The organism is Dehalobacter restrictus DSM 9455 (assembly GCF_000512895.1).
GTDB lineage: Bacteria > Bacillota > Desulfitobacteriia > Desulfitobacteriales > Syntrophobotulaceae > Dehalobacter > Dehalobacter restrictus.
Window position 1 is genome coordinate 288,357 of sequence record NZ_CP007033.1, and the last position, 46,644, is coordinate 335,000.

Sequence of the window (46,644 nt, forward strand, 5' to 3'; positions counted from 1 at the left end):
ACGGCTAAGCAGCAACTTCAAGCAAGCTTGCAACAGTTACGAAACAACAACTTACAAATTGGATCGGAAGTACTATCATTTATTAATAAGGCCGAATCTAATTAGGAATTGCTAAAAATGGATAAGATCCAGTAATAAATCGAAAGTGTGGAACACTACAAGGATCAGCACGGATACTACCCCGAGTGCCATACATCAAACCCAGGCTAATGGTATAAAGTGCTCTGCTTGGTAATTATTGTATGGTATATTATTAACTTAGAAATATATTTATTTATTAAGTATTTAAGTTTCTCTATAATGATGGCCAAGGCCTAAAGGCTAAAATTAACTCCAATATTCATTATTTTTTATCGGAAAATGTAAGGCACTAATATTTTCTTAAGTCATAACCCCCTTTTGGGAATTACATTTTTTCTTTCAGGCACTATATTATTGAAAGAAATCACCTCTTTTCTGTAATTGGTTTTGGATAAATTCCTAAATCAAAAGAAAAGAGGTGATTTTTACTTTAGGTAGATTAATATTATCTGAATCAGTTTATCTGCCTGAAACTGAAATAGCGGTATTAAGGTTGGAATACCCGGTATTATGATCGATCATAACCAGATCAGCCCGATTGTCACCATTCATGTCTGCAGCAAGTGCAGCATCTTCATTCCTGGATCCCCATGGGCCAAAGGGTCTGTCGGCGATGAATTTACTGCCGTCGGAGATATAACTTTGCCAAAAACCGTCAGAGCCGTGTACCAGTAAATCGTCCTTACCGTCACCGTTAATGTCTGCTGCGAATATCTGAGAATCCGGTTTGAAGCAAAATGGACTGTTCCAGGTTCCAGCGGCAAGAGAGAATTTGTTTGCTTTTCGCCCGACCAGCATTTTCGACTGCTTGGTATCATGATCCATTACGAAAAGTTCACTGTTCCCATCACCATTAAAATCTCCTGCTGCAAGTTTTAGGTTCTTGGCTTTAAGCAGGCCAAAGCCTTGCCAGGTGATATCTGTAAAAAAACCGCCTTGATTGATTGCCGAACCAATTCTGCCATGTTCTTTGTCATACAGGAACAGGTCTGTGAGCCCGTCATGATTAAGGTCAGCAGCCAGGGGACGGATGGTCTGTGATTGATTTAAAGCCGGCCACTTTAAATGATAAGGAACAAATTTATTCCCGTCGTTTGCAGCTAAAATTAGATTCCCGGAGGCAGCATTGAACAACAGGAGATCTTCTTTGTCCTTATTTTTAAAATACCCGATTAAAGGAACCGTTCCTTTTTCCAGCGTTAAGTCCTTGAGCCATACACCTGAGTCTTGAAATGAGCGCGTGGCTCTGGGGGCATACCAGGAAGCTGTATATCGGAACATATGCCATTGATTTGCGCGCTTGTTCCATAGCAGCAGAGCTTTCCCCGAGGCATGCGGTACGAACTGACCGGCAAAAACTTCATCTCTCGGGTCAAACTGAATATTTTCCGCCCTTTGGGCAGGGACAAAGCCTACGAGTGAATAGATCGAGACAAAAGTGTATCCTCTGTTTTTTAGCTCCTTTACAAGCTGGTGCAAAAGGGAATTTTCATCATAAATATACTGAACTTCTCCGTTTTCTTGCTGGACTTTTTTTATAAACTGAAACTCATAGGTAGGATGGACGTATAAGGATGCCAGTGTCCCGCTTTTTGCCGGATCATCCAAGACAGCCAGCATAGCGGTAAGCCGTTCCGGGGAATTTAAATGCCCTAAAGGAGCAGGTACAACATCGAGGCCGCAATAATATTCTTGATGCTGATTTACAACGTTATTGCTTTTCCAGGCCTCAGGATAGTAATAATTGTTTTCATAGATCAAACCGATCTGTTCTTCAAAAGCGATCAGCTGCTGGGGCGAAGCGCTGTAATGCGGGGTCTCCCAGTAGGCCGGATAAATCCCTGCTTGATCAAACAGCGCGATCGCTTTTTCAGCCCGCTCTTTGGCATAGGCGTATGTATTGGGTACGTCGGGATTTTTTGCCGAGCTGTAAAATTCATACCCTGACACGCTATTGCTGTTCCCACTCTGGTGGGTATAGCCGTGGACCCCGATGATACCGCCTCTTTCTTCCAGGCTTTTAATGGTAGAGACGAATCTTTGGGCATATTCCGTATGATCGGTAATGGCAACATCATAGTTCCTGCCGGGAACAACCATCCTGGGAATTAAGGAGACTTCAAACGGTATCCCCTCTTGCTTAAGATAATCTGCCAGTACAATCAGTTTATCGAGGTTTTCCTGGCTTGCATATTCTTGCCCGGGACCTACATCCTCTAATCTTAATAAGGCCGACTTTTTTCCTGAAAATTGATCTTCTGACGTATTGTTGACATCGGCAGGTACGTTCGTATGTATAAGAATTGTTAAAAAAAGAACAAGTATCAGCGCCATTGCAAAGATTTTTTCTCTAGACATCAATTTTTGTTTAAACATAAATAATTACCCTCATAATATTTGAATTTTATAGAAAGATAGGATAATCATAATCGATCTGAACATATTGTCAATATGTATTATCAGGTATCCTGGAAATGTATCCTGAAAAATATAGGGTGGAACGTAGTGAGTTTACGCTGTAATGGATAGACAGCGCCAAGCGAAGTGCGATGTGAAGCGTGACCTTTTTGTTCCAAGGATGCAGCGATTTTATTGACATTGTCAAGATTGTCTACTATAGTAACGTTGATAGTTTTATAAAGTTTATAAAGACACAGACCATAGCAGAGGGTGGAGATTTTCATGCATTCGGCTTCCCAGGACAGAGCGCCTATTTATGAGGCCCTTCAAAAATATAAAGCAATGCGGATTGTACCGTTTGATGTGCCCGGGCACAAACAAGGGAGAGGCAACCCGGAGCTCAGGGAGTTTCTCGGGGAAAGGTGCCTTTCTGTTGATGTCAATGCCATGAAACCTTTAGATAATCTTGGACATCCTGTTTCGGTCATCAAAGAGGCAGAGGAACTTGCTGCGGATGCCTTTGATGCCTACCATGCTTTCTTTATGGTCAATGGAACGACCTCAGCAGTCCAGGCGATGATCATGAGCGTATGCAAACAGGGCGATAAGATCATTATGCCGCGTAATGTTCATAAAAGTGCCATTAATGCACTGATTATCAGTGGGGCCATCCCGGTATATGTGAATCCGGGAGTCAATAATGCGCTCGGCATACCTTTAGGAATGTCGATCAGCGAAGTGAAAAAAGCAATGGAGCAGCATCCCGATGCAAAGGCTATTTTTATTAATAATCCTACCTACTACGGGATATGTTCAGACTTAAAGACCATTACCGAACTTGCTCATCAAAAGGGTATGTTTGTACTGGCCGATGAAGCCCATGGCACCCATTTTTACTTCGGTGAAAACCAACCGCTGAATGCCATGGCCGCAGGGGCAGATATGGCGGCGGTCAGTATGCATAAAACTGGAGGAAGCTTAAGCCAAAGCTCTTTTTTGTTAATTGGCAGCCGTTTAAATATTGGACATGTCCGGCAGATTATCAATCTGACCCAGACGACCAGCGCTTCTTACCTGCTTTTGTCTTCTTTGGATATTTCCAGACGCAATCTTGCACTTGACGGGAAAAATATCTTTGCCAAAGTAACTTCCCTGGCCAACTATGGACGCGACGAAATTAACAAAATTGGCGGATATTATGCATTCTCGAAGGAACTGATCAATGGAGATTCAATTTTTGATTTTGATACGACCAAGCTTGTCGTACATACCCGGGATATAGGGCTTGCGGGAGTGGAGGTCTACGATATACTTCGGGACAATTACGATATCCAGATCGAATTCGGCGATATTGGAAATATTCTGGCCATTATCTCTGTTGGCGACAGGGCGCTGGCCTTGGAACGTCTGGTCTCGTCTCTGTCGGAGATCAAAAGGCTTTATATGCGTGATAAGACAGGTATGTTTGATCATGAGTACATTACGCCTGATGTCGGCATGGCTCCGCAGCGCGCGTTTTATTCAGAACAGCATTCCCTGCCTATAAGAAAGAGCGCGGGACAAATCAGCGGGGAGTTTGTGATGGCCTATCCCCCCGGAATTCCAATACTCGCGCCTGGAGAGCGGATCACCGAGGAAATCATTGATTACATTGTCTATGCCAAGAGTAAAGGAAGTTTTCTTACCGGGACGGAAGATATGTTTATTGAAAATATTAGGGTTGTGGGGGAATGAAATATGGAATTATGGTATACGGAACAGCATACCCAAAACGTCCGTTTTACCATCAAAGTCGATGAACAGCTCTATAACGGACAGAGTGAATACCAACGAATTGACGTCTTTAAGTCCAAGGAGTTCGGCACGTTCTTAACGCTGGACGGGCTGATGATGGTTACAGAAAAAGACGAATTTATTTATCATGATATGATTGTGCATGTCCCTATGGCAACGAATCCAGGGATTAAGAACGTCATGGTTATTGGTGCCGGAGATGGCGGCACTGTCAGAGAGCTTACCCGTTATAACGGGATTGAAAACATCGATATGGTGGAAATTGACAAGATGGTGGTCGACGTGTGCCGGGAATATCTGCCTCAGACAGCCAGCAAGCTAGATGATCCCAGGGTGCATCTTTATTTTGAGGACGGACTGAGATTTGTCCGTTCCAAGGAGAACACCTATGACCTTGTGATTGTTGATTCTACCGATCCATTCGGGCCGGGGGAAGGACTCTTTACCAGAGAGTTTTATGGCAACTGCTTTAAAGCGTTAAAAGAAGACGGCATTCTGGTCAATCAGCATGAAAGCCCTTACTATGATGAGTATGCGCAGGCCATGCAAAGGGCCCATAAACGCATTCAGGAATATTTCCCGATTTGTAAGGTATACCAGGCCCATATTCCAACCTATCCTTCAGGCCACTGGTTATTTGGTTTTGCTTCTAAAAAATATGATCCTGTCACGGATATTAAGGAAGAATCCTGGAACAGACTCGGGATCAAAACCAAGTATTATAATACCGATATTCATAAAGGAAGTTTTGCGCTTCCGACGTATGTGAAGGACCTCTTGACAGATACCGTGGAGTAAAAGCAGAGCGATATCAGCACGTGCACACTTTTCAGTAATGACATATTGCATAAATAATCGCCCTGGAGCTCAAGAGACTTCAGGGCGATTTAATTCTGACACTGTGTTTGGGTAATTCTGTGGACTAAAGACTACTAAAATATATTTGAGCCTGTCTGCGTGCCACAATATCCGCGTGCCATGGATGGCACAATCCGAAGAAAAGGCCGCGCTTCGCCATCCAGGCTCCGCTCGTCGCGGAACTGTGGCACGCAGACTGATCATAGAGTTATTCAAGCAGGTCTGTATGCCAGAATGCAGCTCGTTATTTGTGTAGTAACTTTAAGAACTTTTACTAGACAGCGATTCCAAAACAGGGTTAACTTCAAAAAAACTTTCATAAACTCCAGATTAGGTCTTCGTAATGGATGGACAGCGTCAAGCGGAGCATGGATTGCATAGCGCAGCTCTTTGTGCCAGGGAGGGCACAAGAGCCGAAAGCGGCCATCCATTACGGAGACTAGCCCGAGCAAAGCTATCATTGTTCTTAACGGGATATAGAAATCGGTCTGCTAGGCATTTAAATGCTTCTGTAAAGTTTCGATATGGTGATACTCATCACTTAAATTCTTTTGGATTACGGCGAGTGTTTCGGGCTCCCATTTCGCTGAATTGATGATTTTCTGATAGTCGGCCACGGCTTTTTGTTCTGTCCAGATCCCGGCATTCAGCATGGATTTTTCTCCCCGCAGGCGGCTGAAAAGACCAATGAACATTCCAACAAGCCAGAATAACCACCGTAAAGGGCTTGGGCTCCAGCCATATTCATAAAGTTTGATCTGATAATCCTGGACATGGGTCATCTCATTGGCCATGGCCTGAATGATCAGTCTGTTCAGATCGTTTGAAGCGCCAGCAATCTGAAATTTATAAATATTGACGGCCATGATCTCAAAAGTATGCAGTTTTCTCAGACCCTTGCGGATCATTGTGAGCTGGGCAGGGTCAATATTATCTGCGCGGAAGAAAATTTCCTGGGGTTCAACTGCTCCTCGGATCATGTAATTAGCCATTGATTAATCTTCCCCCTTTATTTATCAATGATAGATCAATTATATCGGCTGGAAAAGTAAGGTACAAGAACCATCCTTTGAAAATTTTCTGGTTTTAATTAACGGGCATTTGCGTTATGATGTAATGGAAATAGTATAAAGGTCCTAGGAAAAAGGACCAAAGTCCCGGATAAATAGCCCATTAGTCCTATTAGCCCGAATGGTTTGCAGAATCGAGCCAGATCAGTTATTAAATATTTTGCATTTTTGACACAATCACGACAAATTTTACCTAAAATATTCCAGAAATGATCAAAAAAAATAAAGGATATTAAATTATTTTCAAGAATTAATATCAAAAATATTTCCACAAAAAATAAAAAATGGGATAAAAAGGAATTATGGACAAGATCAATCGGTATAAGGATAATTGGAGACGAAAACTTTTTTTGTATAATGCCTGTATAATCGGAGCTTTTGTTATTGTCTATTTGTTTATTGGGGATAATGATAAGCTGTTTTTTTGGCTGCTAATCATTATTATTTTGTTTATATTCTCCTTTGCTTTAAATGTGGGGATGCATAAGGAGATTCATAAAAAACGAATGATAGAAAATGCCTTGAAGCAAAGTGAAGCGTTGTACCGTGGGGTAATAAATAATGCAGCCGCAGGAATTGCCTTGCTGAACCAGGATGGGCATTATCACTATGTAAATGCGACCCTGTGCCAGATGACTGGTTTTTCACAGGAAGAGTTAAAAAGGTTAACCCTTTTTGATTCGATTGTGCCAGAGGAGCGGCAAGAGAGTGTTATGCATTGCAGGGAAGTATGGGAGGGCAAAGACGCGTGGAAGAAATGTGAGAAACAATTCCGATGCAAAGACGGACAGTCCTTATGGGCCGAAATCAATTTATCCACAGTTTGTGACAGCGGGGACAATGTCATTCATCTAATCATGATTGTTCTGGATATAACTGTCAGGAAAAAGTTGGAGAAGGAATTGCTGTACCAGGCAACCACAGACTTTCTGACGGGTATTGACAACAGACTTGCTTTTATGCAAAAAGCGCAGGAGGAATTTTCGCGCTCGGAGAGATATAAGCGGAATTTTACGATGCTTTTAATTGACATTGATAAATTTAAAAGCGTGAATGATCAGTATGGCCATCTGGTTGGTGATCGCGTGCTGAAAGAGGTCGTCAAGGCATTTAAGCTTGTTTTGCGTGAGATGGATGTCCTGGCCCGGATCGGGGGAGAGGAATTCGCGGTGATTCCAGTAGAATCCGACCTTATGATGGCCCAAACGGTGGCAGAGAGAATTCAACAGAAAGTCCTGGATGTCGTCGTAGAAATGGAAAATACCGAAAAGATCCAGGTTTCTGTCAGCATCGGAATTGCTGAAAAGAAAGAACTGGACCTCGGTGTTGATGACATATTTAAAAGAGCGGATGATGCACTTTATGAGGCTAAAAACACAGGCCGGAACAGAATTGTCGTAGGAAACGAATTAGTTGAAGATATTGGAGTTTGTAATGGTAATCCATGATATAACGATCCCGCTTTTTCCGGGAATGGTTTCTTATCCCGGGGATCCGCCGTTTCAATCAGAACCTGTGTATTCCCTAGACAAGGATGGATATTGTCTTTCGATGCTTTCGATGGGCTCCCATTGTGGAACCCATCTTGATGCGCCGTCTCATTGCCTGACAGGAGGAGGATCTGTTGATAGGATTCCTCTGGAGTTGCTTATCGGAGCGGCCAGGGTAATCGAAGTGGCGGCTGCGGGGAGTATCCTGCCTGACCATCTGATCCCCAAAGGAATCCGGGAAGGGGACAGGGTTTTATTGAAAACCCGGAACTCAGGCTTTTTAAAGGACCCTATGTTTCAACCGGAGTATACTTATCTTTCTTCCGAAGCCGCTGAATACCTTGCAGCAAAAAAGGTACAATTGGTTGGGATCGATTACTTGTCCATTGATGATTCTACGAGCAGCGCTTATTCAAGTCATACCATTCTGCTTTCCGGAAACAGTGCTGTATTAGAAGGACTAGACTTATCGGAAGTTAATGAGGGAGATTACTTTCTTGTTGCACTGCCTTTAAAAATAAAAGACTGCGACGGCAGTCCCGTAAGAGCAGTTTTGATCGAAGGCATCAATCTATAATTTATAACTTAGAACCTATACCCTATAACCAATCAATCAGGGAGAAAGATGTTCGAGTCCCTGGGTCAATATCCGATAAACATGGTCGTCACTCAAAGCATAAACACTTGTCTTGCCAGCCCGGCGCACCTTGACTAATTTGTATTGCCGGAGAATCCTTAGTTGGTGGGAGACGGCAGATTGGCTCATACCTAAAATTTCCGCCAGTTCATTCACATACAGCTCATTATCCAGTAGTGCAAAAAGGATACGTATTCTGGAGAAATCCGCAAATACCTTATAAAAGTCTGCCAGTTCCAGGGATAGTTCTATACCTGGAATATGTTTTTGGGGCTGTTCCGGGGCAGGAGCGTGAAATACCGACATTTTAACGGCCTCCCAAAGAAAAATATAATCAGGACTGTACATATGCACATATATGCATATGTACGTATTTATAATACTAAGTATTGTTGGGGGCTGTCAATACGAACCCCAAAAGTCATTTAAATTTTCCAGGTTTGAATAAACTGCTGAAGCTATCCCTGAACTGCGTAAACAACAGCCCTCCGAGGAAGATCAACCCGGCAAATCCGATCAAAGGATATATGGCAGAGACTGCCGCGGAAAAACCGTACTGGGCAGCGATAATTGCACCGATGGAAGCAAGGGTAGCACCAAGAATCCTTTGCTTGTTATCATAAGCAATCCTGGCTGTAAAGCCGTAGAGAATACTTACGGCAGTTGTATAAATTTCCAAAAGCAAAATTAGCCCGTAAGCATAGCCTACCAGTGGATTCAGTCTGGTAGCGAGAAATACCATGGGAACCTGAAAAGGAAGAATTTCCGGAGACCCGCAGATGATTGCCAGATTAATTGCCAGAATCCCGGCGCCCAACCCAAGACCACCCAGCAGGCCGCCCCAAACAAGACTCTTTTCACTCCGGCCTTCCACACCTAAAGGGGACAGGATAGCTACAGAAAGTACAATATTATAAGAAACATAGAGAATGGCGGCAGTAGACCAATGGGATGCTGTCGGAGATTCTAACGATCCGAGCAGTGCAATTTTGGATGGCGTGATTGGATCGAGGACAATCGAGATTATAGCAACACTGAAGACGGCAAGGAGCAAAAAAGGTACAACCAAACCAATTGCGCGTATGACGTTTCTGACCCCGGAAATGACGGTGAGAAACGAAAGCAGAATAACGGTAATACTGCCTAGAAGTGGGGAAAAGCCAAGCTGCTCTTCAACGACAGCGCCGGATCCTGCAGCCATGACGATCAGGACACCCAAGAAGCTCAAGGTAATAAACCAATCCATCAAAATGCAAAGAGGTTTCCCAAATGTGAATCTGACCAGTTCCAGGTGCGAATCGGCATTTTGTTCTCTGGATATCCGCATGATGAGAATCCCAAAATAACAAAATAAGACAGTACACACGGCGATACCGGCAAAACTTTTTATTCCAAATACAGTAAAGAATTGGAGAACCTCCTGTCCGGTCGCAAACCCTGCTCCGACAATTGTTCCGATGAAGGCGGCAGCAATTGAAACTGTGGAAAACTGTTTTGTATTTTTCATACTTCACCTGCTTTCCCTCTGAACATAGGGTTCCAGGAACAATATCCTTAAAGATTATTATGTTAAATATCTCTGGAAATGAACTTCAACGCATGCAGAATAGGTAATAATGGTGTAGAATAATATAGGCACAAGGGAATTAGTTTGAATGCTTATGGGGGGTAAAAATGTCACCGGAAAAGAAAAAATATATGCTGTCATCATCATTGCTGTTTTTTGCCTGATTATTGTCACGGGGGTAGGAAATTTCCGAGCCAAACAGCTCGCAGTAGATTTGGCAGGCCAACGGGTCAGCAACACGCTTACTCTGGCCGTGGCTGATTTTGATAACGAAAAACTGCAGGAGCTTATTCAAACGCAGAATCAGCAGAATGCTTATTACGGAGAACTTCGGGCGAAGCTGATGCAGTTAAAGACAGAGCACCAGCTCGAAAATATTTACATGTTGTACAAGGATGAGCAGAATAAGGTATGGTTTTTCGTCGTTGATGCGAGGGCGGAGGATGACCCGGCACATTTGGCTTTGGGACAATTGGAGAACAACGCCTCGTCGGCAGTAGAGAACACGCTGAAGGGCAAAGTTGTCCAGGGAGAGTATCACACGACTTCACTGGGGACATTCGTATCGAGTTACCAGGAAGTGAAGGATGCCGGCGGAAAGACGTATGCTGTTCTGGCAGGGGATATCGATGTTAAGAATGTGACAGAATTCCTGTACTTAACCAGATATGTACAATTCGGGATCATGGCGGTTAGTTTGCTGCTGATTGGCCTTATTGTTTATTTAAGCGGCAGAAAAAATATTAATTAGACAAGAAACAATGTAATCCTAACCAATATAAGAATATATAAGAATAGATAAGAATAAGAAAATTCCTTACCGGAAATATTAGGAAGGATGATGCATATATTTCCAGGGGGGGATTTTTCTTTTGAATGATTATTATTTAGAAGTTGGGACTTCTGATTATAAAGAAGAGCTTTCTCAAGCAGTATACGATTTGTACCATAAAGACGGGCTGCCGATTGAAATATCTGAAGTCTGCCATGAGCCAAACTATCTGGTCAGCTTCATTTATGCCAATTTGAAGGGGAAAAATGTCCGGAATGAGCTTACCGTCAAAATCGTTCAGTACTATATTGCCCATGCACTGGGTAGCGTTGTTCTTCAGGGATGGGAAGAACGTTATATCAGAAAAAAATTAAAAGATGACTTCAACATGTTCGGGAGCGAAATCGACGAGGCTTATCCAAAGGTTGCCGGATATCTGAATGACCAGGCAGAGACTGGTTTTCTTCGGCTTAGAAACAGAATCCTGGTAAAGTCCATTCTGGAATTTTTGAATGACCATCAAAAAATTGATCTGGAAGGATTTATGAATTTCAGATCGGGCCAATATAAGAGAGAATTAAAGAAACAGATTGCACGTGCTGTAAATGTTTATGCCCTTCAGCAGGAGCATGAAAGCTTTGTACGACTCCTGAAAAGATTTTTTGAATCCCAGCGGGATAACAAAAATACGATGCATATGGTCATTAATCACAAAGATGAAGTGGCATTTTACGATGACAACCATTCTGTTCTGATAAATTCCAGTGCTGAAAGCGAAGATCACCCCATCAGTGTTTTGCTGAAACGCTCTCCGAATCGCCTGATTGTTCATGTTGCAGCAGAAAAACAGTCCGGAATTGCCCGGATCGTTCAGGAAGTTTTTGGTGATAAGATGACCTATTGCCGGGGATGCAGCCTGTGTAAAGACAACTGATTGACAACATACTTTAAGTGGTATAATCTAAGACTATATAAAAGGAATAATGAAGGCACGATGAAGAGGACAGTATCCTAATCGTTCGCATTTAGAGAGAAATGCCCTGGGCTGTGAGCATTTTTGCGATATTTGGGAAAAGACCGCCTCCGAGTTCCTCGCCGAACATGATATGCGTAGGCTGGACGTTTATCCGCGTTAAGGATGCCAAGGAAAATTAGCTGCCGGTATAGCAGGCGGTCGTATTTTTGAATTTGGGTGGAACCACGGGTTTCTATCGCTCTCGTCCCATAAGAAGGACGGGAGCTTTTTAGTATTAATACCAAAGAAGTTTGAATGGATAAATCATGAATAAAAACAAGGAGTGATAGGATCATGTTAAATGTAACCTTAAAGGATGGTTCGGTTCGTCAAGTGGAGCAGGGTTCAACTGTTCTGGAATTGGCTGCTTCTATTTCTCAGGGTCTGGCCAGGGTCGCGGTTGCAGGCAAGGTGGACGGGGAGGTCAAAGACCTCTCGTTTCCGATAGAAGATGACGCAAACGTAGAAGTACTTACGCTTGACAGTGAAGAGGGACTGGAAGTAATGCGCCATTCAGCTTCTCACCTTTTAGCTCAGGCTGTGAAGAATCTTTTCCCGGGAACCATTCTGGGTATCGGTCCCGCGATTGCGAATGGTTTTTACTATGACTTTGACTCTGAATACACTTTTACCCCCGAGGATTTAGGCAAGATTGAAGAGGAGATGCGCAAACTGGCGAAGAATGATTATAAGTTTGAACGCCGTGAGGTTGCGCGCGAAGAAGCGATTGACTATTTCCAAAATAAAGGGGAAAAATATAAAGTCCAATTGATCAACGATCTCCCCGAAGATGCTAGAATATCCATGTACACGCAGGGGAATTTTACAGACCTCTGTGCCGGACCGCATGTTCCTGGAACAAAGGTATTGAAGGCCTTCAAATTGCAGAGCCTGGCTGGTGCATACTGGCGCGGCAGTGAGAAAAACAAAATGCTTCAGAGAATCTACGGTTTAGCTTTTGCCAAGACCTCTGATCTTGATGATTATTTATTTAAGCTTGAAGAAGCCAAAAGGCGTGACCACCGGAAGCTTGGGATGGAGCTTGACCTTTTCAGTCTGCACGATGAAGGTCCCGGCTTCCCGTTCTTTCATCCGAAGGGTATGGTTTTAAGGAATACGCTGGAAGATTTCTGGCGCAGAGAGCACCAGAAAAGAGGCTATGTCGAGATCAGAACGCCTATCATTTTGAATACAGCTCTCTGGCAGCAGTCCGGGCACTGGGATCATTATAAGGAAAACATGTATTTTACGAAAATAGACAATGAGGACTATGCCGTTAAACCGATGAACTGTCCGGGTGGTATGATTATGTACAAGACAAAACTGCGCAGCTACCGGGATCTGCCGATCCGCTGCGGAGAACTAGGTCTGGTGCACAGGCATGAACTATCGGGTGCCCTTCATGGTTTGTTGAGAGTAAGAAACTTTACACAGGATGATGCCCATATTTTTATGCTGCCTTCCCAGATCAAAGATGAGATCATCGGCGTTATTAATTTAGTTGATTACTTTTATAAAATATTTGGTTTTGCGTACCATGTTGAGCTTTCCACCCGTCCGGAGGATTCCATGGGTTCGGATCAGGATTGGGAAATGGCGACAAATGCGCTGAAGGAAGCGCTGGAAGCTAAAGGGATGGATTACAAAATTAATCCTGGTGATGGAGCCTTCTACGGACCGAAAATTGATTTTCACCTGAAGGATTGTCTCGACAGAACCTGGCAGTGCGGAACCATCCAGCTGGATTTCCAGATGCCTGAGCGATTTGACCTGACCTACATTGGGGAAGACGGGGATAAACACCGTCCTGTCATGATTCACAGGGTCGTTTACGGCAGCATTGAGCGTTTCATTGCACTTCTGACCGAGCAGTACGCCGGTGCTTTCCCGGTTTGGCTTTCGCCTGAGCAGGTGCGCATTCTGCCGATCAGTGACAAGCACAGCGCCTATGCTGAGAAAGTTAAGGGACTGCTTATGGACCGGGATATCCGCGCCGCGCTTGATGAACGCCGGGAGAAAATCAACTATAAGATTAGGGAAGTACAGACCGATAAAATACCTTTTGCTTTGGTCGTCGGAGATAAGGAAGCCGAAGAGGGTACGGTATCCGTCCGCCGTTATGGAGAGCAGAAGACCAGCGTCATGGAATTGGAAGACCTTATTTCCTTGATTCTGGACGAAATAAGCACCAAAAAAATTCCTGCAGGCAATCAGGCCTAAATCGGATTGACCAGCGGAAAACAATACAAATTCCGGAGAGTGGTGGGTAACTTGACTGAGAAAAAGAATTGGAATGAGTTGAAGTCAGGAGAATCTTTGGTCGCATTTTTCCTGATTCGCAGGGTTGAAACGAAGACTACGGCTGGCGGAAACCGGTATCTTGATATCGTCTTAGGTGACGCCGGCGGGGAAATAACCGCAAGGATGTGGGACTGCAAGCAGGAAGATGAAACACTATATCAAAGCAATATGCTTGTAAAGATCAAAGGCAGTATTGCGGAATGGCAGGGCAAGAGACAAGTTAAGATCGATAAAATCCGTGCAGTTGTTGAGGACGATCAAGTTGACATTAATGCGTTTATACCTGTTGCACCGTATAGTCCGGAAGCAATGTACGCTGAGCTTCTGCAATACCTCTCCGGGATGGAGAATGTCAAACTAAGAGAAACAGTCCAGCTTCTCCTGACAGAAGCCGGAGAGAAACTGCTGATTCATCCGGCTGCTGTGCAGAATCATCATGCCTTAAGGTCGGGACTGCTGTATCATACGCTGACAATGCTTAAAGCTGGAGAAAAACTAGCGGATGTCTATACTTTCCTGGATAAAGATCTTCTTTATGCCGGGATCATGCTGCACGATGTTGCCAAGCTTGATGAAATTGATGCCAATGCCCTTGGGATCGCTACGGAATATACAGTTGAGGGGCAGCTGCTAGGCCATATTGTTCAAGGAATCAAGAAAATTGAAAAGGCTGCAGGCAAGGCGGGTCTCGATGAGGAGACCAGTCTCCTTCTTCAGCATATGCTGCTTTCGCACCATTATGAGCCGGAATATGGCAGTCCCAAGAGACCGATGTTTCCAGAGGCAGAAATCCTTCATTATCTGGATATCATTGATGCCAGGATGTTTGATATGCAAAAAGCCCTGAATGAAACCGAGCCTGGGAATTTTTCCGATAAACTTTGGACACTGAACAACAGAAGGCTATACAAGAGGTGAAAAAATGTTAAAAAGAAATGCAGTGAAAATATGGGGAAAAATGCTTTGTTTGCTTGTTATAGCCTTACTGTTACTGACTGGCTGCGGGATTCTGGGCGGAGGCGGTCAGGACGCACCTTCGGATGACTCGGGAAACTACGCGATCAAGGTCGGCCTGATAACCGGCCAGGACGGAATAGAGGATATTTATTCTGAAAAGGCCTGGGAAGGACTGCAAAAGGCACAACAGGAACTAAACGCCGGGATCGGCTATGCTAAGGTCAAAAATGATAAAGACTATCCGTCAGGACTTGCCGAGCTTAAATCCCAGAACTGTCAGGTCATATTCACCATAGGTCCTGCTGCCGTTCCGGCAGCTCTGGAAGCGGCAGAAAAAAACCCTAAAATTACCTATGTCTGTCTGGACAGCACCATCGAGGGAACCATTCCTGACAATGTTCTGGCCGTGTCGTATAGAGTAGAGGAAGCGGCTTTTCTGGCAGGGTATCTGGCGGCAAAAAGGACGGAAACAAATGTCGTTGGTTTTATCTCAGGGGACAATAAAGAAGCAGCACAGCCTTACTTTTATGGTTTCAAGAGCGGAGTACGGTTCGTCAATCCCAACTGTGAGCTTTTAAAAGGAAATGCCGCCACTTTCACCAATAAGACCAGGGTCGAAGAGATGGCGGAAGCGATGGTCAATTCTGATGCCGATGTTATTTTTCATAACGCAGGTCTGGCAGGAAAAGCAATGATTGAAGTCATGGAGGAAAAAGGCAAGTATGCCATAGGTGCTGACATTGATCAAAATAGTCTGGCACCTGAGACTGTCCTTACTTCAGTCATCAAAGAAAACGGCGAGGTCGCTTACAGCATCATCAAACAAATTGAAGAGAAAACCTTGGCGTCCGGTAAAAATGTATCGTATGGCTTAGCGGAGAATGCCGTCGGTTTGGCAGAGACAACTGAATCTATGGTTTCGGAAGAAACCTATACCAAAATAAATGAATATAAACAAAAAATGATTGACGGAAAGATCACGGTTCCAGCCAATGAAAATGAAACATTTAAAATCACATATTAGATGATTGACATTGAACGCTATACTATGTATAATACTTATGCCAAGTAGAAGCCATCCGCTTCTCACCTCATGACATAATGCCGATGAGGTCCTAGTGAGTTTTCCAGTATGGTTATGCTCATTTTGTATGATGAAGACGGGTGGAATACCGTCTTTATTTTTTTATACTCTTTGGCTCGTTGTAAGCAAAAAATTGGAGGTGATTCGCTATTAACAAAGATTTACGGATTAATGAAGAAATCCGGGCTCGGGAAGTTCGATTAGTAGGCGAAGAAGGAGAACAACTCGGGATCATTCCTATTAAAGAAGCCTTGAGCGTCGCTGCTGAAAAAGCGCTTGATCTAGTGGAGATTGCTCCTGCTGCCAAACCACCGGTTTGTAAGGTGATGGATTATGGGAAATATAAATATGAACAGGCGAAGCGTGATAAAGAAGCCCGTAAGAAGCAGAAGGTTGTTGAAATTAAAGAAGTCAAGCTCCGCCCGAATATTGAAGACCATGATTTTATGACCAAAGCTCGCAATGCCCAGCGCTTTTTAGGCGATGGCGATAAAGTTAAAGTTACCATCATGTTTCGAGGACGGGAGATAACACACCCAGACCATGGTAAAGTATTGTGTTTACGAATGGCTGAATTTCTTAGTGAAGAAGCTCTTGTCGAGCGTGAACCCAAAGTCGAAGGCCGTAATATGGTTATGATTTTAGCTCCTACCGCACACAAACACGATTAATATGAAAAGGGGGTTGTCATAAATGCCTAAAATGAAAACACACCGCGGAGCTGCCAAACGTTTTAAGAAAACTGCTACCGGTAAAATTGTTTGTTATCATGCCTATAAAAGCCATATCTTGGAGAAGAAATCACCAAAGCGTAAACGGAATCTTCGCAAAGCTACAACGATGCATAGTACTGATGCGAAGCGTATTGCTCGTTTGATCGCTTATGTAAAATAAGAATATCACTTAAAGGAGGTCTTTAAAAATGGCCCGTGTAAAAAGAGGCGTCAGAGCACATGAACGCCATAAAAAAATATTAAAATTAGCCAGAGGATATAGAGGACGTAAGAGCAAACTTTTCAGAATGGCCAAACAGCAAGTCGTTAAATCGATGGCGTATGCTTATGTTCACCGCAAACAGAGAAGACGCGATTTTCGTAAGCTGTGGATCACCAGGATTAATGCAGCTGCCCGAATGAATAACATTACGTATAACCGGCTGATGTACGGTCTGAAGCTGGCCAATGTCAATATCAACCGCAAAATGCTGGCCGATTTGGCAGTTAATGATGCTGCAGCTTTTACGAAGCTTGTAGAAGTTGCCCAAAGCAAACTCGACAACACCAATGCAAAAGCTCAGGCGAATGCTTAAGTCAAGAATACCTATGAATCTTTGGAGTTCGGTCTTTTCAGGACCGGACTCTTGCTCTATCTATTCCAGGTAATCCGGGAGGATCATCATGATCGTTTCTTTGCAAAATGAACAGGTCAAGCATGTAGTATCCCTGCATGATAAAAAAGGCCGTAAAGAATATAGGGAATTCCTTGTAGAAGGCAAACGTTTTGTACAGGAAGCTATTCTTAGGCAAGCGCAGCTTAAGAAGATTTATTATACGGCTCAGGACGCGGCGATGGAAAAATCGGATTTGCAGCAATCCTTAAGTATTGGCGGACTGGTAACGGAGATACGAGCGCTGGGAATAGAAGCTGAAGAGGTGTCTGAAGCGGTAATGCGCAAAATGAGCGCTACGGAAGAGCCACAGGGCATTCTCGGGATTATCCGCAAAACCGAATTTGACTGGCAGGATATCTTGATTGAGAAGGATACCATTCTTCTCGTCGTTGACGGAATCCAGGACCCGGGTAATTTGGGTACGATTTTAAGAACCGCCTTGGCTGCAGATGTCAAGCAAATCATTCTGACAAAAAAAACGGTGGATCTTTATAATCCCAAAGTTCTGCGCAGCAGTATGGGCTCCGTTTTTTCCGAGGTGATTCTGGCGGATAAAACGCCTGAAGAAATAGCAATTTTTTGCAGACAAAAAGAATGTTCCATGGTCGTATCCACCATGGGTGGAACTTCCATATTTAAGACGAACATTCGTGAAGACTATCCTTTGGCATTAATTGTGGGAAATGAAGCAACAGGGCCGTCAGCTTTTTTTATGGAAAAGGCCGCTAAGCACTATTCCATTCCAATGTTTAACAATGTTGAATCGTTGAATGCGTCAATGGCTGCCGGAATATTCCTTTATGAAATGCGAAGACAGGGACAATTCTTGTAAACCATGATTGAAAATGATATAATTCTGATCAGGCAAAGAAAACAATTACTTTGCTTTCCGGACCTAAGCCGAGGAAAGGTGGGCTCAAAATGTCAGCGCCTGATTATTTTTGGAAAGCCTTCGAGGCAACCGGTTCTCCCCAATTATATCTTTGGTACAAGAACAACGACAAATTGACAAGTGACAATGAACGGAACAAAAGGCAGGCAGGCCTCTAAAGGGAGGACCGACTCAGACTGAAAGTCGGCCAGGCAGGCAGCTACCTCAACATGGGAGTCTTGAGGTTGAAGTTCATTCCGGGAGTTATATCGGTTGGCAGCCGTTACCAGCTTATTAAGTGTGAACTGTGATTTGACGCATGGTCAAAAAAGGGTGGTACCACGGGAATACGAACTCTCGTCCCTAGTCGGACGAGGGTTTATTGTTTTTTTATATAATTAATTGCTGAAAGGGTGACCGCGATGCGAGAAGAAATTCAAAAAATTAAAGAAGATACACTGGAGCAACTGACCAAGCTGACTTCGTCGGAAGAGCTTCAGGAGCTAAAAGTTCGCGTGATGGGCAAAAAGGGATCACTCACATCCTTGCTGAAGCAGATGGGTCAGCTCAGCGCGGAAGAGCGTCCCAAAATGGGGCAGATCGTTAACGAACTGCGCACGCAGCTCGAAGATGCCTGGGACAAAAAATGGAGGGAATTTGAAAAGAATGCTTTGGAAAGCAGACTAAGGGAAGAACGAATCGATATCAGTCTGCCGGGGTATTCTTTGCCTCAAGGACACCAGCATCCTTTAAGCAAAGTGATTGAGGAAATTGAAGATATTTTTATGGGCATGGGTTTTACCATTGCTGAGGGACCAGAAATAGAAACGGATTACTATAACTTTGAAGCGCTGAACCTCCCGAAAGACCATCCGGCCAGGGATATGCAGGATACGTTTTTTATCACCGAGGATATTCTGCTTCGGACGCAGACCTCGCCGGTCCAGATCAGAACCATGGAGAAACAAAGACCCCAGCTTCCGGTCAAGATTATTGCGCCTGGTAAAGTCTTTCGCAACGATGATGATGCAACCCACTCACCGATGTTCCATCAGGTAGAGGGGCTGCTGGTCGATAAGGGAGTCAGAATGTCCGATCTCAAAGGACTGCTTCTGTATTTCTCCAGACAAATGTTTGGCGAATCTCGCGAAATCCGCTTGAGGCCGAGTTTCTTCCCATTTACTGAGCCCAGTGCTGAAGTTGATGTATCCTGCATGCTTTGTGGTGGTGCAGGCTGCAGGCTGTGCAAAGGGACCGGCTGGATTGAAATCTTGGGGGCCGGAATGGTTCATCCGCATGTGCTGGAGATGGGAGGATATAATCCTAAGGAAGTAACAGGCTTTGCTTTCGGTATGGGCGTAGAACGGATTGCAATGCTGAAATACGGCATTGAAGATATGCGACTGCTTTTTGATAATGATATCCGCTTCCTGGAGCAGTTCTAGGACATTGATCTTTAAATAATTTGACAAATATAATCATTGGGGTCTGGTCTGCGCGCCACATTCCGCTCTCGGCAGATAGCGCCCTCCATGGCGCTAACAGCCGCGCTCCGCATCCATGCTCCGCTTACGCTGGAACTGTGGCACGCAGACCCAGCTATGAAGGTTTAAATGTCTAGTTATTTAGAGAACGATATTCTAGAAATCGTTTGAGTGATTACAGATAGATTGTTTTTATTGATCATAAAATGTTGAAGTACTGGAGGATGCTCTGATGAGAGTAAGCATGGAATGGCTGAAACAATACCTCGAACTCCCTCTCAGTCCTGAGGAATTGGCAGAAGTCCTGACCGGGGGCGGGATTGAAGTTGAAGGGGTAGAATGCTTGAATAAAGGCTTCACAGAAGTCTATATCGGTGAAATTCTGGATATCCAGCCCCATCCCGATGCCCAAAAACTGCAGGTATGCCGTTTGAATACCGGCAGGGAAGAACTGACCATTGTAACGGGTGCATCAAATGTCCTTATCGGGGATAAAGTACCGGTAGCCGTTCCGGGAGCGGTGCTTCCAGGGGGTAAAGAAATTCAACCGGTCGATATGAGAGGCGTAAAATCGTATGGGATGCTTTGTTCCGACAAGGAACTTGAGATCGAAGCGGTCGGTCAGGAACGCAGTAAAGGCGGGATCCTGATCCTGTCTCCTGACGCGCCTGTCGGTCAGAGCCTGGAAACATATCTTGGTTTGCAGGACAGCGTCCTGGAACTGGAACTTTACCCTAACCGGCCGGATTGTCTGGCGATGGTCAATGTTGCGAGAGAAGCCGGGACTTTGCTCGGGAAAAAGCCTGTTCTGCCGGAATGGGGCCGGGAGGAAATGCCTTCCTGGCCGGAAGATGTCAGGCAGAAGGTTGAAATTGAAGATCCGGAACTTTCCTGGCGTTATTCGGCCCTGCTGGTGGATGATGTCGTCATTCAACCCTCGCCGGTTTGGATGCAGAACCGACTCCGGGCTGCCGGAGTCCGTCCGATCAATAATATTGTCGATATTACCAACTACTGCATGCTGGAAATGGGACAGCCGCTTCATGCGTTCGACCGGGATAAACTTCAGGGTACGGTCAGAGTCCGCAAAGCCAAACAAGGTGAAACCATGGTCAGCCTGGACGGCATCGAAAGAAAATTGGAACCCGATATGCTGGTTATTGCCGACGATAACGGGCCGCAGGCCATTGCCGGTGTCATGGGCGGCCTGGAAAGCGAAGTGACCGGCAAGACCTGCAGGATCCTGTTTGAATCAGCACATTTCCTCGGTTCGAGTGTCCGGCGTACCAGCAGAAAGCTGGGACTCCGTTCGGAGTCTTCCAGCCGTTTTGAAAAAGGCGTCAATCCTTACTGGACAGTCCCAACCCTGGGCAGAGTGGCAGAATTGCTGCTGGAACTCGAGGCGGGTGTACCGATGTCCTTTACGGAAAAAGTCTGTGCGCTTCCGCCCAAGGTTCGGATCGAAATAGCGGTTCCCACGGTCAATCAGGTCCTGGGTGTGGAATATACGTATCAGGAAATTGAAAAGGTGTTTGAAGCTCTTGATTTTGAATATCTGAAATTGTCTGATTGCCGGTACAGTGTTGAAATTCCTTCTTACAGGCAGGACCTTAAAATTGAAGTTGACTTGATTGAAGAGATTGCCCGCATCATAGGCTATGATAAGATTCCTACCACTCTGCCGCAGGGCAGCCAAACGCAAGGGTGCAGGACACCTGAACAGGTTTTCCGGCGCAAACTGCGTAAAATCCTGATCAAAGCCGGGATGAACGAGGTTATTTCCTACTCTTTCAGCAATAAAGAATTGGATGATCAATGGGGGTCAGAAGGCCGGAATATCCCGCTCTTAAATCCATTAAGGGAAGAATTAGGAACGATGAGGACGTCACTTCTGCCCGGACTATTGGAGATTGCGTCCAGAAATACCGCCAGACGCAACACGGATCTGCTGCTGTTTGAAATCGGCAATGTCTATTTGCCAAAAGAGCTGCCGTTAAAGGAGCAGCCCGATGAGGTTTCCCGGATTGCTGGCTTGGCGCAGGGGGAAAGCAAACGCCACTGGCTGAATTCGCAGGTGAAATTTGATTTCTTTTATGTCAAAGGGATCCTGACACAAATTGCGGAAGAATGCGGAATGGAATTTGAATATCGGAGAATTGAGGAAGGCAAGTACTGCAGCCTGCTTCATCCCGGAAGGTCCGCAAGCATTTACAGCAAAGGGGAGTACCTTGGTATTCTCGGGGAAATCTATCCACAGCTCGACCAGAAATGGGACCTGCAGTGTCCGGTGCTGTTTGAGCTCGATTTTGGAGCGCTTTCCAGGAATGCCAATCTCGCGGTTATTGCCAAATCGTATCCGCGTTATCCGGCAATTCAGCGTGACCTGGCCGTTGTGGTTCCTGAAGAGGTATCCGCAGAAGATATTAAGAAAAAGGTCATGGCACTCGGCGGGGAATTCCTGAAAGAAGTAGAGCTGTTCGACGTGTATCAAGGACAGCCCGTTCCGGCAGGACACAAAAGCCTTGCCTTTACGATGCGTTACCAGTCTGCAGAACGAACCTTGAAAGATGAAGAAGTGAACACTTTTAATTCCGACATCCTTTCGGGAATACAGCAGGAATTTGGGGCAAAATGGCGAAAATAAACAATAATGATGATGTAACAAGGTACTAGACAGGAGAGCGGGTGAAGACAGTGAATCCGGAAGAACAAAAAGTATCGGTTCTGATATTCGGAGAACTTCATGTTATTCGCGGCAAGGGATCTGAGGAATATATCAAGAAACTCGCCCATGATGTCGATAAAAGAATGGAAGAAATTGCGTTGAAATTCCCGAGGATACCAGCACATCAGGTAGCTATCCTGGCAGCACTCAATTTTGCAGATGAATTGGCAAAAATAAAAGAAGAACAGATGACGCTTCTTAACATGTTAGGAGAAAGCGGCGGCGAATAATTTTTTTTACATCTGACGGTGATTAAGAAATGGTCGATCCCGCTTATTATTCGGCCATTTCTTTATTATTTTTCGCAGGCGCCTAATATTTGAGAAGGACTGCGCTATTTTTGCTTTTGTTTATCAGGAAATGATAGAATAAAATGAAACAAACGGAGGTGTTACAATGAAAGGAATTGTCACTGTAATAGGAAAAGATAAAGTCGGGATCATCTATGGCGTTACCAAGATTCTGATGGAGAATAATGTAAACGTGGAGGATATCAGCCAGACGATTTTGCAGGATTATTTCACCATGATGATGCTGGTCAATCTTTCCAATATAAAATGCGATTTCAGTGTCCTGAAGGAAGAGCTCGATGCCTTCGGTAAAGAGATCGGATTGTCGGTGAAGATTCAAAGAGAAGAGATCTTTGACTACATGCACAATATTTAACTTACAGTTAACAAGGGTTGACAAGTTGCCAGCCAGAAACAGGGGAAGTCTTTTGGAGGTAAATAATGAGTCTCTATAAAAATATTTTTGAAACCACCCGCATGATCGAGAAAGAAAAACTGGATATCAGGACCATCACGATGGGCATTTCTTTGCTTGATTGCATTGACGCTTCAGGAGAAAAGGCCCGCCGGAGAATTTATGACAAAATTACCAGGTTGGCACAAAATCTTGTCAAAGTCGGCAATGAAATCGAAACTGAATATGGCATTCCCATTATCAATAAACGAATATCCGTTACGCCGATGGCTATCATCGCCTCCGGGAGTGAAGACGAAAGCTATGTCGAGTTTGCGAGAACGCTGGACAAAGCAGCCCGGGAGGTCGGCGTTAACTTTATCGGAGGCTTCTCCGCTCTGGTGCAGAAAGGCTTTACAAAAGGTGACAGAATCTTAATCGAATCCATCCCTGAGGCTCTGAATGAAACAGAACGGGTATGTTCGTCTGTGAATGTGGCCAATTCCAAAGCCGGCATCAACATGGATGCAGTCAAGATGATGGGAAGAGTCATTAAAGATACAGCTTATTTGACCAGGGACAGGGATTCTCTGGGTTGTGCGAAGCTGGTGGTGTTTGCGAATGCCGTCGATGACAATCCGTTTATGGCAGGCGCCTTCCACGGGGTTGGTGAACCTGAAGTTGTGATCAATGTCGGGGTAAGCGGTCCCGGCGTCGTTAAATGTGCCATGGAGAAGGTTAAGGGAGAACCCTTGCATGTCGTAGCCGAGAATATTAAGAAGACTGCCTTTAAAATTACCCGGGCCGGCCAGCTGGTTGGCAACGAAGTATCCAGAAGACTGGATGTACCGTTCGGCATTTTGGATTTGTCCCTGGCCCCAACACCGGAAATCGGAGACAGTGTGGCCAGGATTCTTGAAGAAATGGGCTTGGAAGCCTGTGGAACCCATGGCACGACTGCAGCGCTGGCCATGTTGAATGACGCTGTTAAAAAAGGCGGCATCATGGCCTCCTCCTCCGTAGGAGGACTAAGCGGAGCGTTTATTCCGGTCAGCGAAGATGAAGGGATGATCAATGCGGTCAAGTGCGGCGCACTGACCTTTGACAAGCTCGAGGCGATGACCAGTGTCTGCTCCGTAGGACTGGATATGATTGCGATACCCGGAGATACCAAGGAATCGACGATCTCGGCCATGATTGCAGACGAAGCCGCCATCGGCGTCATCAATCATAAAACCACCGCAGTCCGCGTGATTCCGGTTCATGGCAAAGGGGTCGGCGATACTGCCGAGTTCGGCGGCTTACTGGGCTATGCACCGATCATGGCGGTCAATCCATACAGCGCGGAAGAGTTCATTAACCGGGGCGGCAGAATTCCGGCACCGATTCACAGTTTCAGGAATTAACTGTTTCATTGGTAGTTGTATAATAATCTTAAAATCCCGTGTTCCAGTCATTCACCTCTTTTCCCACCGGATTGACAGGTCATTCGAATCTTGTCTGTACAGTCAGTAAATGTGCTTGTCCGGAGATTACAAAACAAAATGCCAGTCCGCAAAAACGAAATTGCTTTTGTTTTACGGACAGGCATTTTTATATGTGGTTATCATGATTGTCATGTCAATCTCATAAAAAGAGATTAAATTATTGTCTTTTGAATATAATGTAATATAATGGTAATAAAAGGGAGGTATTCTATGCGACAAGATAACATTATATATTTGAAAGAAAGAACGAGAACTATCAATAATATCTTATCAATTATCTTTATTATTGGGATAATATTACTTTTTGCAACATTGATTGTTTGTTTTATTTTATTCTTTACTCCAGAACAAGGATTTACTGTTGAAAAGGGAAATTTAGATTGGTTTATAGAATATAATCTAGCTAATGGTACCACCTTTGGTGTTTATATTCCTTTTAGCATTATACAATCTGTAGCTATTGAAAGATTTAATGCGAAATCAGCCTTTCTAACTTACTTAGTTTCAAGTTCAATTCTTAATATTATTATTCTATATGGGATAAAACAGGTAATAGACATTCTTAATACAATTTTGAAAAGCACAACCCCATTTAATACCAATAATGTCATAAGGCTGAAAAAAATAGTATTATCAATAATCATTTATTCGGTTGCGGCTGATCCAATAAAAAACTTTTTAGGTTGTGTTTTCGTAACAAAAATTTATTATTTTGATTTTTCAAATATTCATATAAGTGGAATCTTAATTGCAGTGCTTATCTCTATCATAGCTGACGTTTTTAAATATGGTATACTCCTTCAAGAGAAAGTAGATACAACATTCTAAAGTACACTAATCTTTTCTTATGACAAAGAACCGTAGGAATATAATTTATATTCCCACGGTTCTCTGTAAATAGAATTATATTAGACTGCATTGAATTGGTCAGTAAACGACATCGACCAAGTAAAACCAATTAAATAGGATCCTATTTGCACCCCTAATACAATTTTACCATAGATTAAAGGGTGGATTCTTTTCGAAGTAATCTGGTAAAGCCTCATCTGTTATCAAAATAAGATGAGTTCCACCATTGTTGGCAAAAGTTTCAAGGTTAGCGTTAGTACCCATATACAGAATATCGGATTCAAAGGTCTGCTTTCCAGTTTCTATGAGTTTCAAGGTTCGGATCGCAGATAGCCCATTGGCGGATTTATAGAGCTTTGGATTAAATGCATTTAATTTTTCCAGAAGTGTGGTCATGTAGATATCCAGCGGATATACCCCCCAAGTATAAAAGTCATATACTTTTCAAATTATACAGCTTATAATTTTCTTGTTTCGAATTGTATTAAGCTATTCATTAATATTGTTGTTGATCGACCAGTTTACATTCGTAAACCATTTGAAGTCTTCGGTTAATGGATTTTCTTATTAACATAAATTTTGTATTTGGCGGTAATAAGAATTCCTGTTCATTTAGCAAACTATCATTAAATTTTATAAATGCTCCTTTTGTACCTATTGGTAAAAATATCTTTAAAACACAATTATAGTGATGTTCTTTTGCAAAATCTTTTAGTAAATCTCGCACTAGAGTAGTGCTTAGAAATCCTTTTTCAACAAATGTTTTTCCCACCTTTGGTTTTGAAGAGTTAAATAATAATTTTAATAAATTCTTATGAGTGTATCTGTACACAATAATATTTTCTTTTAACTCAAATTTACATAATGCATTTGAAATAGTTTTTATATCTTCGGAATACTCTTTAGCCTCTTTATCGCTAAAGTCTTGATTTCCCCTAAGATAACGATTATAAACTATATTCATGTTACCGGAATATTCAAATAGAAGTTGAGATAGGTTTTTATCTGCTTTTAATTGCAAATTGTTAATCCATTCATGGAAATATTTCTTTGCCCAATCTTCAGCATCTTGAGAACTATGGAATTCTTTATACATTTCTTTACCAATCAAATTAATCTACCTCAATTATTTCGAATTAATTTATCCCACTAATCATTTATATTGATTTTGGTATTAATTTTTCTGCATATAGAGTGTCTAGATCATAATAATACACAATTAACCTAATAATACCTTGACGATCATTAATAAACAGTTGACCGTCATAATCTTTGTCTGCTATTCTCCATTTTTTCCCTCCATACTTAATTTCTTTCATGTTACCTCCCAGTAACTAAGACTTTTTTCTCCCTCCGCAGGACGCGGCGGTTCGTGCGCGCAATTTTATATAACGTTTAGGTGTTCCCGCCGCGTTCCAACTACATGCATCATCCTCTAAGTGACGGGAACACCGTGTTAGACGAAGTGCGTTGTTTAAACATTCAAAATCCACTATTCAATATACCCCTTTTTCTCTCAGGATACTTTCGACTTCAACACGATCATCATAAAAATCTTCCAAAATTCTTTGAGTATAATGATGTGACAGATCATATTCATCATAATCTACAATCCGCCATTCATCATGCAAGATGTTATTCCCTAATACTCTAATCTCTTCATGGGCCTTATTCTTTCTTGCAGAAGTAATAATTCCATCATCACAAACTTTATTTATCTTCTGTGCCAGATTACCTGAGGTATATCCATTTACTTTAAATGTCTTTTCTAAGCAAGAACGCAACAACGCAGTTGCTGCTCGATAAGCACCGATTGACGCACATTCCTCTGCCTCTGTAAATTCAGATTTTATGTCTTCAGGAACATTATTGGGGATGTTAGCTTTATCTACTGAATTTGGAAGAAACCATTCTAGATGACCGTTGTGTGATGTATTTCCCGAATCATGAACTTTAGCTAAGCCACCTCTTCCGCAATTTGCACATCGTAATAGTATGTAAAGAACTCTTGTATGCTCTATTCCATTGAAAGAAAGTTTTCCTTCAATAATTATTGAGCCAAATGATGAACCTGAACGAGTAGATTCAAAAGTTGTTATTACTCCATCACAATCCGGACAATTTGCCCTAACGTTATTTCCAGTTAATTCAGCTTTCATAATAGTCTTCCATCCTCCTAATATCTTTCATCAGTACTTCGTCTAACTGTCCTTATGCCGCCTTTTGGCGGCATCAATGATAATGAAAAGAGCCGATATCCTTATTTTACTTCAAATTACAACTATCTTCCATTATTTTCTACATTGGTGTATTAATAGTATATAGGCTGGACTGACGAGCGCGTGGGACGATTGGTAGAATCCAATCTTTTGCGTGGATAGACCCGTGCCTAACTCTGCGACGGCTGCCTTAGTGAATTTATGATTATGCTTAGAGCATGGAAACTACATTATTTTCTTTTCAGGCAGCCGTTTCCAGCCTATGGAGGAGATATTAACCGAAAGTTGTTCATTCTATCTGTACCGGTATTGATGTCCACAAAAACTATTGCTTGGCTTCAAGAGAACGACTGCCACGTTGTCGTTATGGAAAGCACCGGTAAGTACTGGATTCCTGTATTTAACCTGATGGAAGATTCTTTTTTTCTTACGTTGGCTAATCCCTCGTTTACTAAAACATTTCCAGGTAATAAAACCGACCGAAGGGATGCCAAGTGGCTGGCTGAACTTCATAGGCTCGGTCTGGTTCAACCAAGTTTCATCCCCCCAAAACATATCCGTGAGTTAAGAGAGCTAAGCCGTTATCGCCATAAGCTTATTCGCGACCGCTCTGCCGAGAAAAGCAGGATTCATAATATCCTTACTGTCTGTAATCTGATGTTGTCTTCCGTTGCTACTGATATTTTCGGCAAGTCAGGCATGAATATTATGCATGCTCTTCTTCGCTCTAAGTCCTTTGATGAGGATCTTCTCTCCAATCTTGTTATGGGCAAGCTCAGAGAGAAAATTCCTCAGCCTATTTGTGCCCTTAAAGGACATTTGACTTCAACGCAAGCGGCTAAGCTTTCCGTTGCTTTGGATAATCTTAAGAATTTCGACGATAAGATTGCCCAAATTGAGCGCTTGATCGAAGATAAGTCACATGATTTACAGCCTGCTATTCATTACTTTGCTCTCGTTTTGCTATTAGGAAAACTTCTGCGATTGCTATCCTTTCGGAGGTTGGAACCGATATGTCTGTTTTCCCTTCCGCTAATCATCTTTGTTTCTGGGCAGGCTTATGCCCTTAGAATAATGAAACAGGAGGCAAACGGCGTTCTGCTAAAACAAAAAAGGGAAATATGTATCTCAAAGCCGTTTTGACCCAATGTGTAAATAGCTTTTCAAGAAGCAAACGTTCTTCTCGTTTTGTCAGTAGGTATCCACTCTATTAAGCTGCGGAGGGGACATAATAAGGCGGTTATTGCTGTTTGCCGTTCAATGCTGGTTGCTATTTATTACATGCTCTCCAGAGATGAGTCTTTCAAGGAAGTATCCGAGTCTAAGGCTACCGAGAAGAAAAGCAGGCAAAATTCTATTCTGATCGTTCCTGATGATTTATTGATCCAAGAATTGATTAAACGTGGCTATAAGTTAGAGCCGGTAACTTAGCCGTTTTCCTATATTTGAAGGTGTTACTATGTTTATTTTTAGCATAGTTATTTTGTTATTGCCTTTTTTAGTTTTGATCATTATTTGGTACTATTTTTTCTTTTTTAAACTACGTCCCGAGTGTTTGCGACGCGCCCCAACCGCTTACATATTGGCTAAGTGTCGAAAATACTCTGTTGTAGTGCCTCACCCCAAATTAAGCATAAATAGCTATAGGAACTACCAACAAAACAGGTCCAGGAATTTGAGTAGTAAATTCACTTGGCGTTGATAATGTAGATGATAAAGTATTAAAAGCCTCAATAAATTGCATTAAATTATCCTCGGGTAAATAAGCAAGAGGCGTACCCCTCAATAAACTAACCGATTCGCCTATATCCTCAGGAATATATCTGACCACTTTACCAATGACCACAAATTGACCATCTATAATATCCGCTGGGCTTTGGTTTGAAAAATATTCAAGTTGAACTGGAATGACTGCCTTTATTTCAGGTTTTATAACTAAGTCCGAAACTAAATCTAAAGAGCCTGTTTGGGTAAGCATAGAGTAGAACTTTTTCATTTGAGTAAGAACTTCTTGTTCTGCTTTAGGTTTTTGTTTTCCCGGGGCAACTGTAAATAAAAGCGCAGCCTCCATCATTTGTATTAGCCCTTCCATGTTAGCAACCATAGGATTCTTTCTTAATATTCCCGAAAACTCAATAAAAGCACCCGGTAATAATGCTTCCATAGAAAATGCATTATCTAAAGAAACAAGTAATTTGCGTTCTATAAGGTTATCCCGCAATCTAGAGAAAAGTGAAGCTGGAGTAAATACCCTATCTTCTTGTACGTGTTTCTGCATAGATTGCGTATCTTTTTGATTGAGACCAGCTTTTAGACCAAGATTGAGAAAAGCAAATACATTCTTTGTACCCACTTCCCCAGATATTTCGCTATTGCTACCTTTCTCATCAGACTCGGCCTTCTTGATAGTTTGCAATTGAGAAAATCCACCTTCAACGATGGCTAGAAGGTCAAAAACTATTCTCTGATTAAGATAAATAGGTATTGCTAAACGTCTTCCTTCCAATTTAACTCCTCCTTATACTACACCGAAAGGCACAAAGGCACTATATCAGATATCGTTCAGCCATTCACGAAGCGTCATATTACATATATCAATTCCATGTTTCGGGAATGGCGTGTTAAATGAAGTTGGTCGCCCCCATATCCAGGGGGTGACAGGATGTCGACCCCGTAAATTCCCCAAAAAGTTCTCATCTTACATTTTATGATTGTGCCATTTCCAATAACTTCTTTGTTGTATTTGCATTTCGAATTGTAATACTTTGATATGCTTTTGTTCCGACTATCTTTGACCACCGGGTTCTAGAAAATGTTTTTAATGGAGCTGACCAAAATATAATCTCTTTATAAGCATAAAGTTGTTCATACTCCGGCTTCATTTTTCCTGCATCCGCAATAATTTCTTCCGCTGTGGCAGGTTGGATTACAAATATGGCATTATGTTTCGAGTTTTGATCATATCCCCACCAATCAGGTACATTCTCTAATGCCTCTTTCAATGTATTAACATCAATCAATGCTATGCCAATAGGAAAGTCAAATTTCTTCTTCAGAATATCATTGCAATAACTTGATAGATCTATGATACTTTGTTCTTCACTGTCAAAGATGACATTACCACTATTAATATAGGTCCGCGTATTTAGAAAACCTGCATTCTCGAAACAGTTTTTCAAATCATGCATAGAAACTTTGTTTTTTCCGCCAACATTTATTCCTCGGAGCAGTGCAATATATTTCATAAAAAAAGACTCCTCTATAATCTTTTGCAACAATATTAAGCTTGTTCTATTAACCCGCGCCAGGACGGCCCGGCCTTGCGACCAATTTCATTCAACGTCCCGGCAGTTCCCGAAGCGTCATACTACATTCATATATTCTAAGTTTTGGGAACTGCCTGTTAGGCGATGGACCATGCCCCTCGAAGCCAAGCCGCCACGGATGGCGGCCATGCAAAAATATTTCGCTAACCTTAATATAACCGAATCTGCCCTTTGTAAAGCCAATCAGGAACAGAGTATCCTTGAACTTTTGGATGGTTAGCAAGAATTAATCTAATTGTCCTAACGGCTGTATAAGACTCTTCAATAAGTTCATTTTGCATAATATGGTAGCGTTTATCAAAATTATCTTTTTCTACAGCATGAGCTGGTTTCTGTCTCTCTTTCCTTACTTTTCTTAGAGTTGAGAAAAGTTGTTTAGTTGGTTCAGGGTCTCTTGGTCTAAAATTATTAGTAATCCATTCCTCAAGCAAAGAAATAGTTCCCCGCTGCCGGGTTTCAATTTTTCCATCTTTTCTTTTTATCTCTTCTGTCAAGAGTATGTCATTCTTGAAAAAATCCTTGTTAATATTATCTGACATCATTTTGTCAAGAACATGTACAAAATTATTATAGTTATTTAATGTAGGCCTAAGAAAAACGCCAAAATCTTTGGGTCGATTTCTTTTAAAATCTTCCTTAAACAAACTTGGCTTACCAATTAATTCACACATTTTATTAATCACATATAATTCTTCAATAAATGCGATAAATATCGATACATTATCAGCCCAATGTCCAAGGGTATTTTTTAGATAGTCTATATTTTGGTAACAATCCTCTTTTGTCTCGAATAATTTCCAGTATTTTTGTTGATCTGGTGTTAAATCATTAAGATATCTAAGATAAACAATAACAAACCTCTCATGTTGATTATTATAAGCTAGGCCAAAAGTGTCCAAAAAGAATCCTTCGCCAAGTTCTTTATCATATTCATCCATACTATGTATACTTCCAGAATAATCATCATTCTGAACAACGTACCTAGGGTCGTTCAAATACTTTTCTAAAATAGTTAAATCAAAATATACTGGTTCGAATTGCGGCTCCCCTAAAAATAATCTTCTTGAATATGGCTTCCCTCTATATTTGCTTGCTTTTTTGAATTCCTTCAAACATTTAGCCGTTGGGTATGCACATATACCATCAAGTGATTCAGACATCAATTTCTTTATCTGTTCTTGTGGTTCAAGGTCTGGAAAGGCTTTTATATGAGGATTTAAAAATACGGTCGAAAATGTTAGTGTTACTAATCCGTCCAGAATCAATGAGCTAAGTTGATTTAATATCTCTGAAGTATCACTTGTTCTCAATATTTGTGACACCGGTATGCCATTATAATCCAAAGAATCAATATAAAAATCTACAATAGACCTTAGGGTACCTTCATATAACAATTTCTCTCAACCTCTCTCGCACCAAAATAGCACCATAGCTAATCCTGAACATTCCGCCCATGGAGGGGGCGGTCTTTGCATGGTCTTTCGCCTAACTACGGTATTCCCGAACTAAGTTCGTATATACCTCTTTTTTGATGGTATTTCCGAACTAGGTTCGGAAATACTTACTATATTTGAAATTAGTTCTTCCATTTCAGCCCCCCTAATAAATCCAAGCAGCTTATAAACTTCTTTCATCAAGTCTTCCTTCGATAAATTGATCTGGTTCATCAGAATTCACTTAATTTGGTAACAGCTTTTTACTGATCGGGGCTTCCGCAGCTATAACCTGACGGATCTGGGAAAGAATCAATCCGGTTACTTTTTAATTTGATATTCGTGAAAATTCACTGCTATCCTTCTAAAAAATTAAAATATGTGGAAATTTATTCTAAAAATAACAAAGCAGCCCTTTGCTGGAAAAGGCTACTTACATATCAAAAAGGATTTATACTTTCTGATAGTTTAAAAAGTGCTGTTCGCACATTTTAAACTATAGTTTTTCATTAACTATCCAAGTCATGAAATGATCAACCAGTTCAAGCTTTCTCTCATCGCACAGCTTGATTTTTTGATTAATCTGAGAAAGCAGACTGTCATTTGTTTGTCTGAAAATACCCAGCAGAAAATAATCTGGTGTGATGTCCAGAGCCTCGCATATTTTAAGCAATGATTCGATACTGGGGATAGAATGATTGTTCTCTATATTGGATATATGGTTGTTGCTGAGCCCTGTTGCTTCAGCGACGTTATCTTGGGTCAGATTCAAAACCTTGCGTCTTTTCGCAATCCGCTCGCCTAATGCTTTGTAATCAATTTCCATGTTTTATCACCCTGCTTTACTTTAGCAATTATGAATAGTATTCTTAACAAAGCACAAGAGTATTTATTACCCTTGTATTTGTATTATTGTCAATATATAATGAACTTAATACCTTTTTAGTTGTATAAACAGGCTTTTGGAGGGAGATGTATTGCTTACTATCGGCATTTGCGATGACAGGCCGCTGTGTCGCCAGTTATTGGAGGCATTCATTCATTTATATGAAAAAGAAAAGGGGGTTTCATTTGATATTTACCAATTTGGCAGTGGTGAAGAGCTTCTTGAAGAACTTAATAAGCTTGGGATGATTTTTGACCTTCTTTTTCTTGATAATAGTATGAAAAAGCTGACCGGTCTCGAGACCACCAAACAAATACGGCAATCTGCTTCCATGTCAACATGCAGCATCGTGTTTGTGACATCTGCCGATGATCATGATCAATTCATGCAGGTACAGCCTTTACAAGTATTATGCAAGCCAGGTACCCAGGAGCGCATTGATGCTATATTAGACAAAGCTCTGGCCAAAAATACAAGGTAATCAATGACATGTACTATTTTTTTGAATTTTTTATAGTTCAAACTTAGCTAAGGTTCATATAATAATATGAACAGTGATAAGGCAAAAGATGAGAGGGGGCGAGGCCGCCGGCAAATCTTGATTGCCGTCAGCCCGCCCCCTCTCTTAATCTTTTATGCGTACTGCCCGCTTACACTTGTGGAGGATCATAAAGGTCATTGGTCGTGGTTTCAATGACCTTTATATCCTTTACCCCTGTAAGGGCACCGTTTGCCGTGAGGAATATCCCGCCTGCTATAAGCGCGTTCATAACGTCCATGGCTTCAGTTAGCAGGATATCCTCTCGCGGTTGGGGAACCGTTAGGGAAAACGTGTTCCCTCCGGTGGTTGCAAAGGTTAATCTTGCTGTTCGGTTGGTGGTCACAGCCAATTGAATCACCTCCTTGACGCCTGAAATTGCCCTCCGGTTTACGCTTCGTTTGTCAATTCATCTGTTCTTCTGAAGTAAACGTCAAGCAGCGTATATTCCGACAGACCGAAGATGGCGTGAGCCGCCTCATAGACAGCTTGATTCGAAGCATTGTAAACAATATTGTTAAGGGTTCGCTGTTTGGTTATCGGAGCGCCGGAGGTGCTGACTCCGGTCTGATAGACCAATACCAGAGCCGCGCCGGATGGTGCTGAAACAACGGCCATTCCAATCATCTCCTTCTCTTTTATTGGACTGCTTACTGCTGTCTTGTATATACTATGCTTGGCTTGTCCAAAGGTTCCCAAAAAAAATCAGGAATGAACTCTAAGCGGTTTCTTGGGGGGTGGCCACTCTTTAATCGTCTCTGCCATGTATTCAATCAGTCGATTGGCCTCTTTTCTTTTTTCTTCTTTCAGGTTCGGATCGACATGCGCCAGATTGGTGAGCGCTGTCGTCAGATCGAAGAAGGTATCGGCGATTGTTTTGCAGCAAGCGTTGCATTTTTCTACATACTTGATGTGAGCGTCGGGGTCATGTTCGGCTTTAAGGTTGTGGGTCGGCAGGGCGGGTTGACTGGCAGAGAAGGCTTCTGCTTTGACATTCTCCGGATTTGTTGGCATTGACGCAGCCTTAGCCTGCTCCTTTTTTAATTCGGAGATTGTGCTGTCGATCGCCTTCAGTCCTTTTTTAAATGCTTGATTCTCCTGAAGCGCCTGGTCCTTTTCCTGATTGGCCTTGTCTCTGTCCTGAAGTGCCTGCTGCAGCTTTTTGGTGGTCATACCGCCGACATCATTCTGCTCGATGAATTCCTCCCGCTCCTCTGCCGGTAAACCCAGAAGGAGGAGGGCCTGGGTGTAAGTCATATTCGACATTGATGTCGATTTTGACGTGTCCAATCCGTCAGAGAAGTTTGGCCCGTACTCTTGGTAGAGCTTTATCAGTCTTTCGGCAGTTTTCTGGGAATAGCTCACAGACTCCAGCCACTTACCCCATTCCCCGTGTTTGACCAGAGCCTTGGCTTCCTGCAAACGACACCCGATTTCAATGGCGCCGGCAAGCAGGATTTTTTTGGTTTGGCAGGTTATCATATTTATCTCAGCCGCTATGACAAGCGGCGTGCGTTCAGTGGCCGGATTCTCCATGCCGTCCGCCCTTTCATTATGAGTCTAATTACAGCATATGCAGATGGGCTTCGGGTGGTGAGGGCTTGGCCGCTTCGGCTCAGGACATTTGTCCAATTCCGCTAAAGCCAACTCCAATTAAGTAAAATAATGGGAAGGAATTTGTAAATACAATGAAGAATAAATGTTATCAATGGTAAATTTATAGATCATTTGGACTAATTGAGGTTATTATTGGAGTTTGGACGTTCGTTATATAAAATTAATTATAAGGACAGAAAAAATGAGTACAGATAGCAAAAGGCGAAGAAGAGAACGGGTAACGGTTGAGAAAATGATTAATATTTATTGCAAGAAAACCCATACCCCACAAAATAGAAGGTGTGAAGACTGTGAGAGATTATATAAATATTCAAGCAAGAAAATAGAACAATGCATGTTTGGTGAGAACAAACCAGTCTGTGCAAGATGTAAAATACATTGTTATAAACTAGAAATGAGAGTAGAAATAAAGAAAGTTATGAGGTATTCTGGGCCAAGGATGCTGTTTAAGCACCCAATATTAACGTTCTATCACATAATAGATTCTAAGAGAAGTAATAGGAAAGCATGATTGGCTCTTAAATTAACTGCCTTTATTGAAAAAGAACGGCTAGCAATCGAAATAAGACGCATCGGGAATGGCTGAACGTATTACGACGACATATCGTGCAAAGGCCGTGCCGTCCTGGCTCGGATGAAATGGACTTAAAGTATTTCTTTGTGGTAATCAGATCTCGTGCGACAGTTAAATCACTGATGAGGTACTGTATAAGATGAACAAAATGAGAGAAGAGTTGATTGCTCCTTGCGGGATGAATTGCAGACTTTGTATGGCAAATCAAAGGGAGAAAAGTCATTGCAAGGGATGCCGAAACGAGGACGATATAAGGTATAAAACAAAAAATAGCACCAGTTGCATAATCAAAAATTGTTCTGTAATTCAAAGTAATAAATCCGGGTTTTGCTTTGAATGCGACAAATTCCCTTGCATAAGACTAAAACAGTTGGATAAGCGGTATCGAAGTAAATATCACATGAGCATGATTGAAAATCTTGAGCACATTAAGCAATATAATCTGGATTCATTTTTACAGCATGAGGAGATTAGATGGAGTTGCAAAGAATGTGGTAATTTTGTCTGTGTACATAAACATATTTGTTTAGTTTGTAAAACTTCATTTATTGAGTGAAGGGCGGCAGTGCCAATATGAATGTGGTTGGGGTGCTGCGGTAGTGTATTCCTTAATGGTTTAGTTCTTTGCTAGGGAGCTTACTCTGTAGAATAAAAAAGACCCCATTAATGGGATCTCAACGATGCATTTGTTCAATCTTACTAACCAGATACTGCAAGTCAATTTCGGGATACACCCAAAAAGAAGTCTTGAATAACTCCTTATAACTTTCTATTTTATTTTTCGTACATGGGCTGTTTCCATTTGCAGGATTTCGATTTTAGTTTCGATTCTTTCGAGGGTATTAATAATAGTATCATTTTTCTCATTTTGTACTTCGCGAGCATCAAATAGTGCTTTGATTTTATGACCCAAATCATGTTCAACTTTTGTTTCTATTTTTTGGACGCGAGAGGTTAATTCTTTAAGTTGGGAACTAGTCTCGGTTTGGTTTTCAAGGATCTTTCCGAGAAGATCCATTACCTTATCATCCAACACTATCGCCTCCTAATGAATAGCTTATCTTTTTTGAAAGATAAGTCAAGGAGAATTTTCCATCCATGGCAACTGCCGAATTCATTTTTTAATGGTTTTAATCTTTTTCTAATGAGATCTTTAAAGGAGCGAATGTAAAAAATTTGCCGCAAAATGATAGTGTGGTATGATTAGAAGAAAAGCAGAAAAAGACGAAACAGGAACGGAGAACGCGATCATGCATTCAGATTTTGGCAGCAGTCCGCAGCAGCATACAAATAAAAAGATGGAACTTCTTGCACCGGCCGGGGGTTACGAGGCATTGAAGGCTGCGGTGGAAAACGGAGCCGATGCCGTCTATCTCGGAGGCAAAATGTTCAATGCCAGAGCTTCGGCCTCGAATTTTGATTCGGAGGAATTGTCTAAGGCGGTGACGTACGCGCACGAACGCGGCGTTAAGGTCTATGTGACGTTAAATATTCTTGTGGCTGACAGTGAATTCTCAGAGCTGGCGGACTATGTCTATCAGCTTTATTCACTTGGCGCAGACGCGTTGATCGTTCAGGACATCGGGGTTGCGAATTTTATCCGGAAAGTTCTGCCGGAGATAAGGCTTCATGCCAGCACACAGATGACCCAGAATAATATTTACGGGCTGAAGCAACTTGAAAAAATGGGTTTTTCCAGGGTTGTTCTAGCCAGGGAAACTTCGGCGCCGGAAATAGAAAAAATGGTTCAGGCGACGGAGTTGGATGTCGAGGTTTTTGGACATGGCGCACTGTGTATCAGCTATTCCGGACAGTGTCTGATGTCGAGCTATATCGGGGGACGGAGTGGCAACCGCGGAAGATGTGCGCAGCCTTGCAGGATGGCCTACAGTCTGGTCGACGGCAAAGGCAGGGATCTGCTGGAAGGAAGGAAGACCGGGGAGCACCTTCTAAGCCCGCGTGATCTGAAATTGTTGGACAATCTCGGGGAGTTGCAGCGGATGGGTGTGCGCTCACTGAAGATAGAAGGCCGGATGAAAAGGCCCGAATATGTGGCAACGGTCATCCGGGTCTACCGTAAAGCCCTGGACTTTTTACAGGAACAAAAGGGGCAGGAAATCACAGCCCGGGATCTATATGAGCTGACTCAGATTTTTAACCGGGATTTTACAACCGGATACTTTCAGGGTTACCAGGGAGCGGAGATGATGAGTTTCAGCCGCCCAAACAACCGCGGCACCATGCTGGGCCGAATTACGGATCTAAAAAACAACCGTCTGACACTGAAGCTGGACCGCGAGCTGGGACTCGGAGACGGCCTGGAAATCTGGACAAAAAGAGGCCGTGAAGGGATCAGCGTCGGAAGAATAGGGATACCTGGCGGCAAAACGGTTGACAGTGCTGCACCCGGAGATACGGTCACCATAGAATTTGAAGGCGCTGCGAATATTGGGGACCGGGTATTCAAAACCCACGATGAGCAGCTGATTGCCCAGGCCCGGCTTAGTTTCCAGGAAGGCAAGGAAATGCGCAAGCGGCCGTTAAAAATGCAGCTTTCCGGAAAAGTTGGTCAAAAACTGCGCCTAACTGTCTGGGACGATCAGCAGCACGTTGCGCTGGAATCGCAGTGTGAGGCTCAGGAAGCACAGAATCGGCCACTGACACAGGAGGTTCTGGTAAAACAGCTGGGGCGTCTGGGGAATACCCCGTTTTATCTCGGAGAATTAACGACAGCACTGGAAGGGGATCTGATGATACCGGTCAGTGCGTTGAATGAATTGCGGCGTGCTGCGGTGGAGAAGCTTTTGGAGCCGTCTCACAGCAAGCCGGCGCTGACCTTGAATGCGTATCAGGAGCGGACTTACGCTTGGAATCAGCAGCTCAAAACCGGCCGGACCGTATCGGGAAAAACCGGAGCAGGCAAGCATTTGCTCAGTGCCGCGGTGACGGATTCTTCCATGATTGCGCCGTTGCTGAAGGCCGGTGCGGACAGAATCATTCTGGGCGGAGAACACTGGCGGTCCAGACCGCCCCTTACCCTGGCAGAGCTGCAGAAGGCACTCGATACGTGTCAAAGCAGGGGAAGAACGTTGCTATGGAGACTGCCGCGAATCCTGAATCAGACCCAGTGTGAGCAGGTGCTAAAGGATCTGACAAAGGTGGCAGGCTGGTCGTCAAGGCCAGTGATCATGGCCGGGAATCTTGCGGAAATCGAAATGCTGAAGACCGTTGATCCCGAGTGGACTTGGGAGACGGATTATTTTCTGCATTGTTTTAACGAAGCGGCGTTGGAATGGGTTCACAGGGCAGGCGGAAGGCAGGCAGCCCTTTCCATGGAATTAAGTCAGGAACAGCTTGCCGTTCTGGGCAAATCCGAAGGTATTGAGTTGCTGGTGTTTGGCGATATGGAAATGATGGTCAGTGAATTCTGTCTTCCCGGCGCTGTGCTGGGGGAGGGGAAAGACGGAGCCCGCAACAAATGCGGAAAGGCCTGTCAAAACAGAGACCTGTACCTGAAGGACCGCATGGCTTATCACTTCCCACTGGCTACGGATCAAGAGTGCCGGATGCATGTCTTCAATGCCAAAACCTTGAATCTGGTAACCGAACTGTCTAAAATAGCCGATATGGGCATCAGAAATATCCGGCTGGAACTGCTTCGGGCATCTCTGCCCCAGGCTGAACGTGCCGTTACAGTATTTCACCAGCTTTGGAAAGAAACGGCTGGAGGCAAGAATATAGGCAAAGAGGAAACCGAGGAAGCGATGAAAAGCTTGGAGGAGCTTTATCCCGATGGCTTTACCAGAGGACATTTTTATAGAGGAGTGCTAATATAAATTGATAGCTTCAGATAAAGTCCTGGCAAAACTGGATTTTGGCGCAGTCAGAGAACGGCTTAGGAATCATTGTATGCTTCCCGGAGCGAAAGAATTAGCGGAAGCACTTGCTCCGGAGTCTGACCTGCGTACCGTAAGGGCGTTGCTCCGCGAAACGGACGAAGGGAAAATTCTCCTTAGGATTAACCCTTTGTTTTCAGTCAGGGGAGCGCGGGAAATTCGTCCTTATCTGGAAAGATGTGACCGGGGAGGAACCTTAAATCCGGAAGAATTACTGGAAATCAGAGATACGTTGAAAACTGCCCGCCGCCTAAAGAATACGCTGATAGATGGCGGTCAGTCTGGAAAAGATCAGTACAGCGAATTATATGCCCTCAGAGAAACGGTCGATGGGATTGTACCTCAGAAAGAGATAGAAGATGATATCTCCCGCAGTGTCTCCGAGGACGGGGATATCAATGACCGGGCTTCCGAAGAGCTGGCCAGACTGCGGAAAGCGAAAGGGATAAGTCAGCAGCGGATCAAGGAAAGCCTTGACGGTATTCTAAGAAATCCGAGCTATCAAAAGATGCTTCAGGACAATGTCATTACAAGCAGAGGGGACCGCTATGTGGTTCCGATTAAAATGGAATACAGTTCAGCTTTTCCCGGAATTGTCCATGATCAGTCAGCCAGCGGTGCGACCCTTTTTATCGAACCGATGGCAGTGGTCCAGCTCGGCAATGAACTGAGGGAGATCACCCTGAAAGAGAACAGGGAAGTTCAAAAGATTCTTCAGCAGCTCACAGCAAAAGTTACTGCCAGGATTCCGGAAATCCTGCTGTTGAATGAAGCCTTGATTAAGCTGGATTTTATTCTGGCGAAAGCCCGTCTAAGTGAAGATATGGAAGCCGGGTCACCGCTTGTAATGAATAAACAGGAGGTCAAGCTGATCGGCGCGAGACATCCTCTGCTCACCGGGCCTGTTGTACCGATATCCGTCGGACTGGGGATAGATGATCAATTTCTGATCATTACCGGCCCGAACACCGGAGGGAAGACTGTGACGCTGAAGACGATCGGCCTTATGGCGGTGATGATGCAGTCCGGGCTGCATATTCCGGCTGAAAGTGAATCACGGCTCGGGATCTTTACCCGGATTTTTGTCGATATCGGTGACGAGCAGAGTGTCGAACAGTCTTTGAGTACGTTCTCCGCCCATATGACCAATATTGTTGATATTACCCGGGAAGCCGACAGCTGTTCCCTAGTTCTGCTGGACGAACTTGGAGCCGGGACGGATCCGGGCGAAGGGGCAGCCCTGGCCATGGCGATTCTTGCGGAATTATTGGAGCGCGGGAGCTGCGGGGTGGCTACGACGCACTACGGCGCGTTAAAGACCTTTGCCTACAATACGCCTCGGGTAGAAAATGCTTCAGTAGAGTTTAATCCGGAAACGCTCAAGCCCACCTACCGCCTGCTGATCGGTATTCCCGGACGCAGCAATGCCTTATCGATTGCCCAGCGGCTCGGACTTGGCAGTGGCATTCTGGAAAAAGCCCGCTCCTTTATCTCTGAGCGGGATACGAAGGAGAGCGATCTCCTGGAAAACCTCGAGGATACGCAAAGAGAGATTGAACTTAAAAAACGGAGTGTGGAAGAAGAGCAGAAGAAGGCTGAATATAAAGCCGCGGAGCTGAAGAAAAAGAATCTGGAACTGGAAGAAAAATACGAAGATATTATCCGCAAAGCCAAAGAAGAGGCTGTCGACGTTGTCCGTCAGGCCAGACTCGAAGCCGAAGGTATCATCAAAGAAATCAAGGAAGCCCAAAAGAAAGAACGGCGTGAACAGGAAGCGGCTCTGGAGAAAACACGTCAGGGGCTGAAAAAACTCTCTGAAAAGGTGTATGAAACCGAGTATACCGGAAAAAACAAATCCGGACCGAAGCCCGGGCAAGTAGAACCGGGGCAAACGGTCTATATGCCCAATCTTAGACAAAAAGGCCAGGTCCTGCAAAAACCGGATAACAACAATGAAGTGTTGGTCCAGACGGGTATCTTGAAAGTCAGCGTTCCGCTGTCTGAAATCCGGTTGGTCGATGAGACAAGAAAACCGGAACACTTTGCAAAAACCATTCAAGGTACTTTCGGGCTGAGCAAAGCGGTAAATCTCAGAAGTGAAATCGACCTCCGGGGAAAACTGGTCGAAGAAGGCATCCTGATGCTGGATAAATATCTGGATGATGCTGTGATTACAGGAATTAATCAGGTCAGCGTGATTCATGGCAAAGGGACAGGCGCCCTGCGGGCAGGCATTCATCAGTTCTTGAAGAGACATCCCCATGTTGCTGCTTACCGCTTAGGTGAGTTTGGCGAAGGCGATTCCGGGGTCACGATCGTTGAATTAAAGTAACCCAAACTAGCCACAAAAAAAACACTGCCGAGGTTATCTAAACCATCGGCAGTGTTTTTTTGAGAGGATTATTAATTACTGATTTCCAACGTCACGGGATTTGACGGAGGACCCTCTGTAAAAGAGTCATTGTCCATCAGAACACCCCAGAAGGTGTAGGTTCCGGAGACTGCTCCGGCACCGAAAAGATCTAAACGGTATTGAATCGTCCTCTTGTTTCCGTCTTCTGGCACATACGTTTCAAGATAGGATTGTCCCGGTTTCTTGATATACAGCTTAACAGTATATTTTTTACTGTTATAGTTGGAAACCGGAAGCTGAACAACCGTGCTCGATCCGTCATAATACGGAGAAGATAAAGACAACTGAGGAATACTTGAATCTCCTGCCGGTGGAGTCTCACCGCTGGTAGAGCTGCCACTTTCATTCACGTATTTGTCCGGAGCCTTATAGGGGGCTTCGTCCGATGGCCAGGTCACATCTTTAGGCCGCCCCAGAACGTTCAGGCAAAGCCTCGATACGGCATTCATGCTGCCTACGGGGGCTAAAAGATTGGGGTTATTAGCATCGACCATCACTTGGACCCAAACATCACTAACTTTTGTTGGAACACTGTCTGCCGCACATATTTCTGATTTAACAAATTCTGAAGGAGTCAGACTGCTTGGCAGAAGACCTGATTTGGAATCGAATTTTACGGTTGTAAGCCCTTCGGGACGGCTGATACTTGACTGAACTGCCAGTCCTTCGTGGGCAACCGTCATGACCTGTTTCCAGATGCTGGCCGGGTAGCTGCCGCCATATACCTTATACAGGTAATGGCTTGTATCTGTCTGATCATACCCCATCCAGACAACCCCCGCGTATTTTGGGCTATAGCCGGCAAACCAGGCATCGGGATTACCGGACCTATTGCCAAATTTAGCAGGATCCAGGGATGTTGTGCCCGTCTTACCGCAGATATACCAATTGCCAATCCGGGCCTTTGTGCCGGTTCCGTAGGTTACAACGCTCCTAAGGAGATCATTCATCAAATAGGCAGTGGTTTCTTTCATCACTCTTTTCTCGGAAGGCGTGTTTTCGACCAATGTTTTACCATCGGGGCCTAAAACTTTAATAACACTGTAAGGTTCAGCTTTGACACCGTTATTGGCAAATGTTCCGTAAGCTGAAGCCATCTGCAGGGTGGAAATATCAAATGTCCCGAGGGCCATACTTAATACTTTGTCATTGTTGGTTAGGGAAAGCCCCAGATTATTCTTGGCGAACTGCCAGCCGTTTTCAACCCCGAGAGAGCTTAAAAGTTTTACGGCGTAAACGTTTACAGAGTCCTCAACAGCTTCGCGCATCGTGATCAAACCCCGCCAACCGGAAGTAATTGTGTCATAATCCGTCGGGGCCCAGACAGTGCCGTCACCGTTATTAAATTTAACGGGCATATCATCGAATACTGTTCCAGGATAATAACCGCCGTGTTCAAGTGCCGGCGCATAGACAACCAGTGGCTTGGCAGTCGATCCAGGCTGCCTTTTGGACTGGTAAGCGCGGTTCAAACCCATCGGGGTGTATTCCCGGCCGCCTACCATGGCTGCGATCGCCCCGCTATCGGGCTCCAGTACAGTCATCGCACCTTGAACGGAAGTCCCGTCCTTACTGTTAGCAGGGAAATTCTTGGAGTCTGCAAAAGCTTCCTCGGCTTTGGTCTGGATTTTTGAATTTACAGTCGTATAAATCTTTAAACCACCGCTATAGATCTGTTCAGGTGTAAAGCCATATTTAGCCTGAAGCTCGGAAATTACATAGTCAACAAAATAAGGGTGTTGTTTGTTGCGCGTTGCAATTTCGGGCATTTGGACATTCTTTTGTTTGGATTTAACCTGGTCAACAAACGTGAAAGGTGTATCGACATACTTGTCATAATCAGCCTGTGTAATAATGCCATTGTCTCTCATCACACCCAGGACGATCGTTCGTCTTGCTTTGGCTTTTTCCGGATAAAAGTATGGGTCATAACCGCTTGGAGCTTGAGGGAGGCCGGCCAGCATGGCGATTTCAGCCGGATTCAGATCCTTAAGCTCTTTGTTAAAATAAGTCAAAGAAGCGGTCCGGATTCCGAAAGACGATTCCCCTAAGTAAATCCGATTCAAGTAAAAGGTCAGAATTTCGTTCTTGGTGTACACATGCTCAATCTGAAGAGCTAGAACGGCTTCCTGGATCTTGCGCGAAAGCTTCTGCGCCGTCGGATCTTCAATAAAAGCGTTTTTGGCGAGCTGAATCGTGATGGTGCTGCCACCTTCGACGACTTCGCCGGCTTTCAAATTATTAAAAGCCGATTTGATAATCCGGATCGGGTCTGCCCCAAAATGTTTATAAAACCGTTTATCTTCCACCGCGATAAACGTTTCCTTCACAGTGTCCGGAATGTCTTCATAGTCGACCAGCAGTCTGTTTTCGGAGGAGTGAAGCTGGGCAATCGAATTTTGTTCATTGTCATAGACCACAGAGGATTGTTTCTGACCTGTCAGCAGCTCAACATCTAATTTGGGGGTTTTTGCAACAGCAACAATTAAGTAAATACCTAAAATCACAATAAGTAGAATGATGATAAGAAGAGGAATTCTGAAGTAGGGTGTATTAAAAAACTTTTTTTCTTTTTGACAGGGTGAACCCGCCTGTTTTTCTGATCTGCATTACGGTTATGATAATCATTGTTATTAGCCATTTTTTGCCTCCTAGATAAAGACTTATTAATAAGCATTTAGATTAATAAGCTCAAAACATTATATCATATTTTAAAGGCTGTAAAAACAGTATCAATTTGGTAAGAGGTTGATATAAAATTTATATTTCTTTATAATATAAGATGCTTAAAGCGCAAAGAACTTTATATAGCACCATGTCAGCTCCAAATTTTATATATTCTGGTGGTGTATTTGATAAATTAATTTTATTATCCTTTATAAGGAAGATAAGGTACTTAAAGTTATATCGAAGAATGGAAGGAATGTTTTGAATTGATCAATTTAGACAAAGAAGTACAAAGACAAATGGAGATATTAAGAACAGGTGCTGCTGAGATTGTGCCGGAGGATGAACTGAAAGAAAAATAAAGAATTCCCTTTTGTCAAATAAACCGCTGACGGTTAAGCTTGGGCTTGACCCGACGGCTCCAGATATTCATTTGGGACATACTGTTCCTTTGCAGAAAATGAGACAGTTCCAGGATCTGGGGCATCAGGCAGTGATCATCATCGGAGATTTTACGGGCAGGATAGGTGATCCTACGGGAAAATCCGAAACTAGAAAGGCATTGACCGAAGAAGAAGTGCTTCGGAATGCGGAAACCTATAAAGAACAGATATTTAAAATTCTCGATCCCGCTAAAACAAGGATTGAGTTTAATGCCACCTGGCTTTCAAAGCTCAATTTTGAAGAGGTCATTAAGTTAGCTTCCAATTGTACGGTTGCCAGAATGCTGGAAAGAGATGATTTTGCCAAGAGATATCAGGAGGAACGGCCGATCAGCATTCATGAATTCTTTTACCCGTTGATGCAGGGCTATGACTCGGTAGCGCTGCAAAGCGACGTCGAACTAGGAGGGACAGACCAGAAGTTTAATTTACTTATGGGCCGTACGCTGCAAAAAGATTATGGGCAATTACCGCAGGTTGCTTTAACAACGCCAATCCTTGAGGGACTTGACGGCGTTCATAAAATGAGTAAAAGTCTTGGTAATTACATCGGAGTCTATGAAAGCCCCAGAGAAATGTTTGGAAAAACGATGTCTCTGCCGGACGAATTGATGATTCGCTATTTCGAATTGGTCACAAAAGTGCCTGTTGACGAAATTCGCCGTCTCGAAAAGGGCCTTGCTGACGGCAGCGTTCATCCGCGTGACTTAAAAATGCGTCTGGGATGGGAGATTGTCCGAATTTATCATGGAGATGCCGAAGCCGATCAGGCAAAAGACGAATTTATTAAAATGTTTCAGAAAAAAGAAGCACCAGATGAGATGCCTGAATTTAGCCTTGCGGAACTTGGTGCATCGAAGGACGGCACGATCGAACTGGTTACGCTGATGGTCAACGCAGCACTTGCCCCGAGCAGGGGAGAAGCCAGAAGACTGGTTGAACAGGGCGGAGTGAAGCTTAACGATGAAAAGCTCTCAGATTCGCAGGCTGCCATTCGTCTTTCGGCCGGTGATATCTTGAAGGTCGGCAAGAGAAAATTTATTCGAATTAGATCGTAGGATCGTATTAATTAAAAACGATCATTTTTCTAGAGACAAAGAACGCTCATTAATTCTT

At 43.4% G+C, this 46,644-nt stretch carries 44 protein-coding genes, 1 pseudogene and 1 other annotated feature (1 of these 46 cut by a window edge); of the genes and pseudogenes, 28 read left to right on the forward strand and 17 right to left on the reverse strand.

The genetic code is table 11. The annotated features are described in order from the left end of the window. Nucleotides 1-105 carry the 3' portion of a protein O-GlcNAcase gene (locus tag DEHRE_RS01425; RefSeq protein WP_025205060.1) on the forward strand. The gene continues 1,413 nt to the left of window position 1, outside the view, so the window shows 105 of its 1,518 coding nt (coding positions 1,414-1,518); its start codon lies off the left edge, out of view; it ends in the stop codon at nt 103-105. A gap of 435 nt (nt 106-540) precedes the next feature. Here DEHRE_RS01425 and DEHRE_RS01430 read toward each other — a convergent pair whose 3' ends face one another. Then, nucleotides 541-2,457, reverse strand: a complete 1,917-nt coding sequence (locus tag DEHRE_RS01430; RefSeq protein ID WP_019226627.1) for a DUF2334 domain-containing protein — start codon at nt 2,455-2,457, stop codon at nt 541-543. 306 nt (nt 2,458-2,763) lie between these two features. On the opposite strand from DEHRE_RS01430, the gene DEHRE_RS01440 reads away from it, so the two are divergent. Continuing rightward, nucleotides 2,764-4,215, forward strand: a complete 1,452-nt coding sequence (locus DEHRE_RS01440; protein ID WP_019226625.1) for an aminotransferase class I/II-fold pyridoxal phosphate-dependent enzyme — start codon at nt 2,764-2,766, stop codon at nt 4,213-4,215. A 3-nt stretch (nt 4,216-4,218) separates the two neighbouring features. Continuing rightward, nucleotides 4,219-5,073: a polyamine aminopropyltransferase gene (speE, locus tag DEHRE_RS01445; RefSeq protein WP_019226624.1), complete on the forward strand. Its 855-nt coding sequence runs from the start codon at nt 4,219-4,221 to the stop codon at nt 5,071-5,073. A 551-nt stretch (nt 5,074-5,624) separates the two neighbouring features. On the opposite strand, the gene DEHRE_RS01450 is transcribed toward speE, so the two are convergent. After that, complete coding sequence (locus tag DEHRE_RS01450) at nt 5,625-6,125, reverse strand: demethoxyubiquinone hydroxylase family protein (protein ID WP_019226623.1); 501 nt, start codon at nt 6,123-6,125, stop codon at nt 5,625-5,627. 584 nt (nt 6,126-6,709) lie between these two features. Here DEHRE_RS01450 and DEHRE_RS01455 point away from each other — a divergent pair. Both DEHRE_RS01455 and DEHRE_RS01460 read left to right on the forward strand, forming a co-directional pair. Then, complete coding sequence (locus tag DEHRE_RS01455; protein WP_242837004.1) at nt 6,710-7,651, forward strand: sensor domain-containing diguanylate cyclase; 942 nt, start codon at nt 6,710-6,712, stop codon at nt 7,649-7,651. Next, nucleotides 7,638-8,270, forward strand: a complete 633-nt coding sequence (locus DEHRE_RS01460) for a cyclase family protein (RefSeq protein ID WP_019226621.1) — start codon at nt 7,638-7,640, stop codon at nt 8,268-8,270. The genes DEHRE_RS01455 and DEHRE_RS01460 overlap by 14 nt, the downstream gene beginning before the upstream one ends. A 36-nt stretch (nt 8,271-8,306) precedes the next feature. Here DEHRE_RS01460 and DEHRE_RS01465 read toward each other — a convergent pair whose 3' ends face one another. Next, complete coding sequence (locus DEHRE_RS01465; RefSeq protein ID WP_019226620.1) at nt 8,307-8,636, reverse strand: ArsR/SmtB family transcription factor; 330 nt, start codon at nt 8,634-8,636, stop codon at nt 8,307-8,309. Between the two features lie 115 nt (nt 8,637-8,751). Further along, the gene (locus DEHRE_RS01470; RefSeq protein ID WP_019226619.1) at nt 8,752-9,837 is read right to left on the reverse strand and encodes a YkvI family membrane protein; all 1,086 of its coding nucleotides are present in this window, start codon (nt 9,835-9,837) and stop codon (nt 8,752-8,754) included. A gap of 148 nt (nt 9,838-9,985) precedes the next feature. Between DEHRE_RS01470 and DEHRE_RS01475 the strand changes: the two genes are divergently transcribed. The 15 genes from DEHRE_RS01475 to DEHRE_RS01545 all read left to right on the forward strand — a co-directional run bounded on the left by DEHRE_RS01475 (nt 9,986) and on the right by DEHRE_RS01545 (nt 25,495). Further along, complete coding sequence (locus DEHRE_RS01475; protein WP_025205068.1) at nt 9,986-10,648, forward strand: hypothetical protein; 663 nt, start codon at nt 9,986-9,988, stop codon at nt 10,646-10,648. A gap of 121 nt (nt 10,649-10,769) precedes the next feature. Beyond that, nucleotides 10,770-11,603 (forward strand): putative sporulation protein YtxC, encoded by an 834-nt coding sequence (locus DEHRE_RS01480; protein ID WP_019226617.1) that lies wholly within the window; start codon nt 10,770-10,772, stop codon nt 11,601-11,603. A 51-nt stretch (nt 11,604-11,654) separates the two neighbouring features. After that, nucleotides 11,655-11,897 (forward strand) — a binding site (T-box leader). 81 nt (nt 11,898-11,978) lie between these two features. Then, nucleotides 11,979-13,904, forward strand: coding sequence for a threonine--tRNA ligase (thrS, locus tag DEHRE_RS01485; protein WP_019226616.1), 1,926 nt, complete (start codon nt 11,979-11,981; stop codon nt 13,902-13,904). A 96-nt stretch (nt 13,905-14,000) separates the two neighbouring features. Further along, the gene (locus DEHRE_RS01490; RefSeq protein ID WP_019226615.1) at nt 14,001-14,903 is read left to right on the forward strand and encodes a 3'-5' exoribonuclease YhaM family protein; all 903 of its coding nucleotides are present in this window, start codon (nt 14,001-14,003) and stop codon (nt 14,901-14,903) included. 4 nt (nt 14,904-14,907) lie between these two features. After that, nucleotides 14,908-15,966, forward strand: a complete 1,059-nt coding sequence (locus tag DEHRE_RS01495; RefSeq protein ID WP_019226614.1) for a BMP family lipoprotein — start codon at nt 14,908-14,910, stop codon at nt 15,964-15,966. A 209-nt stretch (nt 15,967-16,175) separates the two neighbouring features. Further along, on the forward strand, nt 16,176-16,697 hold the full coding sequence (gene infC, locus DEHRE_RS01500) for a translation initiation factor IF-3 (RefSeq protein ID WP_083221889.1): 522 nt from the start codon (nt 16,176-16,178) through the stop codon (nt 16,695-16,697). Nucleotides 16,698-16,719: 22 nt separating this feature from the next. Continuing rightward, nucleotides 16,720-16,920, forward strand: a complete 201-nt coding sequence (rpmI, locus tag DEHRE_RS01505) for a 50S ribosomal protein L35 (RefSeq protein ID WP_019226612.1) — start codon at nt 16,720-16,722, stop codon at nt 16,918-16,920. 28 nt (nt 16,921-16,948) lie between these two features. Then, nucleotides 16,949-17,335, forward strand: coding sequence for a 50S ribosomal protein L20 (gene rplT, locus DEHRE_RS01510; protein WP_015044027.1), 387 nt, complete (start codon nt 16,949-16,951; stop codon nt 17,333-17,335). 88 nt (nt 17,336-17,423) lie between these two features. After that, nucleotides 17,424-18,248 (forward strand): TrmH family RNA methyltransferase, encoded by an 825-nt coding sequence (locus DEHRE_RS01515; RefSeq protein WP_019226611.1) that lies wholly within the window; start codon nt 17,424-17,426, stop codon nt 18,246-18,248. Nucleotides 18,249-18,709: 461 nt separating this feature from the next. Beyond that, complete coding sequence (gene pheS, locus DEHRE_RS01520) at nt 18,710-19,732, forward strand: phenylalanine--tRNA ligase subunit alpha (RefSeq protein WP_019226609.1); 1,023 nt, start codon at nt 18,710-18,712, stop codon at nt 19,730-19,732. Between the two features lie 271 nt (nt 19,733-20,003). Beyond that, complete coding sequence (pheT, locus tag DEHRE_RS01525) at nt 20,004-22,415, forward strand: phenylalanine--tRNA ligase subunit beta (RefSeq protein ID WP_019226608.1); 2,412 nt, start codon at nt 20,004-20,006, stop codon at nt 22,413-22,415. Nucleotides 22,416-22,456: 41 nt separating this feature from the next. Next, the gene (locus DEHRE_RS01530; protein ID WP_015044023.1) at nt 22,457-22,726 is read left to right on the forward strand and encodes a cell division protein ZapA; all 270 of its coding nucleotides are present in this window, start codon (nt 22,457-22,459) and stop codon (nt 22,724-22,726) included. Between the two features lie 166 nt (nt 22,727-22,892). Then, the gene (locus tag DEHRE_RS01535) at nt 22,893-23,162 is read left to right on the forward strand and encodes an ACT domain-containing protein (RefSeq protein ID WP_019226607.1); all 270 of its coding nucleotides are present in this window, start codon (nt 22,893-22,895) and stop codon (nt 23,160-23,162) included. 65 nt (nt 23,163-23,227) lie between these two features. Beyond that, nucleotides 23,228-24,586: a PFL family protein gene (locus DEHRE_RS01540; protein WP_019226606.1), complete on the forward strand. Its 1,359-nt coding sequence runs from the start codon at nt 23,228-23,230 to the stop codon at nt 24,584-24,586. 291 nt (nt 24,587-24,877) lie between these two features. Continuing rightward, entirely contained in the window at nt 24,878-25,495 is a 618-nt protein-coding gene (locus DEHRE_RS01545; protein ID WP_019226605.1) for a DUF2975 domain-containing protein, read from the forward strand. A 165-nt stretch (nt 25,496-25,660) separates the two neighbouring features. On the opposite strand, the gene DEHRE_RS01550 is transcribed toward DEHRE_RS01545, so the two are convergent. The 4 genes from DEHRE_RS01550 to DEHRE_RS01560 all read right to left on the reverse strand — a co-directional run bounded on the left by DEHRE_RS01550 (nt 25,661) and on the right by DEHRE_RS01560 (nt 27,675). Next, a complete protein-coding gene (locus DEHRE_RS01550; RefSeq protein WP_019226604.1) occupies nt 25,661-25,912 on the reverse strand; it encodes a hypothetical protein in 252 nt (83 codons plus the stop codon). A 100-nt stretch (nt 25,913-26,012) separates the two neighbouring features. Next, the gene (locus DEHRE_RS01555; RefSeq protein WP_019226603.1) at nt 26,013-26,627 is read right to left on the reverse strand and encodes an ADP-ribosyltransferase; all 615 of its coding nucleotides are present in this window, start codon (nt 26,625-26,627) and stop codon (nt 26,013-26,015) included. Between the two features lie 46 nt (nt 26,628-26,673). After that, nucleotides 26,674-26,835: a hypothetical protein gene (locus tag DEHRE_RS14725; protein WP_019226602.1), complete on the reverse strand. Its 162-nt coding sequence runs from the start codon at nt 26,833-26,835 to the stop codon at nt 26,674-26,676. A 177-nt stretch (nt 26,836-27,012) separates the two neighbouring features. After that, nucleotides 27,013-27,675, reverse strand: a complete 663-nt coding sequence (locus DEHRE_RS01560) for a DUF4145 domain-containing protein (protein ID WP_019226601.1) — start codon at nt 27,673-27,675, stop codon at nt 27,013-27,015. A gap of 372 nt (nt 27,676-28,047) precedes the next feature. Here DEHRE_RS01560 and DEHRE_RS01565 point away from each other — a divergent pair, with 372 nt between their 5' ends. Together DEHRE_RS01565 and DEHRE_RS14730 are read left to right on the forward strand one after the other, a co-directional pair. Further along, on the forward strand, nt 28,048-28,878 hold the full coding sequence (locus DEHRE_RS01565; RefSeq protein WP_158407231.1) for an IS110 family transposase: 831 nt from the start codon (nt 28,048-28,050) through the stop codon (nt 28,876-28,878). A gap of 117 nt (nt 28,879-28,995) precedes the next feature. Next, complete coding sequence (locus DEHRE_RS14730) at nt 28,996-29,166, forward strand: hypothetical protein (protein WP_019226600.1); 171 nt, start codon at nt 28,996-28,998, stop codon at nt 29,164-29,166. A 196-nt stretch (nt 29,167-29,362) separates the two neighbouring features. On the opposite strand, the gene DEHRE_RS01570 is transcribed toward DEHRE_RS14730, so the two are convergent. From DEHRE_RS01570 to DEHRE_RS01585, 4 genes are all read right to left on the reverse strand, one after another. Beyond that, on the reverse strand, nt 29,363-30,241 hold the full coding sequence (locus tag DEHRE_RS01570) for a DUF6414 family protein (protein ID WP_019226599.1): 879 nt from the start codon (nt 30,239-30,241) through the stop codon (nt 29,363-29,365). 199 nt (nt 30,242-30,440) lie between these two features. Next, nucleotides 30,441-30,980: a DUF1697 domain-containing protein gene (locus DEHRE_RS01575; RefSeq protein ID WP_019226598.1), complete on the reverse strand. Its 540-nt coding sequence runs from the start codon at nt 30,978-30,980 to the stop codon at nt 30,441-30,443. Between the two features lie 230 nt (nt 30,981-31,210). After that, nucleotides 31,211-32,455: a hypothetical protein gene (locus DEHRE_RS01580; protein ID WP_019226597.1), complete on the reverse strand. Its 1,245-nt coding sequence runs from the start codon at nt 32,453-32,455 to the stop codon at nt 31,211-31,213. Between the two features lie 535 nt (nt 32,456-32,990). After that, on the reverse strand, nt 32,991-33,320 hold the full coding sequence (locus DEHRE_RS01585) for a helix-turn-helix domain-containing protein (RefSeq protein WP_019226595.1): 330 nt from the start codon (nt 33,318-33,320) through the stop codon (nt 32,991-32,993). Nucleotides 33,321-33,471: 151 nt separating this feature from the next. On the opposite strand from DEHRE_RS01585, the gene DEHRE_RS01590 reads away from it, so the two are divergent. Further along, nucleotides 33,472-33,861 carry a LytR/AlgR family response regulator transcription factor gene (locus DEHRE_RS01590; protein ID WP_019226594.1) on the forward strand — a complete coding sequence of 130 codons (390 nt, stop codon included), beginning with the start codon at nt 33,472-33,474 and terminating at the stop codon, nt 33,859-33,861. Nucleotides 33,862-34,030: 169 nt separating this feature from the next. Here the strand turns inward: DEHRE_RS01590 and DEHRE_RS01595 are convergent, their stop codons facing one another. The 3 genes from DEHRE_RS01595 to DEHRE_RS01605 form a co-directional block, all read right to left on the reverse strand. After that, nucleotides 34,031-34,270 (reverse strand): DUF2922 domain-containing protein, encoded by a 240-nt coding sequence (locus tag DEHRE_RS01595; RefSeq protein WP_019226593.1) that lies wholly within the window; start codon nt 34,268-34,270, stop codon nt 34,031-34,033. A 38-nt stretch (nt 34,271-34,308) separates the two neighbouring features. Next, a complete protein-coding gene (locus tag DEHRE_RS01600; protein WP_019226592.1) occupies nt 34,309-34,536 on the reverse strand; it encodes a DUF1659 domain-containing protein in 228 nt (75 codons plus the stop codon). A gap of 87 nt (nt 34,537-34,623) precedes the next feature. Beyond that, complete coding sequence (locus DEHRE_RS01605) at nt 34,624-35,454, reverse strand: DUF3102 domain-containing protein (protein ID WP_025205081.1); 831 nt, start codon at nt 35,452-35,454, stop codon at nt 34,624-34,626. A 313-nt stretch (nt 35,455-35,767) separates the two neighbouring features. Here DEHRE_RS01605 and DEHRE_RS14260 point away from each other — a divergent pair, with 313 nt between their 5' ends. After that, a complete protein-coding gene (locus DEHRE_RS14260) occupies nt 35,768-36,046 on the forward strand; it encodes a nitrous oxide-stimulated promoter family protein (protein WP_242837005.1) in 279 nt (92 codons plus the stop codon). A 259-nt stretch (nt 36,047-36,305) separates the two neighbouring features. Continuing rightward, a complete protein-coding gene (locus DEHRE_RS14265; RefSeq protein ID WP_242837069.1) occupies nt 36,306-36,665 on the forward strand; it encodes a DUF3795 domain-containing protein in 360 nt (119 codons plus the stop codon). Nucleotides 36,666-36,878: 213 nt separating this feature from the next. Here DEHRE_RS14265 and DEHRE_RS01610 read toward each other — a convergent pair whose 3' ends face one another. Then, nucleotides 36,879-37,145 (reverse strand): hypothetical protein, encoded by a 267-nt coding sequence (locus tag DEHRE_RS01610; protein ID WP_019226888.1) that lies wholly within the window; start codon nt 37,143-37,145, stop codon nt 36,879-36,881. A gap of 214 nt (nt 37,146-37,359) precedes the next feature. Between DEHRE_RS01610 and DEHRE_RS01615 the strand changes: the two genes are divergently transcribed. After that, nucleotides 37,360-39,945: a U32 family peptidase gene (locus DEHRE_RS01615; protein ID WP_025205083.1), complete on the forward strand. Its 2,586-nt coding sequence runs from the start codon at nt 37,360-37,362 to the stop codon at nt 39,943-39,945. 1 nt (nt 39,946) lies between these two features. Continuing rightward, nucleotides 39,947-42,337 carry an endonuclease MutS2 gene (locus DEHRE_RS01620; protein WP_019226886.1) on the forward strand — a complete coding sequence of 797 codons (2,391 nt, stop codon included), beginning with the start codon at nt 39,947-39,949 and terminating at the stop codon, nt 42,335-42,337. Between the two features lie 71 nt (nt 42,338-42,408). On the opposite strand, the gene DEHRE_RS01625 is transcribed toward DEHRE_RS01620, so the two are convergent. Further along, on the reverse strand, nt 42,409-44,925 hold the full coding sequence (locus tag DEHRE_RS01625; RefSeq protein ID WP_025205085.1) for a transglycosylase domain-containing protein: 2,517 nt from the start codon (nt 44,923-44,925) through the stop codon (nt 42,409-42,411). Between the two features lie 459 nt (nt 44,926-45,384). On the opposite strand from DEHRE_RS01625, the pseudogene tyrS reads away from it, so the two are divergent. Beyond that, a pseudogene (tyrS, locus tag DEHRE_RS01630) lies at nt 45,385-46,586 on the forward strand (tyrosine--tRNA ligase). Nucleotides 46,587-46,644 lie beyond the last annotated feature (58 nt).

Bases quoted from the DNA above. Each gene is read 5' to 3' on its own strand.
- DEHRE_RS01540 (WP_019226606.1), top strand. From the start codon at position 23,228: ATGAGTCTCTATAAAAATATTTTTGAAACCACCCGCATGATCGAGAAA.
- DEHRE_RS01455 (WP_242837004.1), top strand. From the start codon at position 6,710: ATGATAGAAAATGCCTTGAAGCAAAGTGAAGCGTTGTACCGTGGGGTA.
- DEHRE_RS14730 (WP_019226600.1), top strand. From the start codon at position 28,996: ATGCTGGTTGCTATTTATTACATGCTCTCCAGAGATGAGTCTTTCAAG.
- DEHRE_RS01600 (WP_019226592.1), bottom strand. From the start codon at position 34,536: ATGGCCGTTGTTTCAGCACCATCCGGCGCGGCTCTGGTATTGGTCTAT.
- DEHRE_RS01475 (WP_025205068.1), top strand. From the start codon at position 9,986: ATGCTTATGGGGGGTAAAAATGTCACCGGAAAAGAAAAAATATATGCT.
- DEHRE_RS01565 (WP_158407231.1), top strand. From the start codon at position 28,048: ATGTCCACAAAAACTATTGCTTGGCTTCAAGAGAACGACTGCCACGTT.
- speE (WP_019226624.1), top strand. From the start codon at position 4,219: ATGGAATTATGGTATACGGAACAGCATACCCAAAACGTCCGTTTTACC.
- DEHRE_RS01545 (WP_019226605.1), top strand. From the start codon at position 24,878: ATGCGACAAGATAACATTATATATTTGAAAGAAAGAACGAGAACTATC.
- DEHRE_RS01440 (WP_019226625.1), top strand. From the start codon at position 2,764: ATGCATTCGGCTTCCCAGGACAGAGCGCCTATTTATGAGGCCCTTCAA.
- DEHRE_RS01430 (WP_019226627.1), bottom strand. From the start codon at position 2,457: ATGTTTAAACAAAAATTGATGTCTAGAGAAAAAATCTTTGCAATGGCG.
- DEHRE_RS01585 (WP_019226595.1), bottom strand. From the start codon at position 33,320: ATGGAAATTGATTACAAAGCATTAGGCGAGCGGATTGCGAAAAGACGC.
- DEHRE_RS01560 (WP_019226601.1), bottom strand. From the start codon at position 27,675: ATGAAAGCTGAATTAACTGGAAATAACGTTAGGGCAAATTGTCCGGAT.
- pheT (WP_019226608.1), top strand. From the start codon at position 20,004: ATGAGAGTAAGCATGGAATGGCTGAAACAATACCTCGAACTCCCTCTC.
- DEHRE_RS01470 (WP_019226619.1), bottom strand. From the start codon at position 9,837: ATGAAAAATACAAAACAGTTTTCCACAGTTTCAATTGCTGCCGCCTTC.
- DEHRE_RS01575 (WP_019226598.1), bottom strand. From the start codon at position 30,980: ATGAAATATATTGCACTGCTCCGAGGAATAAATGTTGGCGGAAAAAAC.
- pheS (WP_019226609.1), top strand. From the start codon at position 18,710: ATGCGAGAAGAAATTCAAAAAATTAAAGAAGATACACTGGAGCAACTG.
- rplT (WP_015044027.1), top strand. From the start codon at position 16,949: ATGGCCCGTGTAAAAAGAGGCGTCAGAGCACATGAACGCCATAAAAAA.
- DEHRE_RS14725 (WP_019226602.1), bottom strand. From the start codon at position 26,835: ATGAAAGAAATTAAGTATGGAGGGAAAAAATGGAGAATAGCAGACAAA.
- DEHRE_RS01465 (WP_019226620.1), bottom strand. From the start codon at position 8,636: ATGTCGGTATTTCACGCTCCTGCCCCGGAACAGCCCCAAAAACATATT.
- DEHRE_RS01535 (WP_019226607.1), top strand. From the start codon at position 22,893: ATGAAAGGAATTGTCACTGTAATAGGAAAAGATAAAGTCGGGATCATC.
- DEHRE_RS01515 (WP_019226611.1), top strand. From the start codon at position 17,424: ATGATCGTTTCTTTGCAAAATGAACAGGTCAAGCATGTAGTATCCCTG.
- DEHRE_RS14265 (WP_242837069.1), top strand. From the start codon at position 36,306: ATGGCAAATCAAAGGGAGAAAAGTCATTGCAAGGGATGCCGAAACGAG.
- DEHRE_RS01605 (WP_025205081.1), bottom strand. From the start codon at position 35,454: ATGGAGAATCCGGCCACTGAACGCACGCCGCTTGTCATAGCGGCTGAG.
- DEHRE_RS01495 (WP_019226614.1), top strand. From the start codon at position 14,908: ATGTTAAAAAGAAATGCAGTGAAAATATGGGGAAAAATGCTTTGTTTG.
- DEHRE_RS01450 (WP_019226623.1), bottom strand. From the start codon at position 6,125: ATGGCTAATTACATGATCCGAGGAGCAGTTGAACCCCAGGAAATTTTC.
- DEHRE_RS14260 (WP_242837005.1), top strand. From the start codon at position 35,768: ATGATTAATATTTATTGCAAGAAAACCCATACCCCACAAAATAGAAGG.
- DEHRE_RS01550 (WP_019226604.1), bottom strand. From the start codon at position 25,912: ATGACCACACTTCTGGAAAAATTAAATGCATTTAATCCAAAGCTCTAT.
- DEHRE_RS01615 (WP_025205083.1), top strand. From the start codon at position 37,360: ATGCATTCAGATTTTGGCAGCAGTCCGCAGCAGCATACAAATAAAAAG.
- DEHRE_RS01460 (WP_019226621.1), top strand. From the start codon at position 7,638: ATGGTAATCCATGATATAACGATCCCGCTTTTTCCGGGAATGGTTTCT.
- rpmI (WP_019226612.1), top strand. From the start codon at position 16,720: ATGCCTAAAATGAAAACACACCGCGGAGCTGCCAAACGTTTTAAGAAA.
- thrS (WP_019226616.1), top strand. From the start codon at position 11,979: ATGTTAAATGTAACCTTAAAGGATGGTTCGGTTCGTCAAGTGGAGCAG.